A 57,671-nucleotide genomic window follows, 5' to 3' on the forward strand; every position below is an offset into this window, starting at 1 on the left:
TCCGATTCCGGCAACGGCATCAGTTCGATTATAAGGAGGTTACTGCATATGGTTATCCGCTATCAAGTCGGCGATATTGTAAAAATGAAGAAACCTCATCCCTGCGGCTCCGACCGCTGGGAGATCATGCGTACCGGAATTGACTTTGGACTCAAGTGTCTGGGATGTGGACGCCGGGTAATGGTTCCCAGGCCCAAATTTGAGAAGGGTGTCAAAATGATTCTGGAAAGTAAGGAAGCCAGCAGGAGTAATTGACAACAGACACAAGGGACACCCTCGTCTTTACCGGGGTGTCCCTTTCTTTGGCAATGCAGAGGAATTAAACCGCCTCTGTCGAAATATTCATATATCTATAGAGATGTTGGCCTGAGTGGAATTGTCAATAAGCTCAGGAATTCTTAGTACGATAAAATGTGAAAAAAATCACGAATCCAAGAAGCAGTCAAGAATATTAACTTGAGGTGAAGTATGAAGCTAATTATTAGCGCGATTACCTGGGAGTCCCTGCTGCAGACGGGAATGAAGCAGGGGGAGCTTATCCCGCTGGCTAAGCAACTGGGCTGCCAGGGGGTGGAGTTCCGTCAGTACTGGCAGGATCTTGAGGCCGAGGTTCCTCTTATTCGCTCGATGCTTGAGGCAGAGCGAATGGTTTGTACTTACGCCTGTAATGAAGGACTGCTGGCTGCTACCCGGGAAGCGACCGAAGCGTCGCTGGAAGTGATTACCGGCCATATCGATGTTGCCTGCGGTCTGGGCGCAAAAGTACTGCGCATTAATATTGCCGCCGGTGTGTTTGATGAAGCGTTTATTACCACTTCCTGGTGGCAAGATGCCGTAAGAAAAGTTATGGCTGCCGCTGCTGCCAAAAATATGCTGATTGCTGCTGAAAATGGTCCCGATCAGTATAAAAGCAAAATACAACTGGTGCGGCATGTCCTGAAGACGGTAAATTCGCCCTGGTTAAAGCTTACTTATGATACGGGGAACTGGCTTTATGCCGGGGAAGTACCGGAAGATGCTTTGAGCGCACTGGAGGAGCAAATCGGGTATGTTCATTTAAAGGATATCATCGACAAGCCCGATGGCAGCCGTGGGCATAGCTATTTGGGCACCGGACTGGTGGATGTGCGCGGTTTGGCCAGCAAAATAACAGCCCGCGGCTATCAGGGCTTATTGGCGCTTGAGTTTCCCGGTGGCGAAGATCCGGTATTTCGCGTTAAACATAGCATGCAATATTTGGCCCAAGAGCAGTCTTGACTTATTCGGGGAGATGCTTTTATAATAAGAAAAGAACAATTGAATGCAACCGGTACAGGACTGGCGGATCAGTGGAATAACCACGTGGACTGTACACGGTATAAGCCGACCGCCTGGGCAAAGCTAATTACTTTACCCAGGCGGTTTTTTATTTGTAAAAAGACTTATACATAATAATGATAATCAAAATCATTATTATGTATTTTACTTATAGCTGCCGCCTGCGTAATATAAAAATAAGAGCTCCTTAATTGCAGTTACTTTTACATTCGGGAGGTAGAACAAATGACTTTTCACACAGGTGAGTGGGCAGAATCAATAAACGTGCGGGATTTTATCCAACGCAATTACAACAGCTATACAGGTGATGCTTCTTTTTTAGTGCAAGCTACCCCGCGTACCAGTGACCTCTGGAAAAAGTGCTCCGAACTGCTGGCAGCAGAGCGGCAGGCAGGAGGCGTATTGGATATTGATACATCGCGGGTATCAACGATTACGGCTCATCAGGCAGGCTATATTGATAGCGAGCTGGAGGTAATCGTCGGACTGCAGACCGATGCTCCGCTTAAGCGCAGCGTTATTGTTAACGGTGGAATCCGGATGGCAGAGCAGGCTTGCGAGGCATATGGCTTTAAGCTCGAGCCGTCCATCAGCAATATTTATCATCATCACCGCACCACGCATAATGCCGCAGTATTTCATGCGTATACGGAAGAAATGAAACAGGCCCGGCGGGTGGGGATCATTACCGGATTGCCTGATGCATATGGCCGGGGCAGAATAATTGGCGATTATCGTCGTGTTGCTTTATATGGAATTGACCGGTTGATTGCAGCTAAGCTCGATGATTTGAAGCACCTGGGAGAAAGCGGTGTGACAGAAGAGATTATCCGCTTACGGGAGGAAGTAGCGCAGCAAATTACTGCGCTGCAGGATATGGCAGCCATGGCCCGGCAGTATGGCTATGATATAACGGTACCGGCTAAAAATGCACGGGAAGCTGTTCAGTGGGTCTATTTCGGGTACCTGGCAGGCTTAAAAGAACAAAATGGAGCAGCCATGTCATTAGGCAGGGTTTCCACTTTTCTGGATATCTATATTGAACATGATTTAGCGGCTGGCGTCATTAATGAAGCTGAAGCGCAGGAACTGATCGATCAGCTGGTGATTAAGCTGCGTTTGGCACGCCATCTGCGTACACCGGACTATAACGAACTGTTTGCCGGAGATCCTTTATGGGTTACGGAAGCAATTGGCGGAATGGGGACAGATGGACGGACGCTGGTGACACGAACCTCGTTTCGAATCTTAAACACGCTCTACAACCTGGGCCCGGCACCGGAACCGAACATGACGATTCTCTGGTCACCGCAGTTGCCGGAAGGCTTTAAGCAGTTCTGCGCCCGGGTTTCAATTGATACCAGTGCCATTCAATATGAAAATGATGAGGTAATGCGTCCACTGTATGGCGATGATTATTCCATTGCCTGCTGCGTATCGGCTATGAAGACCGGCGAGCAGATGCAATTTTTTGGCGCCCGGGCCAATTTGGCGAAAGCGTTGTTGTATGCAATTAACGGCGGCAGGGATGAAATAACCGGTGAGCAGGTAGCACCTGTAATGCCGCTGCCGGCAGGCGAATTCCTCCCTTATGATGAGGTGCGGCAAAATTATAGCACAGTCATGAAATGGCTGGCCGGATTGTATGTAAACACACTAAATTTAATTCATTTTATGCATGATAAATATGCTTATGAACGGGCCCAAATGGCACTGCACAATACCGAGGTGGGAAGGCTGATGGCCCTAGGAATTGCTGGATTATCCGTTGCTGCCGACTCGTTAAGTGCTATTCAAACGGGAAAAGTCAAAGTAGTACGGGACCAGCGCGGCATTGCCACCGGTTTTTCAGTGCAAAGTGATTTTCCTTGCTTTGGCAATGATGATGACCAGGTAGATACGCTAGCAGCAGCAATTTGTTCCGAGTTTTCCGCCAATATCAAACAGCATGAGACTTATCGCGATGCAGAGACCACGTTATCGGTTCTAACGATTACGTCGAATGTCATGTACGGGAAAAAGACGGGGGCAACGCCGGATGGACGGTTAAAAGGAGAGGCATTTGCTCCTGGTGCCAATCCCATGCATGGCCGGGATAAAAAAGGCGCTCTGGCTGCGTTTAACTCCATTACCAAGCTGCCTTATAATGACTGCCGTGATGGTATCTCGTATACGTTTTCCATTGTACCCCGCACACTGGGTAAAAGCCAAGATGGACAGGCTGCCAACCTGGTTGCCTTACTGGACGGACATTCCTTGCAGGGCGGTCACCAGGTCAATGTAAATGTCCTGGATCAATCTGTTTTAGAGGATGCGATGGCTCATCCCGAAAAATACCCTCAATTGACGATACGCGTCTCGGGCTATGCCGTTAACTTTATCAAGCTATCGCCTGAACATCAGCGGGAAGTTATCAGCCGCACGTTTTATCAAGCAATGTAAAGAAAGGGGGCCTAACCCCGCATGCAGGCATATTACCATTCAACTGAAACCTTTGGCACCGTAGACGGCCGGGGTATCCGTTATGTTCTCTTTTTAACCGGTTGTGCACTGGCCTGCAAGTTTTGCCACAACCGGGATACCTGGCCATGTACGGGAGAAACCATAACCGATGATCAAGTACTAGCCCATTACAACCGGTACCGGAATTACTATAAAGCGGCGAACGGAGGTATTACCGTCAGCGGTGGTGAACCGCTGCTGCAGGCCGATTTTGTTGCCAGGCTGTTTCACCGCTGCCGTCTGGAGGGTATTCATACCACGCTGGATACGGCAGGCTATGCCCCGCAGGAAAGCCTGGCAAAGGTTCTGGCCTTTACGGATGCGGTATTATTTGGTCTGAAAGCCATTGATGATACCGTTCATCAGCAGTTAACAGGTGCTTCTAACCGGACAATACTGGACAATTTGCGCTGGCTGGCCGGTAAGACGGTAGTTACCGTGCGCTATATTATTATACCAGGCGTGAACGACAGTAAAGAGGAGCTTTCTGAGCTGGCTTTATTCCTGCAGACACTGACGGTTATCCCCCCGGTTGAGCTTTTGCCTTATCATACTGCAGGACAGTATAAATGGCAGCAAATGGGGCATGCCTATCCTTTAGAGGGAATTCGGGATGCTGGTGTCGAAGATATGAACCAGGCCCGGCTGGCTTTACAGCAGAAGGGGATTGTTGTTTTGTAGGAGGCATGGCATGAAGCTGCAAATGATCGTTGGGATAATGACATTGTTGACAGGAATAGCGCTGATCCTTATTGGTACTGATTTTGGTAAAATAATAAATGTTACTGTCGGCGTAATTGCCGGAGCGGTCTTTGTTTTGCTGGGGATCAACAGGCTGAAGCAAGCCTGGCTCACCCGGGATGAAGAATAAAAAAGCATCTGCTGTAAGCCTAACGGCCAGCAGATGCTTTTTTACATCAATGGAAGCACAAGGGTAATCGTAGTTCCTACGTCTTTGCGGGATTGAACATACATCGTACCGTCATGACCCTCAACAATGTTCAGGCAGATGGGCAGTCCTAGACCGTTTCCCGCTTTTTTCGTCGTATAAAAAGGCGTAAAAATGTGTTCTCTTTCTCCATCGGTGATACCCGCACCGGAATCAGATATTCGAATGAGGATGGAATGGTTTTGATAATGTGTGGTTATACCTAATATACCGCCCTGTTCCGTTGCGTCCATTGCGTTTTGCAGCAGGTCGCCAAGCGCCTGCGACAATTCTTCAGGTGCCACATTGGTAACGGGAATGGCATCATCAAGCATGAAATACAACAGTATTCCCCGCTCGGAGCTTTGAGCGGAGAACTGTTCCCATAAACCGGTAATAATTCGATTAATGCAGTCAGGCTGCTTGATGATGGCGCGTTTTCGGTCCAACGCCAGCAGACGGGTAATCACTTGATTGATTTGTTTTAGACTTTCATTTACTTCATTATAATAAACGGTGTTGGCTGGAGACATTCCTTTTTTCATTAGTTGCAGATAACCAGTGGCCACTGTCAGTGGATTGCGTATTTCATGGGAGACAACAGAGGCGAAGCGGCCAAGCGCTTCCATATGATTTCTGTAAGCGGAATTGTCTTTTGAACGGTGCTTAAGATCCACAGTAGAGTTGAAAAAAGAAGCACTTATAAAACTAAATTTTCCACGCTTAATGGCGAGTATCTTCGAAAATTTGTAGCGTTTGGGGGCTTTCCAAATCGGTGATACTAGACGGATAGCTCCTTGTGGCTTTGGGAAGCTTGTCCTAGCGGGTAACACGAAATCAACCCCTTTTTAGTTGTATAGGTAAAGCCTTCGACTAAATTCAGAAAATTCCTCTTACCAGTTTCAGCCATATTGTAAATTTGTAATACTGTGTTTTGGCTGCAACTACCCAAATGTAATGAAAACAGGTATAATGTCATTGCACTGTTATATACGATTATACTTGAAAGGTGGAAAATAAATTGAGTACAAATCTGGAAGTAGGTATAGTTGGACTGCCGAATGTTGGCAAAAGCACCTTATTTAACGCCATAACCAAGGCCGGCGCGGAGGCAGCAAATTATCCTTTCTGCACAATTGAGCCCAATGTTGGAGTTGTCGATGTGCCTGATGAGCGGCTGTGGAAACTGACGGAAATGTATAAGCCAAAGAGCAGAACTATTCCGGCTGCTATGCGGTTTGTCGATATTGCCGGTTTGGTGAAGGGCGCTTCAAAAGGAGAAGGGCTGGGAAATAAATTTCTGTCCCATATCCGGCAGGTTGATGCTGTGGCTCAGGTTGTACGGTGTTTTGAAGATGAAAATATTACCCATGTTGAGGGTGGACTTGATCCGCTTAGAGATATTGAGATTATAAATACGGAATTATGCCTAGCTGATCTGGAAGCAGTGGACAAGCGCATTGAACGGGGACAAAAGCTGCTGAAGGGCGGCGACAAAAAAATTCAGGCTGAATTAGCAGTGCTGGCCCAGGTCCGGGAGGCACTGGAGGAAGTGAATCCAGCCCGGCGCATTGGTCTGAGTGATGACGAAGCAGCATTAGTAAAGGATCTCAATCTGCTGACGATGAAGCCTGTTTTGTTTGTGGCCAATGTAAGTGAAGAGGAAGTTGCAGATTTTGAGGGCAATCCTTATGTACAGGCTGTTAAAGCATATGCCGCCAAAGAAAAGGCTGAGGTTATCGCCGTTTCTGCGAAGCTGGAATCGGAGATTGCCGAATTAGCAGATGATGAAGCGAAAGCATTTTTAGCAGACCTGGGCTTAAGTGAATCCGGTCTGGATAAATTGATTAAAGCCGGCTATACGCTGCTGGGATTGATCAACTTTTTTACAGCCGGTGAGCAGGAAGTAAGAGCCTGGACAATTACCCGGGGAACAAAAGCTCCCCAGGCAGCCGGCAAAATACATACTGATATTGAGCGCGGCTTTATTCGCGCCGAGATTGTCGCTTTCGAAGATCTTATGAACTCCGGCAGCCATAATGCAGCCCGTGAAAAAGGTCTCGTACGCTTAGAAGGCAAAGAGTATGTGATGAAGGATGGAGACGTAACGTATTTCCGCTTCAACGTTTAGTCTGGGGCGGCCGCCGATAAGCCACCATCTGCGTTGCACCCGCAAGGGGTAAGCCGAAGTTCTACGGTACTAAAGAACTAAGAACTTCGCATTTGGGGGAAAAGAGGCGAGCTTGCCGTACCGCCGCTGTACTGTCTTCACTCGCCTCTTTTCCCCCGCCTAGCAGCTGGAGACTTCTCGACGGCCTAAGCTTTGCGGCAGGGGACGTAGGAGAACGGGGAACGGGCTTATTGCCGTTAGTGGTGGGAGGGCTCCCCTGCGGGGGTGCACAGAAGGTGAAATGTGTCATGGGGACGGTTCCGGTGACACACTTTCAGAATAAAAAGAGGTCAGCTCCCTTGTGGGGCTGACCTCTTTGTGTGCCTGCAGTTTACAGGCTTAATTTTGTTTTGATTCTTTCGATGGCCTGCTCGGTGTTTTCGCGGCTGCCGAAGGCGGTTAGGCGGAAGTAGCCAGCGCCGGAGGGGCCGAAGCCTGTTCCAGGAGTGCCGACAATGTTTACTTCAGTGAGCAGTTTATCGAAGAAGTCCCACGAGTCCATATTGTTAGGGGTTTTTAACCAGATATAAGGAGCGTTTACGCCGCCAAACACCTGGAGGCCAATGCTTTGCAGGCCTTCACGGATGATTTTGGCGTTGGCCATGTAATATTTAATGACCTCTTTAATTTGCTGTTGTCCTTCAGGAGTATAGACGGCTTGAGCACCGCGCTGAATGATATAAGGTACGCCGTTGAACTTCGTCGTTTGGCGGCGGTTCCATAATTTATTGAGCGAGTGCGTTTCGCCGGAAGCGGTGCGTCCCATAACAGTTTTGGGAACAACGGTATAAGCGCAGCGTGTGCCGGTGAAGCCTGCAGTTTTGGAGAAAGAACGGAATTCAATCGCTACTTCTTTAGCACCGTCGATTTCGTAAATGCTATGAGGAATATCCGGCTCCTGTATATAGGATTCATATGCCGCATCAAAGAGAATAATCGCATCGTTTGCTTTGGCAAACTCAACCCATTTGGTTAATTCCGCTTTGGAAAGAGTAGTTCCGGTCGGATTGTTAGGAACGCAAAGATAGATCATATCTACTTTTTCTTTTGGCAGTTCAGGGATGAACTGGTTTTCTGCATTGCAGGGCATGTAAACAATCTTTTCAAAGCGGCCATTATTTAAAGTGCCTGTACGGCCGGCCATGACATTGCTGTCCAGGTATACCGGGTATACAGGGTCGGTAATCGCAACGATGTTATCAAGACCGAAGATTTCCTGAATATTGCCGACATCACTCTTGGAGCCGTCGCTCACAAAGACTTCATCAATATCAAGAGTTACGCCGCGGGGAGCAAAGTCATGATCAATGATGGTTTGGATCAGAAAGTCATAGCCCTGTTCCGGACCATACCCGCGAAATGTTGCAGGCTGCGCCATTTCATCAATGGCAGTATGCAGGCCCTTGATAACTGAAGGCACCAGCGGCTGGGTTACATCACCAATACCTAAACGGATAATGTTGGCAGAAGGATTTTCAGATTTAAAGGCAGTGACCCTTCTTGCTATTTCTGCAAACAAATAGCTTCCTGGTAGTTTCAGATAGTTTTCATTAATGCTCGCCATTGTCAGACTCCTTTTCCCAAAATATGCTATACCATATTATACAATAGTTTGCCCGCAAATGGCGAGTTTAGTTGCATAAAAAAACTTATAGCTTTTCTTGCATTTTCTTGGGGGGTAGGGTATAATTAATCAGTCTGGGACAGCCAGGCTGGAAAGTTTATTTATAAACCTTCCCTGCCCCTTTTGCAAGGGGCCATAGTCCATAGGAGGAGGTGATTTCGTGAAAAAGTACGAAGTCATGTTTATTGTGAAGCCCGCTGAAGAAGAGGCTCTTAACAACGTAGTTACGAAGTTCGAAAATCTTCTGCAAGCAAATGGCGCCACAGTGGAAAAAGTTGACCGTTGGGGCAAGAGACGTTTAGCCTATGAAGTGAAAGAACACGCAGAAGGCTACTACTATCTTATGTTCTTCAGCGCTGAGCCTAAGGTTATTGCCGAGCTCGACCGCGTTATGAAGATTACCGACGAGATCTTAAAACACATGATCATTAAAGAAGACGAATAGACCAGGGGGAAAGTGGCATGAACTCAGTTAAACTTATCGGTCGTCTAGCCCAAGACCCTGAAGTGCGATATACCAAAACCGGCAAAGCAGTTGCTTCGTTTACCGTAGCCGTGTCCCGCAGTTTTGGAGCGCCTGGACAAGAACAACGGGAATCAACGGATTTTATTCCTATTGTAGCATGGGGAAACTTAGCTGAGATGTGCGGCAATAACCTGGCGAAAGGACACCGGGTATTTGTGGAAGGTCGTCTGCAGGTTCGTTCATATGAAACTGCGGATGGACAAAAGAGACGGGTAACTGAGATAGTCGCCAATTTTGTCGCCCAAAGCATGGAATCGGATAAGGGAATGGGAAGCGGCTCTGGTTCGTCGAATGCTGGTAAGCCAGTTGATTTTGGCCAATTCGGGCGCGACGTAATCGACGAGGAAATCCCGTTCTAAATTTTGGATCCCTCAAATTCTGAAGGGAGGTATAGACAAGTGAAACGCGAAAGAGGCAGAAAACCAAAGAAAAAGGTTTGTAGTTTCTGCGTTGATAAAATAGTGGCAATTGACTACAAGGATGTGCCTAAATTGCGTCGTTACACTACTGAGCGTGGCAAGATTCTGCCCCGCCGGATTTCTGGAAACTGCGCAAAACATCAACGTCAATTAACGCTTGCTATCAAACGGGCTCGCAACATTGCATTGCTCCCGTTCACAGCAGAATAAGCAGCTTAAGACAAACGCCGGGATAATCCCGGCGTTTTTTAGTTCTTTTTTGCATGACTAAAACTATCCTATTGCGGGAGAAACTATTAATGTCACCATAATGGTGGCATTTCTTTTTATTTTACAGGCACGAGCGCTTGTTTAAGAGTACTGGTATAGGGTATACTAATAGTACTATAGTTGAGCGGCTTATCAATGATTTTCGAGGATCGGATTGCGGACGGGATTATTTTTTGGCTAGAGGGTCTCGATTATTCGGGCGAGACCTTTCTTTAGCTGTATCTATAGTAAATAGTTTAGAATTGATGATGTTATGGAGGTATATTATTTTGGAAAAAGATAAGTTATTAATTATTCCTTTAGGTGGTTTGGGAGAAGTCGGAAAAAATATGACAGTATTTCAATATGGAGAGGATATTGTCATTCTTGATGCCGGTCTGGCATTCCCGGAAGATGATATGCTGGGAATTGATTTGGTTATCCCGGATATCACTTATTTACAGGAGAATAAAGACAAAGTACGGGCAGTTGTATTGACTCATGGTCACGAAGACCATATCGGTGCTTTGTCTTATTTGCTAAAGCAAATTAATGTACCGGTTTATGGTACCCGTTTAGCCTTAGGACTGGTAGAAGGACGCTTGAAGGAAAACCGCGTTCCGGAGTATTCGCTGATTCCAGTCAAGCATGGTGACGAAATCAAAGCCGGTGCTTTTACAGTCGGCTTTATCCGGGTAAGCCACTCTATTCCTGATGCCAGTGGCCTATATTTTAAGACACCGGTAGGCACTGTTGTGCACACAGGCGATTTTAAAATTGACCAAACACCGGTTGATGGAAAGGTAATGGATATTCATAAGTTTGCTGAACTGGGAGACCGGGGTGTACTGGCGCTGATGTCGGACAGCACAAATGCCGAACGTCCGGGTTATACCGAGTCGGAACGCACTGTGGGTGTTGCGCTGGATAACGCTTTCCGGGCGGCTAACGGCCGGGTTATTTTAGCAACCTTTGCCTCAAATGTGTCCCGTATTCAACAAGCCGTTAATGCGGCCTGCAAATATGACCGCAAAGTTGCTGTGCTTGGCCGCAGCATGATTAATGTTGTGTCGATTGCGATCGAGCTTGGTTATTTGCAGGTGCCTGAAGGCGTGATCATTGATGTTGAAGAAATTAACCGCTATCGCGACAATCAAATGCTGATCCTGACAACAGGCAGCCAGGGAGAACCGATGGCTGGTTTAAGCCGTATGGCAACAAGCAATCATCGCAGTATCTCGATTATACCCGGCGATACTGTTATTATTTCAGCAACGCCGATTCCCGGCAATGAAAAGTCTGTGGGAAAAACCATCGACAGCCTCATGCGCCTGGGCGCTCATGTTGTATATGAAAGATCGGCAGGCATCCATGTTTCCGGTCATGCCAGCCAGGAAGAATTGAAACTGATTTTGAACCTGGTTCGTCCTAAGTATTTTATTCCGGTGCACGGCGAATACCGCATGCTGCGTCAGCATGGCCAGATTGCGGAGAACATGGGCGTTGCCAAGGATAATGTTTTGATTGGTGATAATGGACAGGTGTTTGAATTTACAAAAACCAGCGGACGCAAAGCCGGTCGCGTAACTGCAGGTAAAGTATTTGTTGACGGACTGGGCGTCGGTGATGTAGGCAATATTGTTATTCGCGACCGTCAGCAGTTATCAAAAGAGGGCGTTTTAATTGTTGTTTTAACACTGGACAAGCAACGCTGCTCGGTACTTTCCGGCCCTGATTTGGTATCACGCGGCTTCGTCTATGTCAGAGATTCGGAAGCTTTAATGAGCGAAGCGCAAAACAGGGTAAAAGCGGTGCTGGATCGGTGCGAAGCAGGCAGCATCACCGAGTGGTCGGTAATTAAATCCCAGGTGCGGGAAGCTCTTGGTAAGTTCTTGTATGAAAAGACGGGAAGGCGGCCGATGATACTCCCCATCATCATGGAAGTCTAGCAGGACGGCCGCCGATAAGGCACCATCTGCGTTGTTGCGGCCTGCGGAGCGAGCTTGCCGTACCGCCGCTGTACTGTCTTCACTCGCTTCCTCGGCCGCGTCTAGCATCTGGAGCCTTCTCGACGGCTTGAGCTTGTCGGCAGAGGGAGACGAAGAACGCGGCTTGCTGCAAAGCTGGTGGTGCATGGCTCCCCTGCGGGGGTGCTCAGCGAGACCGGGTATTGGCTTTACTAGTGCGGTGACGTGGCAATCTCATCATTTATTTTTGCAGCTTATCAGCTTTTAGCGGGTAGATTGAACTAAGTTACGCAGTAGACCAGGGTTCTTTAATACCCTGGTTTTTCTATATCCGGCAGGCAGGAAAGAACCCTGTCCCTTGGCGAATACTATAGATATGTAAGGAGGGGTTGACTGTTGTTCTCCCATGAGTCCGATATATTGCGCAAGCTTCGTTTAATAGAGTGGCTGAAAGCGGAATTGGTTACCAATGTGGGTCAGGTATACCAGGCGATTGCCAGGAATAGTGAGCAGGCAATTGGTGAAGCTTTGGCGGCGGTAGTCGTATCCTGTTATGTACTAGGCAAACGAATGGGCATCGATTTTACCGCTCTCGATCAGGCAGTTGCCCAAAAGGTTACCCACCATATCAAACAAGAACAGGAAGCGGAAAAGTGGTTTGGCGACTATAGTGAGCTACAACGACACTTCCGCCGGAAAGGGTGAATTCATGCAGCGTCAAACGCAGATAAAACCAATGGTAGAAGCGGGCATTTTAGCCTCTATTGCCATTATGTTTGCTTTTATGAGTGCCTATCTTCCCGTTATCGGGGCGTTTATTCATTTGGTTTGGCCTGTGCCAATCATATTGCTGGGAGTGCGTCATGGGGTTAAATGGAGCACGCTGGCTACGATCGTTGCAGGAATTTTAATTGCCATACTGCTGCATCCTCTGCATGCCGTGTCGGTTGTCATTGGTTTTGGCCTTACCGGCATTGTGCTTGGCCATGGGCTTAGGGAAAAATTTGCGCCGGCAAAAACCTTGCTATGGGGGTCGGCTGCCTCGCTCATATCTTCTGCGGCAGTTGTGGCCATCAGCATGGTAGTCATGGGAGCTAATCCGTTCAACATTCAGCAGGAGGCAATGACCAAGGCGCTGGAGCAGGCAATTGACTTTTATCGCCAAATGGGCATGAAAGAAGAAGATCTGCAGCAGATGACGACAACGATGGGTTCCGTAATGGAGCTGCTGAAGATTATTTTACCGGCAGGTTTTGCTTTGGCCGCTGTAGTAACAGCTTACCTCAATTTTGCAGTTGCAAAAATTGTCCTTAAGAAGCTGGGCTATTTTGTGGAGCCTTTCCCGCCATTTAAAGATTGGCAAATGCCGAAAATTGCTCTTTATGCATTTGTTGTGGCTGTGCTTTGCATGTATTGGGGGCATTCACGCGAGATTACCTGGCTGTACACAGTTGGTGTCAATGTACAGATGATATCCATGATTTTCCTAATCGTACAAGGATTGGCGTTATTTTACTACCTTGCCGATAAATACAAATTGTCAAGGCTGATTCGGGGTATTATACTGTTCTTAGTATTTACTAATGGTATTATCCTGCAAGCCATTATATTTGCCGGTGTTTTTGATATGGCGATGAATTACCGCCAATTGCGCAGTCGGAACATGTCCGATTAGGGGGTATCACTATGCCGCAAGGTCCTTCCTTCTGGTTTGATACGCGAATTTATCTTGCTGTTGTTGCAGCCTTATTAGTGGTTATCGCGTTTTATAACCACTATGTGGCGTTATTAGGAATTGTTTTGCTGTATACTCTTTATTTATATGGCCGGGACCGTCACCGGGAACGGCGAAAAGCATTGTCCCAATATATTGAATCAATGGCGAATACCATTGATCAGGCATCAACATATGCTCTGCAAAACCTCCCTTTAGCAATTGCCATCATTGATGAGCAGGGGCAGCTCTATTGGTCAAACAGCGTGCTGGCCAAATGGTTTGGCGATGTTCATACAGGGCGATCCCTATATGATGTTCTGCCTTCACTGGAAGCCGAAAAAATCTGGGGAAAATACGGTATTGTTACGGAGCGAAGCGGCTTAAAACACTATCAAATCATTCATAAGCCGCTTGAAGCGGAAGCAACAGGCTGTCAGGATTTTTTGATTCTGTACATCAACGATATTACCCGCACTGAGACGATTAAAGCCGAATGCCAGGGCGCCATGCCGGCATTTGCCTACATTCAAATTGACAATTATGACGACGTACTAAAAGGTCTTACCGATACGCAGCGTACCGCCATTCTGGCGGAAGTGAACCGTCAACTGGTGGATTTATTTGCGGGACTGGCTGGTTTTGTCAGACAATTTGGTGAAGACACGTACGTCGGCATTATCAGCAGACAGGCATTAATCAAACTCATGGATAGCCGTTTTGAAATTCTTGATAAAATACGGGCGATTCACGGCGGCAATAAGATCCCGGTTACGCTAAGTCTGGGAGTTGCTGCCGATGAACCGACAATTGCCACATTGACCCAGCGGGCCCAAGCCGGGTTGGATCTTGCGCTTGGCCGTGGTGGAGACCAGGCTGCCGTTCATGTGGACGGTAAAATGCAGTTTTATGGCGGAAAAGCAAAGGCAGTGGAAAAAAATACCCGCGTTAAGGCCCGGATTGTTTCACAGGCTATCCGTGAACTGGTGGAAGATAGTGAGCTCGTGCTGGTAATGGGCCACGGAGGCGAAGACTTTGACAGTCTGGGTGCGGCCTTAGGCGTAGCTAAAATGGCGCGTCATGACGGCAGGCGCATTCATGTGGTAGTAAGCCAACCGGGAGTGGCAGTCAATAAATTACAAGAACTGCTGCCCGATTATGAAGGGTATGAACATGTTTTTATTACACCTTCCCAGGCTGCCGCACTTGTCGATGAGCGGACACTGCTTTTTATCGTAGACACGCACCGGCCGGAAATGACTGCGGCACCGGAGCTGTTGGAGCATACGGAGCGGACTGTCGTGATTGACCACCACCGCCGTTCAGAAGTCTTTATTACCAATCCCCTGCTGGTCTATCTGGAGCCGTCGGCTTCATCAACCAGCGAGTTAGTTACAGAGCTTATACAGTACTATGATGATAATATTGACCTTACCCGGCTGGAGGCTTCAGCCTTATATGCCGGTATTGTAGTAGATACAAAAAACTTCGCCGTTCAAACAGGTGTCCGTACATTTGAAGCAGCTTCCTATCTCCGGCGGGCCGGTGCAGATCCCACCCTGGTACGGCATTTGTTCCGCGTAGACTTCGATACGCTGCGGGCCAGGGCAGAAATTTTAAGCAATACCGAAATGCTGCCTGGCGGTGTGGTATTGGCCTTGTGTCCGGCAGAAGCGAAAAACGCGCAGATCGTGGCCGCTCAGGCGGCAGATATGCTGCTGACAATTGAAGGAGCCCGTGTCAGCTTTGTTCTCTTTCCTCTGGAGGAAAGTGGCGTGGGAGTCAGTGCCCGATCACAGGGAGATATCAATGTTCAGGTGATTATGGAGCAAATGGGGGGCGGCGGCCACCAGACAGTAGCTGGTGCTCAATTAAAAAATATCAGTTTTGCCGAAGCAAGAGACCAAGTTATAGAACTGATTAACAACTATATACAGGAGAGTGATATGCATGAAAGTAATTCTGCAGCAAGAGGTAAAAAAATTAGGTAAAAAAGGTGATATTTTAGAAGTTTCCGAGGGCTACGGCCGCAACTATCTGCTACCCCAGAAACTGGCAATTGAAGCTACGGCCGCTAATGTTAACGCAATTAGCCAGCAGAAAGCAGCTGAAGCGCATAAACAACAGCGAGCTAACGATGAAGCGCATGTATTAGCCAGCCAGCTGGCTAAAGTAGCGGTAAAGATCGCTGTTAAAACCGGCGAAGGCGGCAAAGTCTTTGGTTCTGTGACCGCCAAGGACATTAGTGAAGCATTGGAAAAACAATATGGTATTGAGATAGATAAACGTAAAATTGAACTTAAGGATGCAATTAAATCTGTTGGCAGTTATCCGGTTGTCATTCGCATCCATCCGGAAATCACAACCAAAATTGAAGTCCAGGTTGCAGGCAACTGATAAACAGCGGAAGCGATCATTGCTTTGTGCCACGCCTTCTATTTAATCGGCCTTATTAGAAAGGGTAATAACATGAAAGATTTCTTCAATAAACTTGTTCGACGCGAGACACGGGTAATGCGAGCGGCTGATGATGAATTAAAGCGTCAGGTCTCCGCCCTTTATGGACTTTATGCAGGGCTGATTGGTGCCGAAAAAGTGGTACTGAAGGCAGGCAAGCTGGATGCTCTTGATCTTATGCGCTCTGAAGATGTGGCTGAGCGGGTTTTGGCACTGCAAAAGCTTGTTTTTGAAGACCCGACGGTTGATAAGGTGCCCACTGCTCAGGAAATTCCTGATCTCCTGGATGAAATTGAAGATGAGTTGGCAGACCTCATGGCCCGCCGGACAGTAGAAGACAAGATTGAAAAGAAAATTGCCGAAAAGATGGAAGAGCGCCATCAGGAATACATTAAAGAAATAAAAATGCAAGTCTTGAAGGAAGACAATAACGTTGAAAATCCACAGACACTGAAAAAGTATGCCATGCTGGAAATGCTTGAACAGAAGAAATTGACCAAATCGGCAATGGAACTGCTCAGGCCCGGTACCCTAAGTGAGATTGTCGGCCAGGAAAGGGCTGTTGAAGCGCTGAGAGCGAAGCTGGCTTCGCCTTATCCCCAGCATTTGATTCTTTATGGACCACCGGGAATTGGTAAAACCACAGCGGCCCGATTGGTACTTGAGGAAGCTAAAAAGCTGAAGTTTACGCCATTTGCGCCGGAAGCGCCCTTTGTGGAGGCTGACGGAACAACACTGCGCTGGGATTCGCGGGACATGACCAATCCGTTGTTAGGCTCGGTACATGATCCAATTTATCAGGGGGCCCGCAAGGATTTGGCGGATACCGGTATACCTGAGCCAAAACCAGGTCTGGTAACCGATGCCCATGGCGGAATTTTGTTCATTGATGAAATCGGTGAGATGGACCCTATGCTGCAGAACAAGCTGCTGAAGGTTCTGGAAGACAAGCGGGTATCTTTTGACTCGGCCTATTATGATCCAGCTGATCCTAATGTACCGAAATATATCAAAAAGCTATTTGAAGAAGGTGCTCCAGCCGATTTTATTTTAATTGGTGCCACTACGCGTGATTCATCCGATATTAATCCGGCCGTCCGTTCCCGGTGTGCTGAGATCTACTTTGAGCCGCTTACGCCGAAGCATATTGAGGAGATTATCTTTAATGCGGCCCGTAAGCTGGAAGTCAGCGTTGAGCCTGATGTGCCCCGGTTGATCAGTGATTACACGATCGAGGGCCGGAAAGCGATTAATATTTTGGCAGATGCTTATGGTATTGCCCTATACCGTGTCGGGGAAGAGGAAAAGGTTATTATTACTTGCGAGGATGTCTACCGGGTTGTACAGGTAAGCCGTCTGACGCCGTTTGTGAGTCATAAAGCTTCCGCAAAACCGGAAGTAGGCCGGGTGTTTGGCCTGGGGGTTTCCGGCTATTTGGGATCAGTGATTGAAATTGAAGCGGTAGCTTTCCCGGCTGGCGATAAAGGCAAAGGTTCGATGCGGTTTAATGATACCGCTGGATCAATGGCGAAAGACTCGGTATTCAATGCCGCTGCTGTTGTGAGAAAAATAACCGGTGAAGACCTGGCTAACTATGATATTCATGTCAATATTATTGGCGGTGGACGGATTGATGGCCCATCGGCAGGTACGGCTATCCTGACAGCGATTATTTCAGCAATAACCGGTAAACCGGTTCGTCAGGACGTCGCCGTAACCGGTGAAATTTCCATTCAGGGAAAAGTGAAAGCCGTAGGCGGTGTTTTTGAAAAAGCCTATGGAGCGAAACAGGCAGGAATAAAAACGATTATTATTCCCAAAGAGAATGATAAGGATATTCCCGCCGGTCACTTAGAACTGGAAATCTGCCCGTTAGAAAAGGTAGAAGATGCATTGGCTATTTTGTTCGGTGAAGAGCAACAGGAAGCCAGCGCGTAAGAGCAGCTGGCCGCAACAATAAATTAGTAACGTTATGAATGAAAACTTGGCTAAAAGGTTCAGCTGCAAAAGCAGATGAACCTTTTGCCTGTTTGATTGGGAGAGATAGTAGTGCTAGATCGTGTACCACCTCAAAGCGTAGAGGCTGAGCAATCCGTCCTCGGCGCTATGCTGATTGAAAAGGAAGCTATATCCAAAGTGGCGGAAATGCTTCAGGCCGGCGATTTTTATCGGGAGGCCCATCGTTTGGTATATGAAGCCATTCAGAGTCTGCATAACCGCAATGAAGCAGTCGATATTATTACCGTTACCGAACAATTGCGCAAAGATGATAAATTAGAGGCTGCCGGTGGAATCGCCTATGTAACGTCCCTGGCCAATGCCATGCCGACAGCAGCCAATGTCATGTATCATGCCCGGATTGTGGAAGAAAAGGCACTACTCAGGGGACTCATAACCACTGCCACTCACATAGCAGGTATGGGGTATGATGCCAATGAAGAGGTAGAGCAGATTCTTGACCAGGCGGAAAAAATGATGCTTGGTGTAGCCGGCCGTAAAGTCGGACAGGCATTCTCGCCGATTAAAGACGTTGTCAGCAAAGCAATGGAAAAAATTGAAATGCTATACCAGTCCAAAGGCGGTATTACTGGTGTACCAACGGGATTTAAGGACTTAGACCGTCTGACCTCCGGTCTGCAGCCGTCTGACCTTATCTTAGTTGCTGCCCGTCCCAGTATGGGGAAAACCGCTTTTACTTTGAATATTGCTTCCAATATTGCTTTACGGGAGAAACAATCGGTTGCCTTCTTCTCCCTGGAGATGTCCAAAGAACAATTAGTACAGCGTATGATTTGTGCGGAAGCGGCTATTGATGCATCCCGTCTTAGAATCGGTGATTTGTCGGATGCTGACTGGCCTAAGCTGATTAATGCATGTACCCGTCTTTATGAAGCGCCGATTTTCATTGATGATACTGCCGGTATTACCGTAGTGGAAATGCGGTCAAAGGCACGGCGCTTAAAAATTGAACATGATCTCAAGCTGATCATTATTGACTATTTGCAGCTGATGCAGGGCAGCGGCGGCAAAGGCGGCGAAAACCGGCAACAGGAGATTTCGGAGATCTCCCGGTCCTTAAAAGCACTGGCAAGGGAACTAAATGTGCCGATTATTGCGTTATCACAGCTTAGCCGCAGCGTTGAGTCCCGGCAGGTAAAAAAACCAATGCTGAGTGACCTGCGCGAGTCCGGCTCCCTGGAGCAGGATGCTGACCTTGTTGCCTTTTTGTACCGCGAGGATTATTATGATCCAGACACAGACAAGAAAAATATTACCGAAATCATTATCGCCAAGCATCGTAATGGTCCGGTTGATTCGGTACAATTATTCTTCCATAAGCAATTTACCAAGTTCAGTGACCTGTCTAAGATGCCTGGTTAAACTACTGTAGTTTTTTTATAATGATTTTTGGAGGCGGCCTTATAGGCGGCCTTTTTTTTATACGCGGACTAATCATGCTAGTAAAGTAAAATGTATCAGGCAACAGACACATCATAGAATGAACTGCATAGGTTGTTAGCAGAGACTTGTGAATAGAATGGAGTGTGAGGTATGCGGTATTGTGATCACTGCGGCAAGGAACTTCCTGGCGATGCCCGGTTTTGCAGGCACTGTGGGGCAGCGATTTCACACAATGCAGTGGAACAGGAAGCGGAGCAAAATTACAGCGCTGCAAGTACGGGTGACATCAGTGAAATGCGTAATCGTGTAGCCGATACGCCTCGGCCCTGGATTAGATTTTGGGCACGATATATTGATATCTCTTTTTTTGCTTTCTTAAGTGGTTTCATTATTGAGCCCTTCTACCGGTTTTCTCCGGGACCGGTTTTGGGGTTTGACTTTGCGGGAATTGTTGTGATGGTAACCGCACTAATTACATGTGAATCAATATGCTTAACCCTTTTTGGCAGTACACCTGGCAAGTGGATCGCGAATATTCAAATTGCTGATTTTAGTGGAAGCAATCCTTCGATTTTACAATCACTAAGCCGCACTTTCCAGGTTTGGGCCAAAGGAATGTGGTTTGGAATTCCCATTTTATCGCTTATTCCCATGTATATAGCGAAAGGAAAAGTCATGCAAAATGGAGCTGCTGACTGGGATTTTTTTTGCGGTACTTTTGTAAGCCAAAGACCGGTTAGTCTCCTGCGTTACGCAGTTGTAATTGCAGCTGCAGTCGCTATCATGCTGTTCAATAGTTACTTACATATCAGTAGCTGAAGAAACCAACAGCGGATTAGTACCGTTCACCCAACAGGGTGCGCGGTTTTTTTATTGCTCCAGATGATAAATGTGTGTTGACAAGTGAGAATAACTTGCATTACAATTAGTTTGATATTCAAATAATAAGTATTTATGATAGTTTGAAAAATAAAATAAGAAAGAGGTACAGATATGGAGAATATTGATGAACTGACCCATGAGCTGTTCACTTTTTTCAACTGCTTTTCCTCGTGGGAAAACTCCGTTATCCGGTCAAGTGATTTAACGGTAGCCGAAGCACATGCAATTGAAATTCTGGGTACATATGGACAAATGAATATGCGGAGCCTGGCTCAGCGTTCAGGCGTGACCACCGGGACAACAACGGTTACTGTTGACCGCTTAGAGAAAAAAGAATATGCCACAAGAGAGCCGCATAAGGAAGACCGCCGCGTTTATTTAATTACGCTTACACCGAAAGGGCAAAAGGCTTTTGAAGAACACCATCAATACCATACGAAGCTGACAGAGCAAGTAATGGCGGCCCTGAGTGAAGAAGAAAGCGGGCAGTTGACCAAGCTGCTGCGCAAAGTAAATAATGAGGCTTTTTAGCCGCTAAGCAAGAAGGGGGCGCGGGGAATGAATAGTGCAGTTGTGGCTGAGTACAGGAAAGACCGGTCTGTCAGTGTATTCTGGGAACAGCATGGAGCGATGCTGACAACCGTTGTAAGTGCCGTGCTGGCAATTGGGGCGTGGCAGGCAGGAATGCGCGGCTGGAGCAATATGGAGGTGCCCCTGTATATTGCAGCCTATGTGACGGGAGGATACCGCAAAGCCTGGGAAGGCTTACAAACACTTATCGTAGAACGGGATCTTGATGTTGATCTGCTGATGGTGATTGCGGCAATCGGTGCAGCCAGTATTGGCTATTGGCAGGATGGGGCAATCCTAATTTTTATTTTTGCATTAAGTAGTGTGCTGGAAGGGTATACGCTGGAAAAAACAAATCATGATATTCGTTCCATTATGAAGCTTCGTCCGGAAAAGGCCCTTGTGCTGCGAGGAACCGCACAGCTGCAGGTACGGGTAGAGGACCTCAGAGCAGGTGACGTGGTTTTGACGAAACCAGGCGAGCGTATCCCTGCTGACGGAATAATTCAGGATGGCTATTCAGCTATTGATCAGTCTTCCATTACCGGTGAATCCATTCCTGTCGATAAAGGGGCAGGAGACGAAGTGTATGCCGGAACAATCAATGGGCAGGGCGCTTTACGGATTGAAGTGACGAAGCAGGCCGAAGCAACTTTGCTGGCGAAAATCATCCGGCTGGTACAGGAGGCGCAAAGTGAAATGCCGCCTAGTCAGCTGTTTGTCGAGCGCTTTGAAGGCATTTATGCCAAGCTTGTAGTAGGGACGGCGATAGTATTACTGCTGGTACTGCCTTCCATGTTTCATTTTACCTGGGAAGCAGCGATATATCGCACCATGATTTTTCTGGTGGTTGCTTCGCCATGTGCCTTAGTTTCCTCTATCATGCCCGCCGTATTATCGGCTATTTCGAACGGTGCGAGGCAGGGAATCCTGTTTAAAGGCGGTGTTCACCTTGAAAACAGCGGTGAAATTAAGGTAGTTGCTTTCGATAAAACCGGTACACTGACGGAAGGTAGGCCGCAAGTTACCGATATTATTTCCTTTGGTGCCCAAAGTGAGAATGAGGTATTGCGTTGTACTGCTGCTCTGGAAACCTTGTCAGAGCACCCCATTGCCAGGGCAATTGTGGAAACCGCCAAGGCCAGGGGGCTGGAGCTGCCCACCGCATCCAAGCTGCAGGCAGTTCCCGGAGCTGGGATACATGGAAGGGTACAGGATACGGAATTCAGCATCGGTAATATAGACTGCCTGCAGCAAAAAAGCATGCCTGCTGAACAGGAACAGGTAATTGAGCAATTGGAGAAGCAGGGAAAAACCATTATTTATGTCCAGTCAGCTGGTGTGTTGCAAGGTCTGCTGGCTATTCAGGACAGCCTTCGTCCTCAGGCTAAGGCTGCAGTCAGGGCTTTACGGCAAATGGGGATAAAAGTGGTCATGCTTACAGGTGATAAGCTGTCCACCGCACGGGCGCTTGGTGTGGAAGCCGGCGTTGATGAAGTATATGCCGGTCTTTATCCGGAGCAAAAGGTAAAAATCATCAAGGAATTAACCTCGCGGGACGGCAAAGTGGCAATGGTCGGTGATGGGGTAAATGATGCGCCAGCCTTAGCCGCCGCTTCGGTTGGGATTGCCATGGGAGCCGCCGGTACGGATGTTGCTTTGGAGACGGCGAATGTTGTCCTCATGGCTGACGACATTACAAAGGTCGCCGAGGTTGTTGCTCTCGGCCGCCGCACCGGCAAGGTAGTAAAGCAGAATCTGGCTTTTGCCATGGCTGTGGTCGTGGCACTGGTTGCAGGTACGTTTTTCGATAATGTTACCTTACCGCTTGGCGTTATTGGGCATGAAGGCAGTACTTTGCTGGTAATTGCCAGTGGCTTAAGACTGCTGCGCTAAGTAAAAAGAAATGCCAAGATCGCCAAATAAGCTTAAGGTCGGTTTTGCGGTTAGTGGTAGATCGCTATGGGGCATGCTATAATACTGTTAGAAAAAAGGTAACGCGTTAACAGCGTAGCGAAACTGCAAAAACGAGGGATATATAGTGGCACAGTGGAATGGAAAAGTCATACTGATCACTGGTGGGACTTCCGGTATTGGCTTGGCAGCAGCTGAGATATTTTTGAAAATGGGAGCCAGTGTTGCAATCAACGGACGTGATCCAGTAAAGGGAAAGCAGTTGATTACGACATGGCAGCAGGCAGACCAAAAGCTTTACTTTATTCAAGGTGATGTAGCGGTCCATGATGAATGCAGGCAAATTGTACGGCAGACAGTGGAACGGTTTGGACGGCTGGACGTAGTGGTGAATGCGGCAGGAATTTACCTGGAAAAGCTGATTGCCGAGACAACGGAAACAGACTTTCAGAATGTTGTTGATATCAATTTGAAAGGGACCTATTTTATTTCTAAGTTTGCCGTTCCTGAGCTGCGTAAGACCGGCGAAGGAGCAATTGTAAATATTGCTTCTGACGCCGGACTGAGAGGTAATCTTTTATGTACTGCTTATTGTGCGGCCAAAGGTGCGGTCGTCGCCTTTACCAAAGCTCTTTCCCTCGAAGCTGCTCCCTATGGCATCCGCGTCAATTGCGTATGCCCCGGTGATGTGGCCACTCCACTTCTCGATAAACAAGTGGCAGCGGCTGACAATCCTCAACAGTACCTGGATGAGATGAAGCTAATGTATCCACTGGGCCGGATCGGGACTGCAAAAGAGGTGGCCCACGTCATCTGCTTCCTGGCCTCACCGGCGGCAGCCTTTGTTACCGGTGCCATCTGGACGGTAGACGGCGGCTTGACGGCATGTTAATTTGATTGAATAGCAGAAAAACCACTGCCCCCTTTAAAACAAGGCAGTGATTTTTTTATTGCCTTGCAGGAGTGCGGAGAAGCGTTAGCTAGATTCATTAGCCATCGTTCCACGTAGCACAAGGGCTTTTCATCCAAGGTCTAGAATAGTTTAACTATAGCCCGAACGTACAACAATAAAGCAAACATCATTATGCCCACAATAGCCCCCCCAAAAAAATGGACAGCGGCTGGCGAAAACAGAATTAGCTTTAAGGAGGGATTAGTTTGGATGAAAACTTGTGGGATATCCACTTTGTGTGTGATCTGATCGATAGCCTGAATAAGGGTGCTCCTGCAATGCATACAGAGACGATAGATAACTTAGATAAGCTGCTCACTGAATTGAAGCTATTGCATGAATTTGACTTCAGGCAAATCGGAGAAAGTCTGTATGATGGCATATATATCACAGACGGTGAAGGGAAAACGCTGTATGTAAATAGCGCGTATACTAGAATCACCGGAATAAGACCGGAAGAAGTTATCGGCAAAAACGTCGGTGATTTAGTACGGAGCGGCCTATATAAGAATGCGGTTACACCTGAAGTTCTCAGAAAGAAAAAACAAGTAAATGCGATGGGGGAAAGCTCGCGTAACGGCATAAAAATGCTAATAACCGGAAACCCCCTGTTTGATACAGAGGGCAATGTTAAAAAGGTGGTGGTAATTGACCGGGAAATTACCGATCTTCTCGCCATGAAAGCAGAGCTGGAGGAATCGCAGCAAAAGATTAAAGCCGTAGAAGATGCGACGATAAAAAAGAAACAGGAAATTGAACATTTACGCAGCATGCAGTTAAATACCAATCTAATTGGAAACAGTGTGGAAATGCAGCAGGTCATTAAGCAGATCAGCCAGGTAGCCAATTTAGACGTTACCCTCCTGATTACAGGTGAAACAGGAGCGGGCAAAGAGGTTGTGGCTAATGAAGTGTATCTGCAGAGTAGTAGAAACAGCGGCCCGTTTATCAAAGTGAATTGTGCGGCTATCCCAGCAACGTTATTAGAGGCAGAATTATTTGGCTATGAAAAAGGTGCCTATACCGGAGCGGCAACTTCAGGTAAAATGGGGCTATTTGAGCTTGCTGATAAAGGAACGCTGCTGCTTGATGAGATTGGCGATATGCCAATTGAGCTGCAATCGAAGCTGCTGCGAGTCATACAATATAAGGAGATCGTCCGGATTGGCGGTACAAAGCCGATCAAGCTGGACGTTCGAATTCTTGCGGTGACAAATTCTGATTTAAAGGAATTTGTTAAAAAAGGAAGATTTAGGGAAGATTTGTATTATCGATTGAGCGTGTTTCCTATTCATATCCCGCCCTTGCGGGCAAGAGCAGGTGACATTGAAGATTTAACCAGGCATTTCCTGGCAATGTACAATGCTAAATACAGTAAGCATACAACCTTTGAGCGCGCAGCATTAGACGTTTTAGGCCATTATACGTGGCCTGGAAATAGTAGGGAACTGCAAAATATTATAGAAAGGCTTGTTATTATTTGTGATTCTCATGCCATTATTAGTGCAGAGAAGGTTAAAAATATATTAAATATTGAGCTGCCGTTTGATGGGATAAATGAAGAATTAGGGTTAAAACAAATTGTGGAAAATGTAGAAAGGAAAACGATTGAAAAAATTTTAAACGCATATGGAAGCACAAGAAAAGCGGCTAAAATACTAAAAGTAGATCAATCAACTATTGTCAAAAAAGCAAAAAAGCTTGGAATACAGCTGCGCGATGAAAAAACGAATCACACATGATGATATTTATCATCACGAGTTTATCCTTAAAATTAATAATATTCAGTTATTTTTCCTGCGGGACCGATGAATTTTTTCATCGGTCCCTTTTATTCTTGGTAGCTTGGTGCCGCATAATTACTGGCAGCGTGCGGTGGCACAGTTCTTGCTATTGTTATTTGTATAAAATTTTTTGAGGTGATTACATGAAGAAAACCATTATTACTGTTGCTACAACTGGAGCATTTCCAACGAAAGAACATAATCCGGCAGTACCTTTGACACCGAAAGAGATTGCTAATGACGTTGTTGAGTGCTGGAAGGCAGGGGCTGCTGTCGCCCATCTTCATATGCGTGATGATGAAGGCAAGGGTACGATGAACAAAGAAAAATTCCGGGAAACAGTTGAATTAATTAGGAGCAAATGTGATATTATTTTGAACCTTACCACATCCGGTGACTTGCATGCCACTGATGAAACCAGGATGGTGCATCTGATGGAACTGCAGCCGGAAATGGCTTCTTATGATGCCGGTACAATGAATTGGATGCATAGCGGCATATTCTTAAACCATCCGCTATTTTTAGAAAAGCTCGGTAATACCATGCAGGAATATAACGTAAAACCGGAAATCGAAATTTTCGATTCCGGAATGGTATATAACTCGCTGTATTATTTGAAAAAAGGCGTACTAAAAGCACCACTGCATTTCCAATTCGTACTAGGCGCACCCGGCGGTACTGCGGCAACAGTCGAAAATCTGGTCTATTTGAAAAGTCTGATTCCTCAGGATTCGACGTGGTCAGCGTTCGGAATTGGTGCAGGTCACTTACCAATTTTGCTTGCAACCCTGGCACTGGGCGGACATGTCCGGGTCGGGATGGAAGATAACGTATTTTATGCGAAAGACAGGTTGGCAAAATCAAATGCCGAGTTTGTCGAAAGAGCAGGACGATTAATCAAAGAGGCTAATCAACAGGTTGCAACACCTGCTGAGGCCCGGAAAATTCTTGGTCTATCAAAATAAAACAAGGCAGGGAAACTCGCATGATTAAAAAAATTGGCGTTATCGGCGCAGGCACAATGGGCCATGGGATTGCCGAAACTTTTGCACTTTACGGCTATAATGTAAATTTATATGATACGAGCGAGCAGGCGCTTGCTAAAGCAAAAGAGTTAATGAAGCAAGAACTCGAAATGTTGGTTGAAGAAGCTTTTATTGCAGCAGAGGCTGTACAGGAGACGCTTAACCGGATTACGGTCCATACTGATCTAAAAGCGACGGTAGCTGACCGGGATTTTGTCATTGAAGCGGCGCCGGAAATTGTGGAACTTAAGCAGCAGCTCTTTAAGCAGCTGGATGAATTCTGTCCGGATACAACGATTTTTGCCAGTAATACCTCCAGTCTCCCACTCAATCCAATGATGCAGCTGGTCGGACCCGAGCGCAAAAAACGTATCATGGTAAATCATTGGTACAATCCCGGACATTTAATGCCGATTGTGGAATTATCCTTTTTTGGCAATATGCCGGCCGAGCTATATGAAGAGGTAGAAAGACTATATAGCTCCATAAAAAAACAAACGGTTAAGGTTTTAAAAGACGTACCGGGTTTAGTTGCCAATCGCATTCAGCAGGGGGTGGCAAGAGAGGTTTTTTCGATTATTGAGCAGGGGATTGCAGAACCGGCAGATATAGATAAAGCCTTGAAATTTGGCCCCGCTTTCCGGTATGCTACAACCGGGCAGCTGGAAGTTGCCGATTTTGGCGGTTTGGATATCTGGTGTGTCGTAGGTGATAACCTGCTGAAAGTTATGGATAATTCGCAATGCGCCAATCCTCTTTTACACCAGAAAGTAAGTGAAGGCAAGTTAGGTATCAAATCAGGGGAAGGATTCTATACCTATTCACCGGAAGAAACTCCGGAAATTAGAAGGAAATTTATGAAGAAGCTCATTCACCAGCTGAAAGCCTCAGAGTATTACGTATAAGGTTTTCCTGTGTCCCCGGAGTTTAGGAAGCTCCGGGACGCGGGGAAAGCGGATGACCAACAAATAATTAGAGTGGAAGTGAACAATTTGATTAATCGGCTATTGATGTTTTTTGTTAATTTTATGCAAAAATACTTGCCCGATCCTTTTACAATTGCCTGGCTGATTACGCTGGTCGTCTGTGGGATGGCAATGTTCATTACCCATAAGTCCCCAATGGATATCATTACTTACTGGGGCAACGGTTTCTTTGGCATTCTAACTTTTGCCATGCAGATGACAATGGTTCTGGTTACCGGCTACGCGTTAGCTTCAGCGGATATGGTCAATAACTTCTTACGGCGTCTTGTCTTAATACCCAAAACGCCGAAGCAGACAATCTTATTTATCGGGTTTGCTTCCATGGTCTTGTACTATTTTAACTGGGGTTTAGGCTTGATTGCAGGCGGCCTGTTAGCGAGGGAAGCAGCGAAAATCCATCCGAATGTTGATTTTCGCCTGCTTGTGACCGCTGCTTTTTCCGGAATCATTATTACTCATGGCGGACTTTCGGCATCAGTGCCGCTGGTTATCAATACAAAAGGGCATTTATTTGAAAAACAAATGGGGTTAGTTCCATTAAGTCAGACTATCTTTCACCCGCAGACTCTTTTTATCACGATTACATTAGCTATTGTGATCCCACTGGTATGCTTGCTGCTCTTTCCTAAGAAAGGTGAAGAAGTATTGGCTGATCCGGCAATTTTGAGTGAGGGTAAAACAGATCATCAGGTTAATGATGCATCGTCACATAAATTGTCAGTAAGTACAAGCGAAGTGAATCTTGCCGATAAGATGGATAACAGCAAAATTCTTAATTTTTCCCTCGGTTTAATGGGTCTGGTGTTTCTGGTGGCTTACTTTGCTAAAAACGGCTTTAACTTAAACGTTAATATCTTAATTTTTATGTTTATTGTTCTTGGAATTTTGGCGCATGGCTCCTTAATCAACTATTCGAAGGCAATAAATAAAGGTGCTTCTACCGCCGGCGGTATAATCTTGCAATTTCCTTTTTACGCCGGGATTATGGGCATTATGCATGACAGCGGTTTAGTTGACATTATTTCTAAAGGGCTTTTAAGTATGTCCTCATACCATACATTTGAGTTATACTGCTATTTTTCGTCGTTGATTATTAGTATTTTCATTCCTTCCGCTGGCGGTCACTGGGTAGTTCAAGCACCTTTTATGCTGCCTGCAGCTGCAGAATTAGGAGTGGAGCCTTGGAAAGTGGCTATGGGGGTAGCCTGGGGAGAGAGCATTTGGAATGTCGTGTGCCCCTTCTGGGCGATTCCGCTGCTGGCGATTGCCAAAATTAGTATTCGGGATTTAATTGGCTTTTCCATGATTTTGTTTATTATTGGCAATGTCGTTGCAGTAACTGGCATTATGTTGTTCCAATAAACAAGGAATGGTCGAAACTGCATCAAAAGTTTGCTTCTTACAGGAGTGAAATTTTTTAGGAGGGAATATGTCGAAACTAATTAGCCAGGAAACAGTAGCGCAATTGATTACCGATGAAATGACGGTGGCAATCGGAGGTTTTTTGGCGGTGGGAACGCCAGAAACAATTCTGCAAACCCTTGTTAGTAAAAAAACGCAAAAACTAACGGTTATCGGAAATGATACCGGATATCCTGACAAGGGAATTGGCAGGCTGATCGTTAACGGGCAGGTAAAAAAAGTGATCGTATCTCATATCGGTACCAATCCCGAGACTGGCAAGCAAATGAATAACGGTGATTTAGAGGTTGAGCTTGTTCCCCAAGGAACCCTGGCCGAGCGGATACGCTGCGGCGGAGCTGGTTTGGGAGGAGTTCTGACTGCTACCGGATTAGGGACATTAGTCGCTGAGAAAAAAGCAGTTCTTACGGTACAGGGCCGTGATTATCTCCTGGAAGAGCCGCTCCGGGCGGATGTTGCCTTGCTTAAGGCTGCTAAGGCAGATACAAGCGGAAACCTGATATGCCGCAGAGCTGCCCGTAATTTTAACCCGGTAATGGCTATGGCTGCTGATTTGGTTATTGCCGAAGTTGATGAAGTGGTGGAGACGGGGCAAATTGATCCTGATGAAGTTTCCATAGCGGGTATATTTGTCGATTATATCTGCCTTTCGAAAAAGGAGGCTTAAGATATGGATGCAAAAGAGATCATTGCAAGGCGCGTAGCAATGGAATTAAAGGATGGAGATTTAGTTAATTTGGGTATTGGAATCCCAACTCTTGTAACCGATTATATTCCCCAGGGGATTACGGTAACTTTGCACTCAGAGAATGGGTTTGTCGGACTTGGACCGGATAATGGGCTGGCAGATCCTGACGTAGTAAATGCGGGGGGAAAACCTGCCTCGGTGGCACCGGGAGGAGCTATGTTTGACAGCCTGATGTCGTTTGCCATCGTTCGCGGCGGCCATTTGACAATGACTGTACTTGGAGCACTGGAGGTCGATCAGTATGGCAACCTGGCTAACTGGATGGTACCCGGCAAAATTGTACCAGGAATGGGAGGGGCTATGGATTTAGTCTCCGGCGCAAAACGGGTAATTGTCGCCATGGAGCATACTGCGAAAGATGGATCGGCTAAAATTTTGAAGCAATGCACCTTGCCGCTAACTGGTAAGGCAGTAGTTGATATGATTGTTACCAACCTGGCTGTTTTTCATTTTAGTGGTGGAAGGCTAATTTTAAGTGAATTGGCCCCTGGTGCAACGGTAGAACAAGTGATTTCGAATACTGAGGCTGATTTTGTCATACCGCCTGATATTAAAATCATGCCAATTGTATAATTTAATATGACAAAACCCGTACGTCACATATAACGTACGGGTTTTATTAATTCAGACCTCGTCGACAATCTGGCCTGTCTGGGATAAATCATAGCCGCCGATCCCCTGGACTTCGTTTAAAAAAGCCTTGGACCGCAATGTGGCAATCAGTGCTTGGAACAGGGGTTTTCCGGCATCTGTCTTGCGGATCACAATATCGTAACGTTCCACTTGTAAAGGAATAAAATCAATGCCCTGGACCTGCTGGGCAGCTTTTTCAATGCCAATGCCCACATCGGCATCGCCGCGGGCAACAGTGCTGGCGACTGCCAAATGGCTCATTTCAACATGTGAGTATCCCTGGATGTCGTCGATGCTCAGGGAAAGGCTCTTTAGCTGCTCGTCCAGCAAAACTCTCGCGCCTGAACCGCATTCGCGGTTTACGATGCGCACATCCGGTCTGGTTAAGTCTTTCCAGGATAAAATCGCTTTAGGATTACCCTTGGCAACAAAGAAGCCGGCATTGCGGTGCACGAGATTAATCAGCAGTGCGCCGTGGCCAGGCAGAAGACGGCGAATGTAAGGGCTGTTGTATTTTCCCGTATCGCTGTCCCACAAGTGAGCAGTGGCTACATTGGCTAAGCCGCGATAAAGTGCAAGCAGGCCATCCATACTGCCCACATAATTACGCAAAAACTTAATTTGCGGGAACTCTTTTTCCAAATGGCGTGTGAGAATGTCCAAAACGACGTCCTGGCCGCAAATGATGAGGGACTCCTGACCGGCGGCCGGAACAGACGGCAGCTTCGGCGCGGCAGAAGAAACAATCCCTTTGGATTTTTTTATATAACTATCAAGATCCGGAGCTTGTACACGAACTTTGCGTCCAATGCGGTAGGCTGCGAGATCACCACGCTTGATCATTTCATAAACCGTATATTTAGAGATCTTTAAGATATTGGCAATCTCTTCCGGTGTATAGGAATTCGTATCACTCATAGCGGCACCTCGATAAAAATCTTCTTGCCAATATCATACATCAAGTATTATAATTAAGCCAACATAGTTTTTGTTAGTTTATGTTTGCTTATGTGAAAATTTAACCAGCAAAGAAGCTGCTAGACTTAGCTATTTATAGCAAAAGTGTAGCTTTTTTTATAAATATTAGGCAAAAAGCAGCGAGTTATACTTTTTTAGTTCAGTTATGTTTGGTATTCTTGTTTTGAAAGATAAAGGAGGAAAATCAAATGAAAAGAACCCTTTCGTTGTTTCTGGGAGTTTTACTTACACTGGCGTTGCTTGTAGCCGGATGCGGCGGCAGTACGCCACCAGCTCAAAATGCTCCTGCTTCTAAACAGGCCGTTGAGCTGAATATCTCTGCAGCAGTAAGTATGAAGGATGCCTTAGCGGAAATTCAGAAAAATTATCAGGGAAAGAATCCGAATGTCAAACTGATTTATAACCTGGGCGCTTCCGGTGCACTGCAAAAACAAATTGAACAGGGTGCTCCCGCAGATATTTTCATATCAGCTGCTCCCAAGCAAATGAATGATCTTGAAGAAAAAAATCTTGTTAAGAAAGCAACTCGCAAAAATCTGGTTGAAAATAAGCTGGTAGTTGTTGTGCCTAAGGATTCAAAACTTGAAATCACGAAATACGAAGATTTGACGAAAGCGGGGCTGCAAAAATTGGCGCTAGGGGAGACAGCAACAGTTCCAGCCGGTCAATATGCGCAGGAAGTGCTGAAAAAGCTGCAGCTTTGGGACAAGGTACAAGATAAGGTTGTCTTTGCCAAAGATGTCCGCACCGTACTGGCTTACGTGGAAACAGGCAATGTAGAGGCAGGTATTGTATATCAGACAGATGCTGCAGCGAGCGATAAGATTAAAATCGCCGCTACTGCTCCGGAAGGATCACATCAGCCGATTGTTTATCCCGCAGCAGTATTGTCCGGTTCCAAACAAGCACAAGAAGCCGAGTCTTTTTTAGCATACTTATTTAGCCCGGAAAGTAAAGCTGTTTTCGAAAAATATGGTTTTGTAATGAGTAAATAATAATGATGTAGATCGGGGGGAGCAGTACTGTGAATGCATGGATTGAATGGCAGCCAGTGGTGCTGTCACTGAAAGTTGCTGTTGCATCCATTGTATTTGTGTTTGTTTTTGGGCTGCTGGCAGCGTATATCATGAAAACGCTGAATTTCCCGGGAAAAGCGGCTGTGGAGGCCCTGTTTATCCTGCCGATGGTATTGCCGCCGGTCGTGACCGGGTTCTTGCTGCTGCTGCTGATTGGGAAAAATGGTCCGGTAGGGAAGTTTATGGGAGAACATTTTGCCACGCAGCTTATTTTTACTCCTTACGCGGCCGTACTGGCAGGATCAGTTGTTGCTTTTCCCCTGATGTATCAAAGTGCGAAGGCTGCTTTTCAAAGTGTGGACGGCAAGCTGGAAGATGCTGCCCGAACGCTGGGGGCGAGCGAATGGCGGGTTTTTTGGACCGTTACGGTGCCGCTCTCCTGGCCAGGGTTAGTTGCCGGGCTGGTGTTGTCATTTTCCCGGGCGCTAGGTGAGTTTGGTGCTACTATTATGGTGGCGGGTAACATTCCCGGTAAAACGCAAACCTTGCCGCTTGCTATTTATTTTGCGGCTGAATCCAATAATTTAACCCTTGCGGGGCTGTATGTGCTAATCATTAGCGTGCTCACATTTTCAATGATTTTTTGGTTAAATATCTGGTCGAAGACGAAAGAGGGAAGTTCTGCCGGAAGGAGGCTGTTTTGATGCTGCATATTGATATAACGAAACAGCTGTCAGACTTTGAACTGAAACTCAAGTTTTCGGTGGAAAACAGCATTCTGGTGCTTTTCGGTCCTTCCGGTTGTGGCAAGACAACAACTCTTCGTTGTATTGCTGGACTGGAAAAACCTGATTCCGGTATAATTACTAACCGCAGTTTGCCGTTGTATGATTCGAAAACGAATGAATTTGTGCCTTCCAGTAGGCGCCGTGTGGGGTATATGTTTCAGGATTATGCACTGTTTCCACATATGAATGTACACCGGAATATTTGGTATGGTGTACGCAAAAGCGATGCAAAAACGCAGGAGCTGTATAAAAAACTGCTCAGGCTGCTCAAAATCGACCATTTGTCAGAACGCTTTACCGATAAACTGTCAGGCGGTGAAAAGCAACGGGTTGCTTTGGCGCGGGCCCTAATGGCCGAACCTGATATTTTACTTTTAGATGAGCCGCTTTCAGCTTTGGATACTAGTACCCGTCTGGAATTGCAGGCGGAGCTGAAAAGTATGCAGCAGCTGTGGAATATTCCTTTTGTATTGGTTACGCATGATCCTCAGGAAGCAAGGGCGTTGGGGCAGGAAGTGCTTTTCCTGGAACGAGGCAGGCAGGTGGCGGCCCCTGAAAACTGGGCATGCAGCTGTCCGGGGCGCTTGCAGACCGCTAATTAACCACTTAGATATAAGAAACCACCTTGCTAAGCAGGCCGGATAGAACGGCAGCTTTGGCGAGGTGGCTTTTTTTATTACCGTTCAGAGGGATAGGTCAGACCCCAGCTGGCGCGGGCTTTATCCATTAACGACAGAACATCGAGTGTATTCTGGTGAGTCATAATGGAGCTTTCCTGCAAGCCATTCAGCAGACACTGCTCGGACTCTTTTATTTGGTATTCAAAGCCGTTATAAAGGAAAGGAGCATTCACTGTATAAGTGGCTTCATTGTCAATTGCTACCTGATAGGCAGTTAAAGCTGTAAAATTTGGCAGAACAATGTGCCCTTTAGTACCGAAAATCACGGCCTGAGGTTCGATAATCGAGCCGATGGCCGTAATTAGATGAGCCGTTGTACCCTGGTCGTAAGCAAGCATAATGCTGTTAAAGGTGTCAGTACCATATTCGCCAAGCAGTGCGCTTGAATGAAGCTCTTTGGGAGTATAGCCCAGCAGCATGGCAGCCACGCCAATTGCATAGACGCCAATATCCAGTAGAGTGCCGCCTGCCAGATGGGGGTCGAATTTTCGTATGTATCTTGCGCCGGTGGGAGCGAAGCCATATTGTGCCCGAAAATGCGTGATATCACCAATCGTTTTTTCTGCCAATGTCTTAGCCAGCAATTGATAGGCAGGGAGAAATTTTGTCCAAAAGGCTTCCATAATAAAGAGCTTTTTTTCTTTGGCAAGTGCGAATAGTTCAGCAGCCTGGGCCGCATTGACGGTAAACGATTTTTCGCATAAGACATGCTTGCCGTTTTCCAGGCAAAGCTTTGCGTTTTCGTAATGCATAGAGTGGGGAGTAGCAATATAGATGACGTCGATCTCAGGGTCACAGGCCAAGTCATAATAGGAGCTATAAGCCTTTAAAATGTTGTATTCGCTGGCGAATTGTTTTGCGCCGCCCTCGCTTCGGGACGCAACTGCAGTCAGCTTTCCGCTGTCCGGCAAATGATTAAGAGTGTCTGCAAATTTTTTAGCTATTGTACCTGTTGAAAGAATTCCCCAATTCACTGTTCTCATATTTTGAATCCTCCCATCCACATCGATAACATAAACGTAGTTAGTCAATATAGTATCATGTCCGGCATGTTTTGTATCCAGGCAAATTGTAAGATGATGGTGAGGCTGTTCTTCAAATTGCCGACTATGCATATGATAGAGCGAATGTACAGCGGATTAATGAGCCGGTTATTGGTGAGCCGTAAGCTGGCATTTGAGAGGATGATAACTATGTCGCTGAAAATTATGACGGTTTGCGGTCCTATCGCACCGGAAGAGCTAGGGTTCACCTCCATGCATGAACACATTTTTTCTGATTGTTCCATGTTTCGTCATCGGGTCAGAAGAATTGGTGTTGCCCGGGACAGGGGGCTGGTACATCCGGATGAAAAGCTGACACTGGAGAATCGTTCGTTTCTGCGCCATAATATTGCCTTATCTGCCGATAATATGAAATTAGATGACGAACAGCTGATGATTGCGGAAATTACGGAATTTCGCCAGGGAGGCGGCAGCGCAATTCTGGAAGTCAGTGCCCCCGGAATTCGCAGTGCTGCAGAGGATGTATTTGCGCTTCGCCGTATTAGCAGTGCATCAGGCGTGCATATTATTGCCTCTACCGGACTATATGCGGAATATACGTGGCCCCAGCAGTACCGTACGATGACGTATGAAGAGTATGTCCGTTTCTTACGCCATGAAATTAATCATGGAATTGGCGATACCGGAATCCTTCCCGGACATATTAAAGCTGCTTATGAAGTGTATACAGAGCAGTTGGAAAGCTACTTGCGGGCTGCGGCATTTGTTGCCGGTGAAACGGGAATGTCACTGCAGGTGCATCTCGGTCTTGATCTTTCCCCGGAGGAGGTCCGGTTAAATGTAGTACGGTCGCTCCTCGAAGGGGGTTGTATTCCGGAGCGGACCATCTTGTGTCATATCCAACTGCTGCTGGGCTTTTTAACTTTGGAGGAGCTGGTAGGCAATCCGGGGCGGATTCCCTTTGATATACAGCTTCACCGGGAATTGCTTCAGCAAGGTTTTGTACTTTCCTTTACTCCATTTGGCTTTGAGGCGGACGATGAGCCGCTGGGAATGGTGCAATACCCGGACTGGTATGCTCTTTCCGGGTTAGTGGCATTAATTAAGGAAGGGTATGCAGAACAGCTGGTTATTGGCAATGACGTATTTACGAAGCTTGCTACACGCCGCGGCGGCGGGGAGGGGTATCGTCGTCTTACTGATTTTGTCATCCCGGCATTGAAACAGTGCGGAGTAACCGAACGGCAAATTCGACAGTTAATCATTGAGAATCCGGCCCGGTTACTTGCTTTTTGAGATTGCTCAATATAGGCTTATAGAGCAGCCGTCCTCTTGCTTGATCGAGGACGGCTGCTTTTGTTTTTTCAAAGGAAAGCAATAGTTGTTCATTTTTGCAGAAATAAATATGCTACATTTAATGCATGATTTCAGACTAGTAAATTTGAAGGGAGATTTTTATGCAAAGACGTGTCGTTATTACCGGAATGGGAGCGGTGACTTCTCTAGGGATAGGCGCCGAACATTTTTGGCAGGCTATTAAAGCGGGAAAGTCAGGAATTACGCCGGTTGAAAGGATTCCTGTAGCAGATCTCCCTACGCGGATCGGTGCAGAAATCAAAGAATTTGATACAAGCAGATTTATTGATAAAAAAGAAAGCAAGCGAATGGATCGTTTTGCGCAGTATGCAGTGGCGGCGACCGGTTTGGCCTTTGCCCATTCAGGGCTTGATACCGCCGCAATTGACCGCAGGCGGGCCGGCGTGATTATTGGCACCGGTATCGGCGGTGTAGAAACCATTGAGAATCAGCATACGGTATTGCTGGACCGGGGACCGGACCGGATTAGTCCCTTCTTTGTACCCATGATGCTGCCGAATATGGCGGCGGGGCTTATTGCGATCAAGTATAAATTAACCGGGTTCTCAGAGTGTACCGTGTCTGCCTGTGCGTCATCCGCTAATGCAATAGGAGATGCTTATAAAATTATTCAGCGCAATGGCGCTGATGTTATGGTTGCCGGCGGAGCAGAAGCTGCGTTGACCCGGCTTGCTATGGCCGGGTTTTGCTCCATGAAAGCAATGACAACAAATCCTGATCCACACACAGCCAGCCGTCCGTTTGACTACAAGCGGGACGGATTCGTTCTGGGAGAAGGTGCGGGTGTGGTAATTCTGGAGGAATTAAGTCATGCAGTGAGCCGGGGTGCCCATATTATTGCCGAAATAGCCGGCTATGGCTGTACCAATGATGCCTATCATATTACGGCTGTTGCCGAAGGGGGCGAAGGGGCTGCCGAATGTATGAAGCTGGCCATAGCAGATGCAGGAATAAAGCCTGCTGCAATTGGATATATCAATGCACACGGAACCTCGACACCTGTAAACGACCGGAATGAAACGGCAGCTATAAAAACGGTTTTTGGAGAATACGCCTACCGGCTGCCGGTAAGTTCAACAAAATCGATGACGGGTCATTTGCTGGGAGCTGCAGGGGCAATCGAAACGATTATCACCGCATCTGCACTTCAGGAGGGATTTTTGCCGCCTACGATTAATTATGAAACACCAGACCCGGAATGTGACTTGGATTATGTAGCGAATATAGGCAGGTCAGCAGAGATCGAGTATGCATTGACAAATTCCTTTGGCTTTGGAGGCCATAACGCAGCCTTGCTTTTAAAACGTTTTTAATGCTTCACCGGCAAAAGGAGGGGTGCCATGATCGATATCAAAGAAATGCTCACTACTTGTGTCGATTTCACTGAGGCTAGTCTAGGCAGAAAAATCAGCCTCGATGATATTGCCATGCACTGCAAGATTTCTAAATTTCATCTACACCGCATGTTTAAGGCCTTAACAGGTGAATCATTAATGGATTATGTGCAGTCCCGAAAGCTTTCGGCGAGTATTAATGACCTGGTTCACACGAACAGGCGCGTAATTGATATTGCCTTTGACTATGGATTTGATTATGAACAATCCTATATCCGGGCTTTTCGAAAGAAGTTTGGATATACGCCGCAGAAGGTCAGGTCAGAACAAATGTCGCTGCATATTCAGGAAAAGCTCAATATCAACGACATTCATTCCGTTGCTAATTCTGCGGTGTATAAGCCTGAATTCGTTTTTAGACAAAAGTTTTTTCTGATTGGTATGAAACACAAGATTATGAGTAAGTCTGGCGATAAAACGGCGAATGCTTATGGGCGGGATTTCTTTTATCATTATAAGCAGCAGATTGCAAATCCGGTTAATCCCCATGTTTATTACGGCTACACGGATTGGAGCGCCAGTAATCAGGGCTATATTTACTATATGCCTTCTGTCCAGGCGGCCAATCTGGATTCAATTCCTCCAGGCATGCACGGAGTGGAGATTCCTGCACATAAATATGTGGTGTTTCGCTTTGTCGGTTTTTTCCGGCCTGACGATATTAATGGCCGCCAGGTAGGTCGCTTGCTGGTTCATATGTATTCAAAGTGGATATTTAATTCAGGCTTCCGGTTTGCCGATACCTTCCGCTTTGAATATATAGACAGCTTATTATCGCAAGATCATTATTGTGAACTGGACATCTATCAACCGATTGCAGCAATTGAGAGAAATGAAAAGGAACCCTGAGCCGTGAGCACAGGGTTCCTTTGGCGGATGCTAGTTTTGAACAACGGCAACATTGGCAGCCGTGTTTTGGATTGTCTGTAATATATCGGCTACTTCACCGCCGATCATGGCCGATAAGGTATCTAAAGTGGACATTGCAGCCGTCCTGTCAGGCCGGTTGATTGTTTTATCAACAAGGTAGCTGCCGGAAGCGGTTGAAAAAGCCTTTACGTCCAGGGCGATATCCAGAGGGCGGACCGAAAGCAGCAGGATGTAATTAACATGGCGGGCATCGCCGTAGGCAGTTAATGTTTGCGGTGTAGCATCATTGGCAGTATTGATCTGGCAGCGGCTTAAATCGCGCAGTACCTCGTTGCCTGATTGTACCTCGCTGCCCAGCAGCAGTGCGTTTACCTTGAAGCGGATGACTTCATTAAGTGCCTTGTTGAGTAAGTCCATTCCCGGAACATAATGGCCTGAAGTATCAATATATAAGGCGATGGCTGCAGTGGCATTACTGTCGAGTGACGCAGCGAAGCCTGTAGAGCAGATGAATACGAATGCTAGTAGCAAAGCTAGAACACGTGTTATTGATTTCACTTTGATTCCCTCTTTTCGAATGGTTTGGAGGCAGTATTGCCGACGCATTCTATTATAGCACTATTTTGAGCAGCCTGATGGTAATTTTTTCAGGACGATTTCATAAGGATTGCTGCTCGATAACGTTACTTTCTCCTGACGGCAGCGTTATAATAAGTGACTAACCAGTCAAATGAGAGGAGAGCAAATCATGATGAAAAAATACACAAAAATTACTGCGGCTGTGGCTGGTGTTACCTTAATGGCTGCTGTGCTGCTACCGCTTACGGCAACAGAAACAGTTGCTGCCAAGTGGTTTAGCGGCAAAGAACAAAAAGAAACGGCTGCTAAGCCAGAGGCGAATTCGACGGAAGAAGCTGCCGTACCTGCATACAAGGTCTTAGACAATGAAAGCGAAGTTCAAGCTGTCGAAGAAGCCGTTGTCATGAAGGCTAATGGTGAAACAGAACAGGTTACTGTTGTGGAGCCGGCCGATGAACCGGTAAAGGTGGATATGGTTCCGGCTGAAGAGCTCAACAGCTTACAGCGGCAGGTGGAAACGAATCAAAAGGTTTGGCTGCTTGATCCGGTACTTGTATTGAAAAACTCTGCCGAACGGTATGGTTTTAATGATAAAGAAGATACGTTTACCCTCCTGTCAGTGGACAGGATGCAAGGAAACGCGAAAGTATTGGTTGGACATGGTAATAAGTATTATCTTGTTCAGCTAAAACAGCCTGGAGGCGCTGGCAGCCAAAAGATCTGGCAGGTTGTATCTATTCAGCAAGTGAGAACAGTAGTGAAAAATCCGCCGGTAAGCGGTGGCAAAGTTGATATCGGTCCTGGGGTGGAAGGCCTTGATTACAACAAGGTAATCAAATGGCAGCAGGATGTTGATGCCGGGCGTGACCGGTGGCGGTTAAATCCACTGGAAGTTGCCCGCCGGGAAGGAAAAGCTTATGGCTTTACCGACCAGGATGCGTTTTCCATTATTCGTCAATACAGCGGGACAAGCCTGGCCCGTCATGGACAAATTGACATGGAAGTTAAGCATGACGGCAGAGTATATACCATGATTCTTGTGAAGCCTTTTGGCGGCGGTGATGCTATCTGGACGATCTACAAAGTAACGGGGCCTGTTAAGCCGGTACCGCAGCCAGAGACGCCCGCTCCCGGAGAAAAAGTACTCTATTCAACTAACAAGTACACTTCCTGGAAATGGTATGATGACCGGTATTTGCAGGACATGACATTTAAAGCTGTTGTTACTGCTGCAGATATCAAAGAAAATGATGTTTTAGCTGATAAGCTGAAAACTGTTGATTATCGCAACAAACTTGTACTTGCCGCTTATCTGGGGACTGCCGGCGGCGGCTATGATATCGGGATTGAAAAAGTCGTGCTTAGCGGCAATCAGCTGACGGTGCGGGTTCATACAAAAAGCCCCCGCCCCGGTGACATGACAACGAAAAATATCACCTTTCCTGCCGATTATGTTGTGCTCGACCGCCAGATCGCCGATATCTGGGGTGGCCTAACTATCAGTTTTGTTGACCAAAATGGTAAAGTACTGCAGAAAATGAAAATCACCATACGTCATTAAACGGTAAATGACTTGACTGGCAAATAAAGGTAGAGTAGAATGAAGCTGTAATTGAATAGTGCTACAACCAAGGGAGTCCATGTTATGGGCTGAGAGTGGGACTGTGAGTCTCTGACCTTATGACCTGATCGAGATAATGCTCGCGGAGGGAGGTGATTTTGCAGGCTACGTACCTATCCTTTGGGGGAGGTACGTTTTTTTTTATTTTCATGCAAAAAGGGAGGAAAAGTGATGAAGGTAACAGTTAACGGCAAAGCAGCGGATACTGTTGATGGAGTGACGGTAGCGGCGCTGCTTAAGGAAAGAGGCTTAGCTGGAGCCGGTATTGTTGTCGAACACAACAATACGATCTTAACGCGCGATGAATGGGAGACGGTGGTTCTTAAGCCGCATGATATGCTGGAAATAATTTCATTTGTAGGAGGAGGCTGAACAAGATGGATGATCTGCTTATTATTGGCGGCCAGCCGGTTGCCAGCCGACTGTTTTTAGGTACCGGCAAGTTCTCCTCTCATGCCATTATTCCCGAGGTGATCCGTGCTGCCGGTGCTCAGGTTATTACTGTAGCGGTAAGGCGAATTGAGCCGGACAATCCCCGGGAAAACATTGTGAATCATATTCCGGATGGCTGCATTCTGATGCCTAATACTTCAGGAGCGAGAACGGCTGAAGAAGCGATACGCATTGCGCGTCTGGCCAGGGCTGCCGGCTGCGGGAACTGGATAAAAATCGAAGTTATCTCCGATGCAAAATACTTATTGCCCGATAATATAGAGACAATTAAAGCAGCAGAGGTGCTGGCGGCAGAGGGGTTTATCGTTTTGCCGTATATGAGTCCCGATTTGATGGCTGCTAAAAAGCTGGTACAAGCAGGGGCGGCGGCAGTTATGCCACTGGGCGCCCCGATTGGCAGCAATCGCGGCCTGAAAACCAAGGAGTTAATCCGCATATTAATCGAAGAGATCTCCGTGCCGATTATTGTTGATGCCGGAATTGGGCGGCCATCTGAAGCTGCCGAGGCAATGGAAATGGGAGCGGCGGCGGTACTGGTCAATACGGCAGTTGCCACAGCCGGTGATCCGGTGGCAATGGCGCAGGCGTTCGGCTTAGCGGTAAGTGCCGGTCGAAAGGCTTATCTGGCGGAGCCGGAGGATAGCAAAATGTATGCAAGTGCTTCATCACCACTAACCGGCTTTTTATACGGTGATAGCAGGAAGGGGTGAAGAAGAACATGAGTATTCATCACGTTGTTGAACAGTACAAGGATTTTGACATACAAGCTTATTTTGCAGAGATTACTGACAGGCAGATTACAGGTGCTATCAGCAAACATGAAATGACGCTGCTTGATTACCTGACGCTGCTGTCGCCCAAGGCAGAAGCATATCTGGAAGAAATGGCGCAAAAGGCACACCGGCTGACGATTAACCGTTTTGGCCGGACAATCTTATTGTATACACCGCTGTACTTGGCAAATTATTGTGTTAATCATTGCGTTTACTGCGGTTTCCATAGCGGAAATAAAATTGCCCGGAGAAAACTCAGTCTGGAAGAAGTGGAAGCTGAGGCGCAAATCATTGCTCAAACCGGACTTAAACATCTTATTATTTTAACTGGGGAATCCAGGCTGCATTCGCCTGTCAGCTATATTAAGGATTGTGTGGCTGTTCTCAAAAAATATTTCACCTCGATCAGCATTGAAATTTACCCGCTCGAGCAGGCGGAGTACGAGGAGCTTGCTAAGGCCGGCGTTGATGGGGTGACAATTTACCAAGAGGTATATGATCAGGCCGGCTATGAGCAGCTGCATCTTGCCGGACCCAAGCGCAACTACCTTTACCGGCTGAATGCTCCGGAGCGGGCGTGCCGGGCAGGAGTGCGTACTGTCAATATCGGTGCTTTGCTAGGCCTTGCTGACTGGCGCCGGGAGGCTTTTTTGACAGGAGCGCATGCTGCTTATCTGCAGCAGAACTTTTTGGATGTAGAAGTCAGCATTTCCCCGCCCCGTATACGTCCACATACGGGTGGCTTTATGCCAAGTGCGGTGGTTAACGATAAGAACTTAGTTCAATATGTGTTAGCTTACCGGTTGTTTATGCCGGCCAGCGGCATTACGCTATCGACCCGGGAACCGGCTGCATTGCGTGATCACCTGCTAAAGCTTGGCATTACAAAGATGTCGGCCGGATCTTGTACGGCGGTGGGCGGCCATATGGAGCATAATTCAGTCAGCCAGTTTGATATCTCTGATGGACGCAATGTGACGGAAATGGCGGCAATGCTTTCGCGCCAGGGGTATCAGCCTGTCTATAAGGATTGGCAGTTATGGTAGCGCAGCGGAGAAAGGAGGGCTAATTGGCGTGAGTGTTTTTGAACAAGGCTTGCGGCGTTACTTGCAGCCGAAAGCAATCGCAAAACTTGCTGCCGTTAAAATCGGGATAGCCGGAGCAGGCGGTCTGGGGTCAAACTGTGCACAAATGCTGGTGCGTACCGGGTTTCGCAATTTTAAAATCGTTGATTTTGACTATATTGAGAGCAGTAATTTAAACAGGCAGTTTTTCTTTCGTCATCAGATTGGTTTACCGAAGGTTGAGGCGCTTCGCGATAACCTTCGGCTGATTAATGACGAAATAGTGGTAGAAGCCCTGCAGCAGAAGGTGGGTGTCGATAATGCGGCAGAGCTGTTTGCCGACTGCCATGTGGTCGTTGAAGCCTTTGACCGGCCTGAATATAAAAAGCTGATTGTTGAAACCTATCTGCACAAAGCCCAATTACTGATTGCTGTTTCCGGGCTTGCCGGCTGGGGAAAAAGTGAAGAGATCCGGATTCATCGCCGGAAGGAGAATTTTTATGTTGTTGGCGACTGGGTTTCGGCAATCAGCCCAGACAACCCGCCGCTGGCACCACAAGTACATGTAGCTGCAGCTAAGCAGGCGGATATTATCGTAAGTCATTATCTGGATAGATAACACTAAACCGGCTCAACCTTCAGGTTAAGCCGGTTTAGTGTTATCATTAGCTGTTTAATTCATGGGCTAGATGATCGAGGCGGCTGGTCATCGAGTTCGTCTGCTGGATGGCGGCACTTACTTGCATAATGGAATCGGTTATTTGTCCGATTGCGTCACCGATTAGCTGCATTTGCCCGGCGGTATAGTCGCTGTCCTGTTGAATGCTTCTGATGATATCTTCGATTTGTTTAATCGAGTCAGCGCTGGTTCCTGCCAGCTTGCGGATTTCCTGGGCGACAACGCCGAAGCCGCGGCCTTGGTCGCCTACCCGGGCAGCTTCAATTGCTGCATTCAAACCAAGAAGATTCGTTTGGGAAGCAATCATCTTGATCAAACTCAGGACCTGATCGGATTCGCGTACGCGGTCTTTGGACTGGAAGGTTGCAGTCGCAAGCTCGCGGCTGATGGCGGTTATCTCTTGTGACTGGGCAGAGATTTTTTCAGCGCTGGCTGCTAAAACGGTAACGCTTGCATTTAGCTGCTGCGACATTTCCTTTAGGGTTTCCTGCCGGGAGATGCTTTCCTGTACGCTTGCTGCGCCGATAACTGATCCCGCGGCATCAAACAGGGGAATGGCCACGGCAATATAAGGAATGCCGAATAACGACTTGTCCGCTCTGATGGTAGCCCGTTTTTTTTCATGCACTGCCCGGTAAACCGAGCTGCCGGGCTTTAGGGGTGCCCCCGGAGTAACCTTCAAATCCAGGTCCTGGCCGGCTTTGTAATACAAATATTTTTCTTTGTCGGTTATGCTGACGCCCACGTCGCTTGTCAATAATTCGTTTAGATAGGGCATTACGGTTAAAAAGCTGCTGATAAGATCCGGTTTTTGCTCCATTTAACGTAACCTCGCTTTAAAAGATCATTTATGGAATAAAACATGCAATAGTTATGCCAAGCCGAAAAATAGGCGAAAACCGCATAAAAAATGCCGAAATTGTCTAAAAATTTGCACATGTTGTATGTTTTTTTAGACAAAAGCAACAGATGATTCAGAGAATGAAGTCCAGAGTGCATTTGATAAAAAGATAGGTTTTTCCGAACATTATTCACATAAAACAAAATAATATTCGATAAAAGTGTTGACACTGTATTGTCCTTAATGCTATGATAAGCAAGGGAAAAAACGCGTAGATTCTCCAAACAACTCAAATGGCGGTCGTAAAGGGCCGGTTTGAGTTATTTTTGTGGCCTTCGGACAGAATAAATATTCGAGGTGAATTACGTGAAGCAATATGATGTAATTGTTATAGGCGCCGGACCAGCCGGGATTTTTACAGGCTTGGAGTTGGCTGACAAAGGACTGAAGGTCCTTATACTGGAAAAAGGCCGGGATATTACTTCCCGCAGCTGCCCGAAAGAAACGCATAATACACCGTGTGTCAACTGTAAGCCGTGTGATATTGTCTGCGGCTGGGGAGGCGCAGGCGCCTTCAGTGACGGCAAGCTTACTTTAACTACAGAATACGGTGGTATATTAGATGAATATATGGATAAAGCTGAACTGCTGCGGCAAATCGAGTATGTAGACAGTGTCTACGGCAAGTTTGGCGGTGACGTGCGTAAAGTGTATGGCGATGAACAAAAAGAGGAAATTCGCCGTCTCCAGCGCATATCTGCTTCTGCTGATTTGAATTTGATCCCTGCCCGTATCCGCCATTTGGGTACGGATGTTAATCTGCAGATTTTAACCCGTATGAGAGAATATCTTGATGACAAAATTGAGATCCGTTCGAATACGGCTGTAGAAAAAATCATTGTTGAAAATGGCCAGTATGTAGGTGTCGAAGTCAAGGGCGAAATGATCAAAAGCAAGTATTTGGTTGCCGCCCCGGGCCGGGAAGGATCGGAGTGGTTTGTTGATCAAGCGTCCAAACTGGGCTTAGGAATGATGACGAACCCGGTTGATATCGGCGTTCGGGTCGAATTGCCGGCATCGGTAATGGAACATATTACCGATGTAGTCTATGAGTCTAAATTGGTTTATTTTACAAAATCATTTGATGACCGGGTACGTACTTTCTGCATGAATCCCTACGGTTATGTCGTTACCGAAAACAACTCAGGCTTAATTACCGTTAACGGTCACAGCTATGCCGATAAGAAGAGCAATAATACCAACTTTGCCCTGCTGGTTTCCAAAAGCTTTACCGAGCCTTTTAAGGAGCCGATTGCCTATGGAAAATCTATCGCCCGTCTTGCAAACATGCTTGGCGGCGGTGTAATTGTCCAACGCCTGGGTGATCTCTTGGACGGCCGCCGGTCAACTCCCGAGCGCATTAAGCGTGGGCTGGTAGAGCCTACAATGAAAGATGCTACTCCCGGCGACTTAAGTCTGGTCCTGCCATATCGTCATCTTATGGCGATTAAAGAAATGTTTGAAGCCCTTGATAAAGTAGCACCTGGTGCGAACTCCCGTCATACGTTACTCTATGGCGTAGAAGTAAAGTTCTATTCTTCGCGCATTACGCTGACCAATAAGCTGGAAAGTCAAATTCCCAACTTTTTTGCAATCGGTGATGGTGCCGGAGTGACCCGCGGATTGGCACAGGCTTCAGTGGCCGGTGTTGTCGTAGCTAAGGAAATACTGGCCCGCGAAGGCGGCAAATAAGGAGCGAGATTCATGATCAGAAGATACACCAAACCGGAAATGGGCCGCATCTGGACGGATGAAAATGAGTTTCAGACCATGCTGGATATTGAAATTTATGCATGCGAGATTATGGCTGAACTCGGACAAATTCCAGCAGAGGCAGTACCTGTCATCAGAGAAAAAGCAAAGTTTTCCGTTGAGCGCATTCGTGAAATTGAAAGCGAAATTCATCATGATATTATTGCTTTTTTAACAGCTGTTGCTGAACATGTCGGTGATGAAGCCAAATATATTCACATGGGGCTTACCTCCAGTGATGTGAAGGATACGGCGCTGGGATATATGATGAAACAGGCGGCTGATCTGATTATTCGTGATCTGGAGAAGTTCCGCGATGTATTGAAACGCCGCGCGGCTGAACACAAATATACAGCGATGATCGGCCGGACCCACGGCATACATGCTGAACCGATCACGCTTGGCCTGAAGTTTGCCTTGTGGCTTGATGAAACAGAGCGCAATATTGAACGTATGAAGCGTGCCCGCGAAGCGGTGGCAGTGGGAAAACTGTCCGGCGCAGTAGGTACCTATGCCAATATTGACCCCAGGGTAGAAGCCTATGTTTGTGAAAAAATGGGGCTTAAAGCGGCAAAGCTGGCAACGCAGGTTATTCAGCGGGATCGTCATGCCGAATTTATGTCAACACTGGCGATCATTGCCAGTTCGCTGGATAAATTCGCCACCGAGATTCGCAATCTCCAAAGGACGGATATCCGCGAAGCGGAAGAGTATTTTCATCCCAATCAAAAAGGTTCCTCTGCCATGCCTCACAAACGCAATCCCATTACTTGCGAGCGAGTAAGCGGCCTGGCCCGTGTAGTGCGGGGCAATGCTCTGGCTGCACTGGAAGATGTTGCGCTGTGGCATGAACGGGATATCAGCCATTCTTCCGTAGAACGGGTTATTCTGCCTGACAGTACGATACTAGTGGATTATATGCTTCACATATTTACCAACGTTGTTGATAAATTGCTGGTTTATCCGGATGCAATGAAAGCGAATATGAATAAAACGGGCGGCCTTATTTTCAGCCAGCGTGTACTTTTGGCGCTTGTCGATAAAGGTGCTGTCCGGGAAGATGCTTACCGGTGGGTACAGCGCAATGCGATGGCCCGCTGGCTGGAAGGGCAGGATTTCCGGGCTAATTTGAAGAATGATCCGGACATTCGGCAATATTTGACGGATGAAGAACTGGAAGCCTGTTTTGATCCCGCTTATATGCTGCAGCATGTAGATACCATTATGGCCCGTTTCGGATTATAACATGTTTAGGCGATTCGCATGAGCGGATTGGCAAACAATATGGAAGGGAAGATGTGTATATGTCATCATCAGTAGTTGTTATTGGTACTCAATGGGGCGACGAAGGAAAAGGCAAGATTGTCGACTTTCTGGCGGAAAAGGCAGATGTAGTTGTTCGCTACCAAGGTGGAAATAATGCCGGTCATACCGTTGTTGTCGGCGGTGACGAATTCAAGCTTCAATTACTGCCTTCAGGCATTTTATATCAGGGAAAAACCTGCATTGTCGGCAATGGTGTCGTAGTTGACCCTGCTGTTATGCTGAGAGAAATTAAAGGCATGCATGCCAAAGGTATTGATGCATCGGGACTGAAAGTATCCAACCGGGCGCATGTTATCATGCCATATCACCGTCTGCAGGATGAACTGGAAGAATTAGCCCGCGGCGATCATAAAATCGGCACCACCAAGCGTGGTATCGGTCCTTGCTACGGCGATAAAATAGACCGCGTCGGTATCCGGATGGTAGATCTTTTAGATGAAGAAGAGTTTAGCGACAAATTAAAGCGGAATCTGGAAGCAAAAAATCAGCTTCTTAAGCAGGTCTATGGCGTAGAAGGCTTTGATTTCGAGCAAGTGAAGGCCGAGTACCTGGGATATGCCGAAGAATTGAGACAGTATGTAACCGATACAGCTACCGTACTGAATGAGTCGATTAAAGCCGGCCAAAAAGTTTTATTTGAAGGTGCCCAGGCAACGTTATTGGACCTGGATCACGGCACATACCCATACGTAACCTCCTCCCACCCGATTGCTGGCGGAGCTTGCGTTGGTGCCGGTGTTGGGCCTAAACAGATTGGCAAGATCATTGGCGTAGTGAAAGCTTACAGCACTCGTGTGGGTGAAGGGCCTTTCCCGACAGAACTGCTTGATGAAACCGGCGATACCATTCGCGAACGGGGCCGCGAATTCGGCACTGTTACCGGCCGCCCGCGCCGCTGCGGCTGGCTGGATGCCGCTGTAGTCCGTTATGCCGGTATTGTAAGCAGTATCGAATATATGGCAATTACCCGTCTTGATATTCTTGACGGTTTAAAAACCTTGAAGATTTGCACCGGATATAAATATAAAGGTGAAGTCATCAATGAGTTTCCTGCCAGTCTTAAGGTATTGGGAGAAGTGGAGCCGATTTATGAAGAATTGCCGGGCTGGGAGGAAACGATCAGCGGCATTCGTTCTTACGATGAATTGCCGGCTAATTGCCGCCGGTATGTGGAACGGCTGAGCGAAGTGACCGGAATAGCAGTTGGCATTGTTTCCGTAGGCCCTCGCCGCGATCAAACCATGATCCTGCACGACATGTTTTAGTTTTCTTTGAGTTAATAAGTAGGCTTGCAATAAAGTTTGTTGCAGGCCTGCTTCTATTTATCGTAAGCTCATGACTGAAAAGGGGAGGAAGGCTATGAATGCGGTTTTCCGGCCTGAACTGGTCCTGCTGGCAGTGGCCTTCTTATGGGGCATTAATCCTCCTATTATGAAAATTGGCCTGGCAGCACTGCCGCCTTTGGCCTATAATGCAATCCGGATGCTGATTGCCCTTGCCTGTGCTAGTGTGTTTCTGGGGATGTCAGGGCGGTATTGCATAGTGGAGAAACGCGATATTTCTAAGATTCTTAAGGTCAGTATTTTTGGGTTTTTTCTGTTTCAGTTTTTTTTCACCTTAGGTATTCAACGGACCACAGCGGGCAATGCATCTCTCATACTGGGAATGCTGCCGGTATGGGTCGCCATTATGAATAAGGTATTTAAGCGGGAAGAAGTGCTGAGCAGGCCGGTAATGATTGGTATTGGACTCTCTTTCGCAGGAATCATCCTTATCGTTTTAGGGGCGGGCAATACGATGAGCTTGTCTTCCGACCATTTAGCAGGGGCGCTGCTATTATCTGCAGCTCAAATCGGTTATGCGTACTATACGATCTTTTCTAAAGAATTGACGGTTCGCTATTCGTATTATCAAATCACTACGCTGATTGTGCTTATTAATATGGTGCTGTTTGCGTTGATTGCTTTGCCTGAACTAGCGGGAATTGATTGGCGGCAGATCACCGTCGGTGCATGGTTGAGTGCGGCCTATTCCGGTATTTTTGCCATGTGCATCGGCAATTTTTTGTGGATCTGGGGTGTAAGCCTGCTTGGCAGTGCAAAAGCTGCACTCTATAATAATCTTTCGCCCGTATTTTCTATTATTGTCGGTTATGTACTACTTGGTGAGAGCTTTGGATGGCTGCAGCTGGCAGGAACGGCTGTTGTCTTTTGGGGTTTGTATTTAACCCGTACTCCGAATCAGGATAGGAATAAAAGTGCATAAATTCCCTGTCAAATCTCCTATTGACCAGCTGCGAGAGTTCTGCTATACTAAACAAGTCCCGAATGGTTGGACATGCACAGCGGGGAATTAGTAAAAAACTAGTTGACAATAACGTCGACGTATTGTATACTAAAAACCTCATCAGTCATGACCTACTAGCTCAGTTGGTAGAGCACCTGACTTTTAATCAGGGTGTCGATGGTTCGAGTCCATCGTGGGTCACCACTTTATATGGCCCGTTGGTCAAGCGGTTAAGACACCGCCCTTTCACGGCGGTATCAAGGGTTCGATTCCCTTACGGGTCACCATTTTCGGGCGATTAGCTCAGCCGGGAGAGCGCCTGCCTTACAAGCAGGATGTCGGCGGTTCGATCCCGTCATCGCCCACCATTTTCTCCAGTAGCGCGGCCCTGTGGTGTAGCGGTCTAACATGCCGCCCTGTCACGGCGGAGATCGACGGTTCAAATCCGTTCAGGGTCGCCATTTTTGCCTCGGTAGCTCAGTCGGTAGAGCAGAGGACTGAAAATCCTCGTGTCGGCAGTTCGATTCTGCCCTGAGGCACCATTTGGATGCAGCCTTGCAAATGTTAATTTGCAAGGTTTTTATTTTGCTTGACAAACAGTGATTGCCGAGTATAATAATTATATTAAATCCCTAAAGGGGAGTAGCTTATTGATCACGTCAACATACTGCCGCAGCTTTTGCGTCTGGCGTGAGCGTTGGATTATTTTTGTCCGATTAGCGAGACCTTTAGTATGACTTTTTGGTCATACTAAACGTGTCTCGCTTTTTAATTTTTACAAGGAGGATTTAAAAAAGAATGGAAGCATTTATTACATCATTTGTTTTTGTTGTGCTGGCAGAGATGGGGGATAAGACGCAGCTGCTGGGAATGTGCTTTGCTACGCGGTACCGCTGGCAAACTGTACTGGGAGGCGTTTTTGTTGCCACGATTCTTAATCACTATCTGGCTGTAGAGGTAGGCAGTTACTTAACCCGCTTTATTCCGATGAGCTATATTCAAATTGCAGCAGCTGTGTCATTTATTTTGTTTGGGTTATGGACAATCAGGGGCGACGAATTAGGCGACTGTGATGCGTCCAATAAATACAGTCCTTTTTGGACAGTTGTGATTGCTTTCTTTATGGCTGAGATGGGGGATAAAACGCAATTGGCAACAGTAGCACTGGCTGCTAAGTTTAATCAGCTTATTCCTGTCTGGATGGGAACTACTGCCGGAATGATGGTGGCTAATGCGATTGGCATTATTATTGGGGTAACATTAGGCAAGCAAATTCCGGAGAGAATGGTCAAGTGGATATCCGCTATTATCTTTATTTTCTTTGGTTTTGCCGGATTGTACCAGACCCTGCCGGATTACCTGCTTTCTACTCCCAATATGATTGGAGCTGTCGTAGTGGTGCTGATCCTTATGTATGTGGTAAATCGTATGGGGAAAGATGGTCAGCCTGTGGAAGAATAAAAACAAAGCCGCCGTTAGGCGGTTTTTTATTTGGCGATAATTGTGAGTAGAAAGAAGGTTTGCCGCACGAGAATCTGGAATAGCAGAGAACATAGAGTGCTTGGAGGTGGTTGTGTGAGTAAGGACGAGATTTTTTATCCGGAAATATATTGTGCCGAGTATCTGCGGCGCCTTAACCGGTTTGTCGTAGAATGCCGTATGGCAAATAAAGTAGTAGAAGCTCACCTGCCTAATCCGGGCCGGATGTGGGAGCTGCTTTTTCCAGGGAAAAAGATGTATCTGGCTGCCAATGAAGGCGTCGGAAAAAAGACCCGCTTCAAGGTAATTGGCATTGAACGGGAAGGTATGCCGGTGATGCTTGATACTCATTACAGCAATCACGTAGCTGAAATGCTGATTGAACAAAAGCAAATTCCTGGCTGGGAAGAGTGGAGCGTCCAGGCGAGAGAAGTTACCTTTGGCAACAGCCGGATTGATTTGCTGCTCGGACGGGGAGCAGAGCGTTTTGTTGTGGAGGTTAAGTCATGTACGTTATTTGGCAATGAAATTGCGATGTTTCCTGATGCGGTAACGGAGCGGGGGCGCAGGCATATTAGCAAGCTTGTACAGCTTGCGGATGAAGGATACCGGGCTGGGATCTTGTTTTTGATTCAGTGGCCGCGCTCTTCCTGGTTTTTACCGGATTATCATACCGATCTGGCGTTTTCACAAGCTTTGTTTGCTGCGAGGGACAAGGTAGAGATTAAAGCGGTAACGCTGGAATGGCGGGGCGATTTCACCTTAAGAGAACGTGTTAAGGAAGCACTAATTCCCTGGGAACTGATTAGCCGTGAAATGAAGGACAGCGGCAACTATATCGTCGTACTCAGACTGGAGCAGGACAAAAGTTTATCGATTGGCAGTAAGGGAACGATACATTTTCCCTGTGGGTACTATTTGTACGTCGGCTCTGCCAAACAACATCTTACAAAGCGTCTGGAACGTCACCAAAGAAAGCGCAAACGGTTTCACTGGCATATTGACTATCTTCGTCAGGCAGCTGAGTTTCATGCCGCCATCGCCATACGGACGCCTGAGCCGCTTGAGCATGCGATTGCCTGTGCGTTAGACGAAGTTGCCGACTGGGAAATTGCTCAGTTTGGTTCATCAGACTGCAATTGCCGGACTCATCTGTTCGGTATGCAGACTGATCCGCTCCATACACCGGCTTTTATCAAGGTGCTGCAGTACTTTCGCATGGACCGGCTTGAGCGGCAGTTGTAGAGTATTATGTATGAACAAGCTGCTGTAGGATCTGTATTTTGGCAGCAGGAGGAGAAAGACATGATTACACTAACGGTTATTTATGTTTTCGTTGTCGTATTGTTTGCCAGCTTTTTACAGACTCTTACTGGTTTTGGCTATGCTTTGGCAGCCGCGCCGTTGCTGGCCCTGGCAATTAATCCGAAAGACGTGGTTATGCTGGTACTGTTTACGGGGCTTCTTGTTAAAGCGGTTATGGTTTGGCATACCCGCAGGGTGGGGAGTTTTTCAAATGTATTGCTGATGTTTTTCGCTAGTATTATGGGTGCACTGCCAGGGGCTTTTGTTATGGCCCATATCAGCAGTGAAATGCTGAAAATCGGTATTGGCATTGTATTGGTGGCAGTAACGGTACTCATGTACCGTAATATAACCGTTACAATCGCCAACCACCGAATTGCGCAGGCTGTCGTGGGCGTGAACAGCGGTTTTCTGGCCTCAACAACCAGTCTGAACGGGCCGCCGGTTGTTCTATACTATATGAATGAAGCGGCTGAGAAAGAAACTATTCGCGCCAATCTGGCCCGCTATTTTGTGTTAGGTAATAGTGCATCCCTGCTATTATCTTATTTTTGGGGCACACTGAATATCTCCAGTTTGACCCTAAATGCAGCAATTAGTATACCGGCGCTGCTGCTTGGTTTTTGGTTAGGCGAAAAAGCGTTTACGAAGGTAGACGGTCAAATGTTCCGTAACCTGGCGCTAGGGGTTATCTCCGTAAGCGGAATAATATCACTGGGATCGGGATTATGGAACTGGCTGCATTAATGCATAGTGTATACATCGTTTTTCACGCGGAGGTATGAATATGAAGGTAATAAAAATGCTGCTGATTGGTGTTGGTGCCGGGCTTGCCAGCGGCTTGCTCGGGATCGGCGGAGCTATTATTATGGTGCCGGGCATGGTGTATATTCTTGGTCTCAGTCAGCATATGGCTAATGCTACTTCGTTAGCGGTTGTGATTCCGAGTGCTGTTGTAAGTGCCGCCGTATATCAGTCTTTTGGTCAGCTTGATACCACTCTGGCAGCGTTATTTGCTGCAGGAGGGATGGCCGGAGCCTATCTGGGCGCTGCATTACTGCCAAGAGTGCAGCCGGAACACCTGCGGCGTATTTTCAGCGTATTGACCTTTGCTCTGGCAGTAAGGATGTGGTTTTCGTAATGATTTTGCTTGCGATTTTGACAGGTGTTGTCACCGGTGTTTTAAGCGGCTTGCTGGGAATTGGCGGCGGGGCAATTTTGGTAGTGTCAGCAGTTTTTCTAATGGATATTAATCAGCACATGGCTCAAGCGGCTGCCATTGTGGCGATGATACCAACTGCGCTGGTAGGCGTATGGCGGCATCACCAAAACGGCTTGATTCATTACCCTGTTGCCTTGGTACTGGCAGCAGGGGCTTTAGTCGGCAGTGTCTCAGGTGCTTATATTGCCAACTTGTTACCGGAGGCAATACTGCGTAAGGTTTTTAGCATTTTCTTCGTAATCATAAGTATTCAGTTATTCTGGAGTTCGCGCAAGGTACGGCAAAAGGGATAGCAAAAGAACAGGCAGCATTCTACAAGCCGCCTGTTCTTGTTTATTTTAGTCTGAATAAGCCGATTAATATCAAAATAGTTCCCGGCAGGTAGGGAAATCGGCTTTTAAGCTCTTCCGTAAAAAAACGGTTGGCAGTATAGATGCCTGTCAGTATCAAACCCATCTGAATGAGTGCCATGATGACCGGGGTATAAATAGGAAGCAGACCCATAAGAGCAGCTGCAAAGGTTGCCACCATATTATCAACACCAAGCGCCAATCCAAGGAAGAAGGCTTCAACAGTGCTGATGCTTAGTGATTCGTCAAAGTCGGCTGATTCCGGCCGCGCCATAATGCTGATGACAAGTTTTCCAACCGCAAAGGTAAGCTTGCGGGCTGTTACTTCGCCTTCGATGTGGTACTGCTTTACATCGCGGGTAAAATACTCCTGAAACAGACTGAAGGCTCCTATGGCAATCAGCAACAGCGAACCGCCGATGATGGCAAGCTGGGTATCAATCCAAGTGCCGAGTAGTGTGGCGCAAATCATGGATAATGCAGTACAGACGCAAGTAACTGTGCCGACGATACATAGGGAAGTGAAGGGGATTTTAATATTCTTTATGCCGTATGCCATTCCGGCAGCCAGTGCATCCAGGCTTACTGCCAGCCCCAGCGACAGGGCATAAAAAAAGCTCGTAAACATGAAAACCTCCTAGATGTATTAATTAAGCAAGCCTGATTAGACCAAGAAATATTAAGAGGATTCCCGGCAGGTAGGGAAAGCGCTGCTTTAATGTCTCCGGGATAAAGCGGTTCGAAGCGTAGCAGCCGTAGCTGATGCAGATCATATGCGTGATACCGACGGCCGGTGGAGTATAGAGCGGCAGTACTCCCATGAGGGCAGCCGCAAAGGTTCCAACCATGGCATCCAAACCGACAGCCAGGCCTAAAAAAACCGCTTCCAGTGAACTGATGTAGCCCAGGCGGTCGACATCGGCTGTTTCCGGCTTAGCCATAATGCTGATAACAAGCTGGCCAACGGAAATAGTCAGTTTGTGGGCTGTTACTTCTCCGTCCAGCTCATAAGAAGGCACATTACGGGTCAAGTATTGCTGGAAAAGGCTCCAGGCTCCTAATAAGATCAACAGCAGCGCGCCGGTAACGATTGCTGCGCTGGTATTGATAAAACTCCCCAGCACATAAGCGCAGAACATGGCGATAGTCGTCAGAATGGTAGCTACTACGCCTACAATTGCCAGAGAGATAAAGGGCATGCGGATATTTTTCAATCCGTAAGCCACGCCAGCGACAAAACCATCAATACTAACGGCTATAGCCAGCAGGATCACGTAGAAAAACCCGATATCCAAGATCGTCAGCTCCTCGGCATAATTAATAATTAACTTTCTCCTTACTATATGGCGAAGGCTGCAATTTGGTTACAAGTAACATTCTTTGGGTATGCTGTTAGTAAAAGCAGGAATTTGTGGCATTGATAGGGAAAATGTACATGTTAAAGCGCTTATGTTTATATGGTTGAGGTGAGATAGTGCTGGATTTTGGATTAGGTAAGGTATTGCCCATTCGGATAGAAGACGAAATGAAGAACTCCTATATTGATTATGCCATGAGCGTAATTGTCATGAGGGCACTTCCCGATGTGCGCGACGGATTGAAGCCGGTTCACCGGCGGATTTTGTATGCGATGCATGAAGCGGGAATGACTCCTAATAAACCGTACAAAAAGTCGGCGCGTATTGTCGGTGAAGTATTAGGTAAATATCATCCTCATGGTGATAGCTCAGTCTATGATGCTAGTGTTCGTCTGGCTCAAGATTTTTCCACCCGTTATCTGCTGGTGGACGGTCATGGCAATTTTGGTTCCGTAGATGGTGACTCTGCAGCTGCGATGCGGTACACGGAAGTCCGTATGTCCCGTGTTGCTGCTGAAATGCTGGCCGATATTGAGAAAGATACTGTAGATTTTGTACCTAACTATGATGAATCATTAAAAGAACCGACCGTTCTGCCGGCAAAGATTCCTAATTTGCTGGTAAACGGCTCATCAGGTATTGCGGTCGGCATGGCTACTAATATTCCGCCTCACAACCTGGGTGAAGTAGTAGATGGCCTGGTTATGATGATTGATGATCCCGAAGTATCCATTCAAGAGTTAATGATGGCGATCAAAGGGCCTGACTTTCCGACGGGAGGACTCATTCTTGGCCGCGAAGGTATTAAGTCCGCCTATCTTACCGGCAGGGGCAGTGTTAAGATGCGGGCGCAGGCACGCGTTGAACGCATGTCTAACGGTAAGAACCGGATTATTGTTACTGAGATTCCCTACCAGGTCAATAAAGCAAAACTCGTCGAAACAATCGCCAATTTGGTTCGTGATAAAGTCATTGATGGTATCACCGATCTCAGAGATGAAAGTGACCGCACCGGTATGCGCGTAGTTATTGAGCTGCGCCGTGATGTTAATGCGGATGTTGTTTTGAATCAACTCTACAAGCATACGCAATTGCAGGATTCTTTTGGTGTGAATATGCTGGCATTGGTGGACGGGCGCCCTCGCGTACTGAATCTGCAGGAAGTGCTGCGTCTTTATCTGGCACATCAAAAAGATGTTATCACTCGCCGGACTCAGTTTGAACTGGAAAAGGCCAGAGCAAGGGCGCATATTTTAGAGGGATTAAAAATTGCTCTTGATAATCTGGATGCTGTTATTGCTACTATTCGCCGGTCGCAAACCGTTGATATAGCCAGAACGGCTTTGATGGATGGATTCGCTTTAAGCGAAAAGCAGTCTCAGGCAATTTTGGACATGCGTTTGCAACGTCTGACTGGTCTGGAAAGAGCTAAAATTGAACAAGAGTATAAAGACATAATGGAAACTATTGAGCTGTTGGAGTCAATCCTGGCAGACGAGCATAAGGTTATGAACATCATTAAGGAAGAATTGCTGGATGTGAAAAAACGTTTCGGTGATGATCGCCGGACGGTCATAACCAGTGATGTTTCCAAGCTGGAAGTAGAAGATCTTATCGCTGTGGAAGATGTGGTTATTACCATTACTCACCAGGGATATATCAAACGGCTAAACATCGATACGTACCGCAGTCAAAAACGCGGTGGCCGCGGTGTTACCGGGATGGGGACAAAAGAAGAAGATTTTGTGGTACACTTATTTGTGGCTACCACTCATCATAATATTCTCTTCTTTACTAACCGGGGCCGCGTATACCGGCTGAAAGCTTATGAAATTGCCGAAGCCAGTCGTACAGCTAAGGGAACGGCGGTTGTCAACCTGCTGCCGCTTGAGCAGAATGAAAAAATTACAGCCGTAATACCGATAAAAGAATTCGCTGAGAAACGGTTCCTGTTTATGGCGACCCGGAAGGGAATTGTCAAGAAAACCGAGCTTACCGAATTTGATACAGCCAGAAAAGGCGGCTTAATTGCAATCAACCTTGATGAAGACGATGATCTGATTGATGTTAAGCTTACGAACGGTGAGCAGCATATCATTCTGGGCACACGCGACGGTATGGCGATTCACTTTGCCGAAAAAGAAGTGCGCGTTATGGGGCGGACCGCTCACGGGGTCAAAGGCATTAGCCTGGATGATGGCGACGTCGTGGTTGGCGTCGATGTA

At 47.0% G+C, this 57,671-nt stretch carries 56 protein-coding genes, 5 tRNA genes and 2 riboswitches (2 of these 63 cut by a window edge); of the genes, 53 read left to right on the forward strand and 8 right to left on the reverse strand.

All coding sequences use genetic code 11. The features are described 5' to 3' along the window. The 6 genes from EV210_RS18655 to EV210_RS18680 form a co-directional block, all read left to right on the forward strand. On the forward strand, positions 1-34 hold the 3' portion of the coding sequence (locus EV210_RS18655; protein ID WP_132082881.1) for a mechanosensitive ion channel family protein. Its footprint begins 788 nt before the window's first position; 34 of the gene's 822 nt are visible here — the last part of the coding sequence; its start codon lies off the left edge, out of view; the stop codon is at positions 32-34. A gap of 14 nt (positions 35-48) precedes the next feature. Continuing rightward, on the forward strand, positions 49-255 hold the full coding sequence (locus EV210_RS18660) for a DUF951 domain-containing protein (RefSeq protein WP_132082882.1): 207 nt from the start codon (positions 49-51) through the stop codon (positions 253-255). Between the two features lie 213 nt (positions 256-468). Then, complete coding sequence (locus EV210_RS18665) at positions 469-1,257, forward strand: sugar phosphate isomerase/epimerase family protein (protein ID WP_132082883.1); 789 nt, start codon at positions 469-471, stop codon at positions 1,255-1,257. 46 nt (positions 1,258-1,303) lie between these two features. Further along, positions 1,304-1,383: riboswitch (ZMP/ZTP riboswitch) on the forward strand. A 159-nt stretch (positions 1,384-1,542) separates the two neighbouring features. Beyond that, entirely contained in the window at positions 1,543-3,759 is a 2,217-nt protein-coding gene (gene pflB / locus EV210_RS18670) for a formate C-acetyltransferase (protein WP_132082884.1), read from the forward strand. A gap of 21 nt (positions 3,760-3,780) precedes the next feature. Beyond that, positions 3,781-4,500, forward strand: coding sequence for a pyruvate formate-lyase-activating protein (gene pflA, locus EV210_RS18675; RefSeq protein ID WP_132082885.1), 720 nt, complete (start codon positions 3,781-3,783; stop codon positions 4,498-4,500). A gap of 10 nt (positions 4,501-4,510) precedes the next feature. Further along, positions 4,511-4,690: a hypothetical protein gene (locus tag EV210_RS18680; RefSeq protein ID WP_132082886.1), complete on the forward strand. Its 180-nt coding sequence runs from the start codon at positions 4,511-4,513 to the stop codon at positions 4,688-4,690. A gap of 41 nt (positions 4,691-4,731) precedes the next feature. On the opposite strand, the gene EV210_RS18685 is transcribed toward EV210_RS18680, so the two are convergent. Beyond that, positions 4,732-5,376: a sensor histidine kinase gene (locus tag EV210_RS18685; protein ID WP_132082887.1), complete on the reverse strand. Its 645-nt coding sequence runs from the start codon at positions 5,374-5,376 to the stop codon at positions 4,732-4,734. A gap of 392 nt (positions 5,377-5,768) precedes the next feature. Here EV210_RS18685 and ychF point away from each other — a divergent pair, with 392 nt between their 5' ends. Further along, on the forward strand, positions 5,769-6,878 hold the full coding sequence (gene ychF, locus EV210_RS18690) for a redox-regulated ATPase YchF (RefSeq protein ID WP_132082888.1): 1,110 nt from the start codon (positions 5,769-5,771) through the stop codon (positions 6,876-6,878). A 370-nt stretch (positions 6,879-7,248) separates the two neighbouring features. Here the strand turns inward: ychF and EV210_RS18695 are convergent, their stop codons facing one another. Next, complete coding sequence (locus EV210_RS18695; protein ID WP_132082889.1) at positions 7,249-8,481, reverse strand: LL-diaminopimelate aminotransferase; 1,233 nt, start codon at positions 8,479-8,481, stop codon at positions 7,249-7,251. 220 nt (positions 8,482-8,701) lie between these two features. On the opposite strand from EV210_RS18695, the gene rpsF reads away from it, so the two are divergent. The 20 genes from rpsF (at position 8,702) to EV210_RS18795 (ending at position 30,131) form a co-directional block, all read left to right on the forward strand. After that, positions 8,702-8,986 (forward strand): 30S ribosomal protein S6, encoded by a 285-nt coding sequence (gene rpsF, locus EV210_RS18700; protein WP_132082890.1) that lies wholly within the window; start codon positions 8,702-8,704, stop codon positions 8,984-8,986. 17 nt (positions 8,987-9,003) lie between these two features. Next, positions 9,004-9,426 (forward strand): single-stranded DNA-binding protein, encoded by a 423-nt coding sequence (locus EV210_RS18705; RefSeq protein WP_132082891.1) that lies wholly within the window; start codon positions 9,004-9,006, stop codon positions 9,424-9,426. A 39-nt stretch (positions 9,427-9,465) separates the two neighbouring features. Then, positions 9,466-9,696 carry a 30S ribosomal protein S18 gene (gene rpsR / locus EV210_RS18710; protein WP_132082892.1) on the forward strand — a complete coding sequence of 77 codons (231 nt, stop codon included), beginning with the start codon at positions 9,466-9,468 and terminating at the stop codon, positions 9,694-9,696. A 308-nt stretch (positions 9,697-10,004) separates the two neighbouring features. Continuing rightward, positions 10,005-11,684 (forward strand): ribonuclease J, encoded by a 1,680-nt coding sequence (locus tag EV210_RS18715; RefSeq protein ID WP_207900780.1) that lies wholly within the window; start codon positions 10,005-10,007, stop codon positions 11,682-11,684. Between the two features lie 414 nt (positions 11,685-12,098). Further along, a complete protein-coding gene (locus tag EV210_RS18720) occupies positions 12,099-12,407 on the forward strand; it encodes a MazG-like family protein (RefSeq protein ID WP_132082893.1) in 309 nt (102 codons plus the stop codon). Between the two features lie 4 nt (positions 12,408-12,411). Next, positions 12,412-13,377 (forward strand): YybS family protein, encoded by a 966-nt coding sequence (locus EV210_RS18725; protein ID WP_243650634.1) that lies wholly within the window; start codon positions 12,412-12,414, stop codon positions 13,375-13,377. Between the two features lie 11 nt (positions 13,378-13,388). After that, on the forward strand, positions 13,389-15,407 hold the full coding sequence (locus EV210_RS18730) for a DHH family phosphoesterase (protein ID WP_132082894.1): 2,019 nt from the start codon (positions 13,389-13,391) through the stop codon (positions 15,405-15,407). Beyond that, a complete protein-coding gene (rplI, locus tag EV210_RS18735) occupies positions 15,367-15,813 on the forward strand; it encodes a 50S ribosomal protein L9 (RefSeq protein ID WP_132082895.1) in 447 nt (148 codons plus the stop codon). Before EV210_RS18730 ends, rplI begins: the two co-directional genes overlap by 41 nt. Positions 15,814-15,885: 72 nt before the next feature. Further along, a complete protein-coding gene (gene lonC, locus EV210_RS18740) occupies positions 15,886-17,811 on the forward strand; it encodes a Lon family ATP-dependent protease (protein ID WP_132082896.1) in 1,926 nt (641 codons plus the stop codon). A 111-nt stretch (positions 17,812-17,922) separates the two neighbouring features. Beyond that, positions 17,923-19,254: a replicative DNA helicase gene (gene dnaB / locus EV210_RS18745; RefSeq protein ID WP_132082897.1), complete on the forward strand. Its 1,332-nt coding sequence runs from the start codon at positions 17,923-17,925 to the stop codon at positions 19,252-19,254. Between the two features lie 171 nt (positions 19,255-19,425). Next, the gene (locus EV210_RS18750; RefSeq protein ID WP_132082944.1) at positions 19,426-20,094 is read left to right on the forward strand and encodes an RDD family protein; all 669 of its coding nucleotides are present in this window, start codon (positions 19,426-19,428) and stop codon (positions 20,092-20,094) included. A 174-nt stretch (positions 20,095-20,268) separates the two neighbouring features. Continuing rightward, positions 20,269-20,688 (forward strand): MarR family winged helix-turn-helix transcriptional regulator, encoded by a 420-nt coding sequence (locus EV210_RS18755; protein WP_132082898.1) that lies wholly within the window; start codon positions 20,269-20,271, stop codon positions 20,686-20,688. Positions 20,689-20,715: 27 nt separating this feature from the next. Then, the gene (locus tag EV210_RS18760) at positions 20,716-22,623 is read left to right on the forward strand and encodes a heavy metal translocating P-type ATPase (protein WP_132082899.1); all 1,908 of its coding nucleotides are present in this window, start codon (positions 20,716-20,718) and stop codon (positions 22,621-22,623) included. A 142-nt stretch (positions 22,624-22,765) separates the two neighbouring features. Continuing rightward, positions 22,766-23,533 carry an SDR family NAD(P)-dependent oxidoreductase gene (locus tag EV210_RS18765; RefSeq protein WP_132082900.1) on the forward strand — a complete coding sequence of 256 codons (768 nt, stop codon included), beginning with the start codon at positions 22,766-22,768 and terminating at the stop codon, positions 23,531-23,533. Between the two features lie 266 nt (positions 23,534-23,799). Continuing rightward, positions 23,800-25,335, forward strand: a complete 1,536-nt coding sequence (locus tag EV210_RS18770) for a sigma-54 interaction domain-containing protein (RefSeq protein ID WP_207900776.1) — start codon at positions 23,800-23,802, stop codon at positions 25,333-25,335. Between the two features lie 185 nt (positions 25,336-25,520). After that, positions 25,521-26,342: a beta-keto acid cleavage family enzyme gene (locus EV210_RS18775; RefSeq protein WP_132082901.1), complete on the forward strand. Its 822-nt coding sequence runs from the start codon at positions 25,521-25,523 to the stop codon at positions 26,340-26,342. Positions 26,343-26,362: 20 nt separating this feature from the next. Next, the gene (locus EV210_RS18780) at positions 26,363-27,307 is read left to right on the forward strand and encodes a 3-hydroxyacyl-CoA dehydrogenase family protein (protein WP_132082902.1); all 945 of its coding nucleotides are present in this window, start codon (positions 26,363-26,365) and stop codon (positions 27,305-27,307) included. A gap of 87 nt (positions 27,308-27,394) precedes the next feature. After that, the gene (locus EV210_RS18785) at positions 27,395-28,750 is read left to right on the forward strand and encodes a short-chain fatty acid transporter (protein ID WP_132082903.1); all 1,356 of its coding nucleotides are present in this window, start codon (positions 27,395-27,397) and stop codon (positions 28,748-28,750) included. A 67-nt stretch (positions 28,751-28,817) separates the two neighbouring features. Continuing rightward, entirely contained in the window at positions 28,818-29,477 is a 660-nt protein-coding gene (locus EV210_RS18790) for a CoA transferase subunit A (RefSeq protein ID WP_132082904.1), read from the forward strand. A gap of 3 nt (positions 29,478-29,480) precedes the next feature. Further along, positions 29,481-30,131 (forward strand): 3-oxoacid CoA-transferase subunit B, encoded by a 651-nt coding sequence (locus EV210_RS18795; protein WP_132082905.1) that lies wholly within the window; start codon positions 29,481-29,483, stop codon positions 30,129-30,131. Positions 30,132-30,182: 51 nt separating this feature from the next. Here the strand turns inward: EV210_RS18795 and EV210_RS18800 are convergent, their stop codons facing one another. Further along, the gene (locus tag EV210_RS18800; protein WP_132082906.1) at positions 30,183-31,109 is read right to left on the reverse strand and encodes a helix-turn-helix transcriptional regulator; all 927 of its coding nucleotides are present in this window, start codon (positions 31,107-31,109) and stop codon (positions 30,183-30,185) included. A 248-nt stretch (positions 31,110-31,357) separates the two neighbouring features. On the opposite strand from EV210_RS18800, the gene modA reads away from it, so the two are divergent. Genes modA through EV210_RS18815 form a run of 3 tightly spaced genes read left to right on the forward strand, consistent with a single transcriptional unit; the run spans position 31,358 to position 33,575 of the window. Next, positions 31,358-32,164 carry a molybdate ABC transporter substrate-binding protein gene (modA, locus tag EV210_RS18805; RefSeq protein ID WP_132082907.1) on the forward strand — a complete coding sequence of 269 codons (807 nt, stop codon included), beginning with the start codon at positions 31,358-31,360 and terminating at the stop codon, positions 32,162-32,164. Between the two features lie 29 nt (positions 32,165-32,193). Continuing rightward, the gene (gene modB / locus EV210_RS18810; protein WP_243650635.1) at positions 32,194-32,889 is read left to right on the forward strand and encodes a molybdate ABC transporter permease subunit; all 696 of its coding nucleotides are present in this window, start codon (positions 32,194-32,196) and stop codon (positions 32,887-32,889) included. Further along, complete coding sequence (locus EV210_RS18815; protein WP_132082908.1) at positions 32,889-33,575, forward strand: ATP-binding cassette domain-containing protein; 687 nt, start codon at positions 32,889-32,891, stop codon at positions 33,573-33,575. The genes modB and EV210_RS18815 overlap by 1 nt, the downstream gene beginning before the upstream one ends. A 74-nt stretch (positions 33,576-33,649) precedes the next feature. Here the strand turns inward: EV210_RS18815 and EV210_RS18820 are convergent, their stop codons facing one another. Then, positions 33,650-34,636: a Gfo/Idh/MocA family protein gene (locus tag EV210_RS18820; RefSeq protein ID WP_165898969.1), complete on the reverse strand. Its 987-nt coding sequence runs from the start codon at positions 34,634-34,636 to the stop codon at positions 33,650-33,652. 210 nt (positions 34,637-34,846) lie between these two features. Between EV210_RS18820 and EV210_RS18825 the strand changes: the two genes are divergently transcribed. From EV210_RS18825 to EV210_RS18835, 3 genes are all read left to right on the forward strand, one after another. Continuing rightward, positions 34,847-35,953: a phosphotriesterase family protein gene (locus EV210_RS18825; RefSeq protein ID WP_132082910.1), complete on the forward strand. Its 1,107-nt coding sequence runs from the start codon at positions 34,847-34,849 to the stop codon at positions 35,951-35,953. A 161-nt stretch (positions 35,954-36,114) separates the two neighbouring features. After that, on the forward strand, positions 36,115-37,347 hold the full coding sequence (gene fabF / locus EV210_RS18830) for a beta-ketoacyl-ACP synthase II (protein ID WP_132082911.1): 1,233 nt from the start codon (positions 36,115-36,117) through the stop codon (positions 37,345-37,347). Between the two features lie 27 nt (positions 37,348-37,374). Then, positions 37,375-38,277, forward strand: coding sequence for an AraC family transcriptional regulator (locus EV210_RS18835; RefSeq protein ID WP_132082912.1), 903 nt, complete (start codon positions 37,375-37,377; stop codon positions 38,275-38,277). Positions 38,278-38,307: 30 nt separating this feature from the next. Here EV210_RS18835 and EV210_RS18840 read toward each other — a convergent pair whose 3' ends face one another. Continuing rightward, positions 38,308-38,856: a hypothetical protein gene (locus tag EV210_RS18840; RefSeq protein WP_132082913.1), complete on the reverse strand. Its 549-nt coding sequence runs from the start codon at positions 38,854-38,856 to the stop codon at positions 38,308-38,310. 190 nt (positions 38,857-39,046) lie between these two features. Here EV210_RS18840 and EV210_RS18845 point away from each other — a divergent pair, with 190 nt between their 5' ends. From EV210_RS18845 to thiF, 5 genes are all read left to right on the forward strand, one after another. Continuing rightward, a complete protein-coding gene (locus EV210_RS18845; protein WP_165898970.1) occupies positions 39,047-40,438 on the forward strand; it encodes a protease complex subunit PrcB family protein in 1,392 nt (463 codons plus the stop codon). Positions 40,439-40,497: 59 nt separating this feature from the next. Beyond that, positions 40,498-40,606: riboswitch (TPP riboswitch) on the forward strand. Positions 40,607-40,669: 63 nt separating this feature from the next. After that, complete coding sequence (gene thiS / locus EV210_RS18850) at positions 40,670-40,870, forward strand: sulfur carrier protein ThiS (RefSeq protein ID WP_207900777.1); 201 nt, start codon at positions 40,670-40,672, stop codon at positions 40,868-40,870. A gap of 5 nt (positions 40,871-40,875) precedes the next feature. Beyond that, entirely contained in the window at positions 40,876-41,661 is a 786-nt protein-coding gene (locus tag EV210_RS18855) for a thiazole synthase (RefSeq protein ID WP_132082916.1), read from the forward strand. Positions 41,662-41,669: 8 nt separating this feature from the next. Then, on the forward strand, positions 41,670-42,770 hold the full coding sequence (gene thiH / locus EV210_RS18860) for a 2-iminoacetate synthase ThiH (protein ID WP_132082917.1): 1,101 nt from the start codon (positions 41,670-41,672) through the stop codon (positions 42,768-42,770). A gap of 28 nt (positions 42,771-42,798) precedes the next feature. Continuing rightward, complete coding sequence (thiF, locus tag EV210_RS18865) at positions 42,799-43,407, forward strand: sulfur carrier protein ThiS adenylyltransferase ThiF (RefSeq protein WP_132082918.1); 609 nt, start codon at positions 42,799-42,801, stop codon at positions 43,405-43,407. Between the two features lie 46 nt (positions 43,408-43,453). On the opposite strand, the gene EV210_RS23360 is transcribed toward thiF, so the two are convergent. After that, a complete protein-coding gene (locus tag EV210_RS23360) occupies positions 43,454-44,287 on the reverse strand; it encodes a methyl-accepting chemotaxis protein (RefSeq protein WP_132082919.1) in 834 nt (277 codons plus the stop codon). A gap of 387 nt (positions 44,288-44,674) precedes the next feature. On the opposite strand from EV210_RS23360, the gene EV210_RS18875 reads away from it, so the two are divergent. The 14 genes from EV210_RS18875 to EV210_RS18940 all read left to right on the forward strand — a co-directional run bounded on the left by EV210_RS18875 (position 44,675) and on the right by EV210_RS18940 (position 54,031). Beyond that, complete coding sequence (locus EV210_RS18875; RefSeq protein WP_207900778.1) at positions 44,675-46,060, forward strand: NAD(P)/FAD-dependent oxidoreductase; 1,386 nt, start codon at positions 44,675-44,677, stop codon at positions 46,058-46,060. A 12-nt stretch (positions 46,061-46,072) separates the two neighbouring features. Continuing rightward, a complete protein-coding gene (gene purB / locus EV210_RS18880) occupies positions 46,073-47,365 on the forward strand; it encodes an adenylosuccinate lyase (protein ID WP_132082921.1) in 1,293 nt (430 codons plus the stop codon). 59 nt (positions 47,366-47,424) lie between these two features. After that, a complete protein-coding gene (locus EV210_RS18885) occupies positions 47,425-48,711 on the forward strand; it encodes an adenylosuccinate synthase (protein ID WP_132082922.1) in 1,287 nt (428 codons plus the stop codon). Between the two features lie 94 nt (positions 48,712-48,805). Continuing rightward, on the forward strand, positions 48,806-49,711 hold the full coding sequence (locus EV210_RS18890; RefSeq protein ID WP_132082923.1) for a DMT family transporter: 906 nt from the start codon (positions 48,806-48,808) through the stop codon (positions 49,709-49,711). 149 nt (positions 49,712-49,860) lie between these two features. Continuing rightward, positions 49,861-49,936, forward strand: a tRNA-Lys gene (locus tag EV210_RS18895). Positions 49,937-49,944: 8 nt separating this feature from the next. Next, positions 49,945-50,019, forward strand: a tRNA-Glu gene (locus EV210_RS18900). 5 nt (positions 50,020-50,024) lie between these two features. Continuing rightward, a tRNA-Val gene (locus EV210_RS18905) sits at positions 50,025-50,100 on the forward strand. 16 nt (positions 50,101-50,116) lie between these two features. Beyond that, a tRNA-Asp gene (locus tag EV210_RS18910) sits at positions 50,117-50,193 on the forward strand. 5 nt (positions 50,194-50,198) lie between these two features. Next, a tRNA-Phe gene (locus EV210_RS18915) sits at positions 50,199-50,274 on the forward strand. A 256-nt stretch (positions 50,275-50,530) separates the two neighbouring features. Next, on the forward strand, positions 50,531-51,193 hold the full coding sequence (locus EV210_RS18920; RefSeq protein ID WP_132082924.1) for a TMEM165/GDT1 family protein: 663 nt from the start codon (positions 50,531-50,533) through the stop codon (positions 51,191-51,193). Between the two features lie 114 nt (positions 51,194-51,307). Next, complete coding sequence (gene sfsA, locus EV210_RS18925; RefSeq protein ID WP_207900779.1) at positions 51,308-52,456, forward strand: DNA/RNA nuclease SfsA; 1,149 nt, start codon at positions 51,308-51,310, stop codon at positions 52,454-52,456. Positions 52,457-52,516: 60 nt separating this feature from the next. Beyond that, entirely contained in the window at positions 52,517-53,263 is a 747-nt protein-coding gene (locus EV210_RS18930; RefSeq protein WP_165898971.1) for a sulfite exporter TauE/SafE family protein, read from the forward strand. A gap of 40 nt (positions 53,264-53,303) precedes the next feature. Then, on the forward strand, positions 53,304-53,657 hold the full coding sequence (locus EV210_RS18935; RefSeq protein ID WP_165898972.1) for a sulfite exporter TauE/SafE family protein: 354 nt from the start codon (positions 53,304-53,306) through the stop codon (positions 53,655-53,657). Next, positions 53,657-54,031 carry a sulfite exporter TauE/SafE family protein gene (locus EV210_RS18940; protein WP_132082927.1) on the forward strand — a complete coding sequence of 125 codons (375 nt, stop codon included), beginning with the start codon at positions 53,657-53,659 and terminating at the stop codon, positions 54,029-54,031. The genes EV210_RS18935 and EV210_RS18940 overlap by 1 nt, the downstream gene beginning before the upstream one ends. Before the next feature lie 40 nt (positions 54,032-54,071). On the opposite strand, the gene EV210_RS18945 is transcribed toward EV210_RS18940, so the two are convergent. Together EV210_RS18945 and ytaF are read right to left on the reverse strand one after the other, a co-directional pair. Next, a complete protein-coding gene (locus EV210_RS18945; protein ID WP_132082928.1) occupies positions 54,072-54,716 on the reverse strand; it encodes a manganese efflux pump in 645 nt (214 codons plus the stop codon). A gap of 22 nt (positions 54,717-54,738) precedes the next feature. Further along, positions 54,739-55,383 (reverse strand): sporulation membrane protein YtaF, encoded by a 645-nt coding sequence (gene ytaF, locus EV210_RS18950; RefSeq protein ID WP_243650636.1) that lies wholly within the window; start codon positions 55,381-55,383, stop codon positions 54,739-54,741. Positions 55,384-55,565: 182 nt separating this feature from the next. Between ytaF and gyrA the strand changes: the two genes are divergently transcribed. Next, a protein-coding gene (gyrA, locus tag EV210_RS18955; protein ID WP_132082948.1) for a DNA gyrase subunit A crosses the window boundary here: on the forward strand, positions 55,566-57,671 show its 5' portion. 330 nt of this gene lie beyond the right edge of the window; only the first 2,106 of its 2,436 coding nucleotides appear in the window; its start codon is at positions 55,566-55,568; the stop codon falls past the right edge of the window.

The sequence above is a fragment of the Anaerospora hongkongensis genome, assembly GCF_004339805.1.
GTDB lineage: Bacteria > Bacillota > Negativicutes > Sporomusales > DSM-15969 > Anaerospora > Anaerospora hongkongensis.

Bases quoted from the DNA above. Each gene is read 5' to 3' on its own strand.
- EV210_RS18940 (WP_132082927.1), top strand. From the start codon at position 53,657: ATGATTTTGCTTGCGATTTTGACAGGTGTTGTCACCGGTGTTTTAAGC.
- EV210_RS18730 (WP_132082894.1), top strand. From the start codon at position 13,389: ATGCCGCAAGGTCCTTCCTTCTGGTTTGATACGCGAATTTATCTTGCT.
- rplI (WP_132082895.1), top strand. From the start codon at position 15,367: ATGAAAGTAATTCTGCAGCAAGAGGTAAAAAAATTAGGTAAAAAAGGT.
- EV210_RS18845 (WP_165898970.1), top strand. From the start codon at position 39,047: ATGATGAAAAAATACACAAAAATTACTGCGGCTGTGGCTGGTGTTACC.
- EV210_RS18825 (WP_132082910.1), top strand. From the start codon at position 34,847: ATGTCGCTGAAAATTATGACGGTTTGCGGTCCTATCGCACCGGAAGAG.
- EV210_RS18820 (WP_165898969.1), bottom strand. From the start codon at position 34,636: ATGAGAACAGTGAATTGGGGAATTCTTTCAACAGGTACAATAGCTAAA.
- thiH (WP_132082917.1), top strand. From the start codon at position 41,670: ATGAGTATTCATCACGTTGTTGAACAGTACAAGGATTTTGACATACAA.
- EV210_RS18750 (WP_132082944.1), top strand. From the start codon at position 19,426: ATGCGGTATTGTGATCACTGCGGCAAGGAACTTCCTGGCGATGCCCGG.
- purB (WP_132082921.1), top strand. From the start codon at position 46,073: ATGATCAGAAGATACACCAAACCGGAAATGGGCCGCATCTGGACGGAT.
- EV210_RS18790 (WP_132082904.1), top strand. From the start codon at position 28,818: ATGTCGAAACTAATTAGCCAGGAAACAGTAGCGCAATTGATTACCGAT.
- EV210_RS18685 (WP_132082887.1), bottom strand. From the start codon at position 5,376: ATGGAAGCGCTTGGCCGCTTCGCCTCTGTTGTCTCCCATGAAATACGC.
- EV210_RS18705 (WP_132082891.1), top strand. From the start codon at position 9,004: ATGAACTCAGTTAAACTTATCGGTCGTCTAGCCCAAGACCCTGAAGTG.
- EV210_RS18935 (WP_165898972.1), top strand. From the start codon at position 53,304: ATGAAGGTAATAAAAATGCTGCTGATTGGTGTTGGTGCCGGGCTTGCC.
- EV210_RS18890 (WP_132082923.1), top strand. From the start codon at position 48,806: ATGAATGCGGTTTTCCGGCCTGAACTGGTCCTGCTGGCAGTGGCCTTC.
- EV210_RS18945 (WP_132082928.1), bottom strand. From the start codon at position 54,716: ATGTTTACGAGCTTTTTTTATGCCCTGTCGCTGGGGCTGGCAGTAAGC.
- EV210_RS18855 (WP_132082916.1), top strand. From the start codon at position 40,876: ATGGATGATCTGCTTATTATTGGCGGCCAGCCGGTTGCCAGCCGACTG.
- EV210_RS18775 (WP_132082901.1), top strand. From the start codon at position 25,521: ATGAAGAAAACCATTATTACTGTTGCTACAACTGGAGCATTTCCAACG.
- EV210_RS18800 (WP_132082906.1), bottom strand. From the start codon at position 31,109: ATGAGTGATACGAATTCCTATACACCGGAAGAGATTGCCAATATCTTA.
- EV210_RS18815 (WP_132082908.1), top strand. From the start codon at position 32,889: ATGCTGCATATTGATATAACGAAACAGCTGTCAGACTTTGAACTGAAA.
- EV210_RS18660 (WP_132082882.1), top strand. From the start codon at position 49: ATGGTTATCCGCTATCAAGTCGGCGATATTGTAAAAATGAAGAAACCT.
- EV210_RS18885 (WP_132082922.1), top strand. From the start codon at position 47,425: ATGTCATCATCAGTAGTTGTTATTGGTACTCAATGGGGCGACGAAGGA.
- EV210_RS18780 (WP_132082902.1), top strand. From the start codon at position 26,363: ATGATTAAAAAAATTGGCGTTATCGGCGCAGGCACAATGGGCCATGGG.
- EV210_RS18755 (WP_132082898.1), top strand. From the start codon at position 20,269: ATGGAGAATATTGATGAACTGACCCATGAGCTGTTCACTTTTTTCAAC.
- EV210_RS18930 (WP_165898971.1), top strand. From the start codon at position 52,517: ATGATTACACTAACGGTTATTTATGTTTTCGTTGTCGTATTGTTTGCC.
- EV210_RS18795 (WP_132082905.1), top strand. From the start codon at position 29,481: ATGGATGCAAAAGAGATCATTGCAAGGCGCGTAGCAATGGAATTAAAG.
- pflB (WP_132082884.1), top strand. From the start codon at position 1,543: ATGACTTTTCACACAGGTGAGTGGGCAGAATCAATAAACGTGCGGGAT.
- EV210_RS18760 (WP_132082899.1), top strand. From the start codon at position 20,716: ATGAATAGTGCAGTTGTGGCTGAGTACAGGAAAGACCGGTCTGTCAGT.
- EV210_RS18725 (WP_243650634.1), top strand. From the start codon at position 12,412: ATGCAGCGTCAAACGCAGATAAAACCAATGGTAGAAGCGGGCATTTTA.
- EV210_RS18680 (WP_132082886.1), top strand. From the start codon at position 4,511: ATGAAGCTGCAAATGATCGTTGGGATAATGACATTGTTGACAGGAATA.
- fabF (WP_132082911.1), top strand. From the start codon at position 36,115: ATGCAAAGACGTGTCGTTATTACCGGAATGGGAGCGGTGACTTCTCTA.
- EV210_RS18715 (WP_207900780.1), top strand. From the start codon at position 10,005: ATGTTATGGAGGTATATTATTTTGGAAAAAGATAAGTTATTAATTATT.
- lonC (WP_132082896.1), top strand. From the start codon at position 15,886: ATGAAAGATTTCTTCAATAAACTTGTTCGACGCGAGACACGGGTAATG.
- pflA (WP_132082885.1), top strand. From the start codon at position 3,781: ATGCAGGCATATTACCATTCAACTGAAACCTTTGGCACCGTAGACGGC.
- EV210_RS18695 (WP_132082889.1), bottom strand. From the start codon at position 8,481: ATGGCGAGCATTAATGAAAACTATCTGAAACTACCAGGAAGCTATTTG.
- EV210_RS18665 (WP_132082883.1), top strand. From the start codon at position 469: ATGAAGCTAATTATTAGCGCGATTACCTGGGAGTCCCTGCTGCAGACG.
- EV210_RS18920 (WP_132082924.1), top strand. From the start codon at position 50,531: ATGGAAGCATTTATTACATCATTTGTTTTTGTTGTGCTGGCAGAGATG.
- EV210_RS23360 (WP_132082919.1), bottom strand. From the start codon at position 44,287: ATGGAGCAAAAACCGGATCTTATCAGCAGCTTTTTAACCGTAATGCCC.
- thiS (WP_207900777.1), top strand. From the start codon at position 40,670: ATGAAGGTAACAGTTAACGGCAAAGCAGCGGATACTGTTGATGGAGTG.
- EV210_RS18835 (WP_132082912.1), top strand. From the start codon at position 37,375: ATGATCGATATCAAAGAAATGCTCACTACTTGTGTCGATTTCACTGAG.
- modA (WP_132082907.1), top strand. From the start codon at position 31,358: ATGAAAAGAACCCTTTCGTTGTTTCTGGGAGTTTTACTTACACTGGCG.